A 57,671-nucleotide genomic window follows, 5' to 3' on the forward strand; every position below is an offset into this window, starting at 1 on the left:
AGCATGCCGGCGCGCGCCTGCGCGGCGCTGGCGGACCGCTTCACGCGGCTGCTGCGCACGCCGGCACTGCAGCAACGCCTCGGGCAGGATGGCGCCGAGCCGCTGGCGCTCACTGGCGCGCAGGCGGCCGACTACCTGGCGCGCGACCGCGAGGTATGGCGGCAGGCCATCGGGCGCGTGGCCAGCCGGCTCGCCTGACGCTTGGTCCAGGCTTGGTCCGGGCAAGCTGCCTATATATAGAGGATGGTAAGAAAGACGCCGGGGCACCCTTGCGAGTGCCCCGGCGGTGGACCCCGTTCATCTGCCGCGCCTTGATTTCAGCGCGCTGCGGCAACCGTGGAAATGCCGCGCGGGGTCCGGAAAAACGAAGAAAAAACGAAGAGGGCGCCGACTTACGGCTGGCGGCTCTTGTCCTGGTCCTTCTGGCCACCTTGCTGGCCTTGTTGTCCTTGCTGGCCGCCCTGTTGTCCGCCCTGCTGGCCTTGACGGCCGGACTCCTGTTGCTGCTGACCACCGCGTTGGTCCTGGTTGCCCATCTGGCCCCCGCCTTCGCGTTGTTGGTCCTGGCTGCCACCTTGCTGGTTACCGCGCTGGCCGGGTTGCTGCTGCTCTTGCTGCTTCTGGCCCGGTTGGGATTGGTTCCCCTGTTGCTGCTGTCCCATTGCTAGTCTCCATGTCGCGCGGCGAGGCTGCCGCAGGCCCAGAGTTGCAATGGCCGTGCCATCCCCGCCGGGGCCGCGAATGTCGGGGGTATGGCATCTGTCAGACATACAGGTAACGCATGCGTGGCTCCCCATGTGCGCCGATTTACAACGCGTGCCGTGTTTTTACCGGTCGGGCGATGCGCCCACGCCGTCCCGGGGCTCGAAATCGCCGCCAGGCCCCGTCCACGCGTCATTTGGCCGATCTGGCACGCGATGTGCGGAACAGTGGCTGTCACTTCCACGAAAAGGAGATCGAGCATGAAGACAGCACAGACCCTGCGTATTGCATTGATGACCGCCGCGCTCGCCGCTGCGGGTGGCGCGCATGCCCTGGAGATGGGGGGCGGCGGCTTTATCAAGGTGGCCGACACCGGCGTCCGCAGCGACAACAGCGCGGCCCCGCCGGCCAACAATGCGCCGGGCATGCCTGGCCATACCGAGGGTGACAAGGAAAAGCGTCCCGCCGCTACCACTGACGCCAAGCTGGATGCCAGTGTGGACAAGGGCGTGGACAACACCAAGCAGGCCGTCACGGACAGCGCGCTGACCACCAAGGTCAAGACCAAGCTGCTGGCCACCAAGGATCTCAAGTCCACCGGCATCCACGTGAAGACCAAGGACCGCGTGGTGGCCCTGACCGGCACGGTGCCGACGAAGGACCAGCACGAGATGGCGCTGGAGACCGTGCGGTCGGTGGAGGGTGTGAGTTCGGTGCGCGACAACCTGAAGGTGTCGTCGCGTTAATGCACACGCCGTTTATGTACACGCGCTAGTTTTTGCGTGGCGACCTCGTCGTCGCCCTCTGCGCGGAGCCGCGGTCATCCCACGTACCGCGGCTCTTTTTGGGGCTCTTGCGGCGTTGACCCAGGTCAAGCCGCTTTGCGCTTTTTGGCGGGAGCGGCCTTTCTGGCTGCGGCTTTCTTCGGCGCCGCTTTCTTTGTCGCCGTTTTCTTGGCCGATGCCTTCTTCGCCGCCGTCTTCTTCCGCGCCGGCTTGTTGTCGCCTTCCTCTTCCTCGTCGTCCTGAAGATCCGCGTTGCGGGTAGCCGGCCGTACGCCCGCGTGCCCACGGTGGCCGATGCTCTGCTTGAGCAGCGCCATCATGTCGATAACCTTGGCGCCCTTGCCGCTCGGCGCCGCCTCCTCGGATGCCGGCGTCAGCAGGTGCGTCTTGCCGGCCTTGATCTTGGCGTGGATGCGGGCCATCAAATCGTCGCGATAGGTGTCGCGGTATTGCTCGGGCTTCCAGTCCTCGCTCATGTCCTCCACCAGCTTGGTGGCCATGGTCACCTCGCGCGGGCTCGCCGCCTTGCCTTTGCCCCCCTTGGGGAGACTCAGATCCTCGATTGGCACCACCTCGTCCGCAAAGCGCATCGTGTTCAGCACCAGCGCCTTGCCCACCACCAGCAGCGCCGCCAGGTGCTGGCGGTTGCGCAGCACCACCAGCGCCAGCGCGGCGCGGCCGGTCTTGCGCAGGGTCTCGTGCAAGAGCGCGTAGCCGCGCTCGCCGCGCTTGTCCGGCTCCAGGTAGTAGGGGGTGTCGAAGTAGTAGGGCGGAATGCTGTCCGCCTCCACGAAGCTGACGATATCCACCGTCTGCGTGGCCTCGACATTGGCCTGCCGGAAATCCTCGTCGCTCAGCAGCACGTACTCGTCCTTCTCGTACTGGTAGCCCTTGACGATGTGCTCGTTGTCGATGACCTTGCCGGTGTGCTTGTTGATGCGCTGGTAGCCCACCGGCGCCATGTCGCGCTGGTCCAGCAGGTCGAGGTCAAGCGTGTGGCTGCGCGAGGCAGCCTTCAGCGCGACCGGGATATTGACGAGGCCAAAGCTGATGGCCCCCTTCCAGATGATGCGGGACATGCCCCGGTGGCCCTAGGCGCGCTGCGGCGGTGGGGGCGGGAGATCGCCCGGGGGCGGATCGCTGACCGGCTCGGGCGGACCCGGCGGCGGCTCCGGCGGCGGGGCCTCGGGTTTCGGGGGCACGATATCGGGCTCGGGCGTGATGTGCAGGTGCAGGGGCAGGGGCAGGGGCAGATCCAGCATGAGGCTCCTTGGTCAGGCGTCTAGTTCATCGAGCATGCGGGTCAGGGCACCGAGGTCGGCGGGTTTGACCAGATGCAGGTCGAACCCCGCCGCGCGGGTGCGCCGGCGGTCGTCGGGCTGGCCGAAGCCGGTCAGCGCCACGATGCGCGCGTGGCGCAGTTCGGGAATCTCGCGCAGCCGGCGCGCGGTCTCGAAGCCGTCCATGGTCGGCATGCCCAGGTCCAGCAGCACCACGTCCGGCCGCACGCTGGCCGCGCACGCCACGGCGCTCTGGCCGTCGGGCGCCGTCACCACGGTGTGGCCGAGCGTCTCCAGCGTCATGGTCATGGCCTCCAGCGCATCGGCGTTGTCATCAACCAGCATGATGGTGTGCGCGGCGCCCGGCTGCGGGCGCGCTTTCCCGGTCGGCGGGTGCCAGTTCTGCCACGGTTCCACGGGCAGTTCCACGACGAAGGTGCTGCCCAGGTTGCGGCCCGGGCTCTCGGCGCTGACCCGGCCGCCATGCAGCGTGACCAGCTTCTGCACCAGCGTCAGGCCGATGCCGGCGCCCTCGCGCGTGGCAAAGGCTTCGTTGTCCGAGGCAGGCTCGCACGGCCGGGGCGCGTCGCCGTGCCGGTCATCGTGCTCGGCGTGCAGCGCGTTCAGGCCCGGGGCCGGGCTGGCCGCGAGATTGGCTGCGCCGATCGAGGTGGCGTCCGGGGTCGGCATCTCCTCCAGCGGGTTGCCGGACTCCGGCGCCAGTGGATCGAACAGTTGCCGTTGCAGCGACGGGGAGAGCCCGGCGCCGTTGTCGCTCACGCGCACGATCACCTTGCCATCGGCCGCGGCGGCCTCCACGGCCAGCGTGCCGCCCTCGGGCGTGTACTTGGCGGCGTTATGCAGCAGGTTGGCGAAGATCTGGGTCAGGCGCACCATGTCGCCGCGAATCGGCAGCGGCTGCTCGGGCAGCGACAGCCGCAGCGCGTGCTGGCGTTCCTCCAGCAGCGGGCGCACAGTCTCCACGGCCGTGTTCAGCGCGCCGCGCAACTCCACCAGATCCCGCCGCAGCGTGATCTTGCCCTGGTTGAAGCGGGACACGTCGAGCAGTTCGTCCACCAGCCGGGTGAGGTGATGCAGCTGCCGGCCGATGATGTCGCGCGCGCGGAACATGTCCTCGCGGCTCGGGGAGAACTGCTGGAGCATGTCTACCGCGCTGCGCATCGGCGCCAGCGGGTTGCGCAGTTCGTGGGCCAGCATGGCGAGGAATTCGTCCTTGCGGCGTTCCTCGTTATGCAGCGTGCGCTCGGCGCGCTTGTGGCGCGTTACATCCTGGCAGATGCCCGCCACGCGCAGGCAGCGGCCATCCGCGCCGCGCACCGGGAAGGCGCGCATATGGACTTCGCGGATCTCGCCGTTAGGGCGTTCGAGCTGGAATTCGGTGTCCAGCCGGCCGTCGCGCAGCATGCTCTGCCATTCGGCTTCCATGCGCGAGCGTTCCTCGGGCAGTACCCATTCGAGCCAGCGGTGCGGGTCTTGCAGCACCGATTGCGCCGGACGGCCCCAGAGCGATTCGAACGAGGGGCTGACGAACAGGAAGCGCCCGGTGGTGGGGTCGAGAATCCAGACCACATCGGCCAGCGCCTCCGCCAACTGGCGGAACAGGTCCTCGTTCTCGTGCAGCGCCTGTGAGGTGCGACGGAAGGCATCCTCGGCCCCGCGCATGCGCAACAGGGCGTTGATGCTGGAAACCAGTTCCTCGGACTCCACTGGCTCGATCAGGAAGCTGTCGGCACCGCCGTTAAGGGCTTGCACGCGCCGGTGGGAATCCGAGACGCCGGGTGACGTCAGCAGCACCAGCGTACGCGCGCTTTGCGGGTCGTTCTTGATCAGGCGGCAGACTTCCAGCCCGTCCACGTCGGGCAACTGGGTGCCCAGCAGCACGAGGTCCGGGGTGTGCTGGCGGACCAGCGACAGCGCGGCCTGGCCGGTCGACGCTTCCAGCACGGAGAAGTCGGCCCGGTGCAGGATCCGGCTCTTGACGTAGCGCGGTCCCTCACGATCCTCCACGTTGAGAATCAGCGGGCGCCGGCTGGTGTGGGCGGTCGAGGCGTTCATGGCTGGCAGGCGGCAGGATCGGCCGCGATAGTGAAGACGGATGCCCGGAGTGCGCCACGCGTGGCAAGGCCGGCCGGACGTGCCGGAGACGCGGCGTCAGGTGTCGGGAATAAGGATCGTATTGTAATAATTACCTGCATACAGCCCGGTTCCGTTGTAGTTTCGACATGCGCCGTTCAGGCTTGAAAAGTGGCGATAAATTCACGTGTGATTGGCAGTTCGAGTGGCCGTCATTTGCGCTGCGCCTCGCCGCTATGCGCTTCCGCGCTGGGCGAGGTGCCGCCTTGCGGGCCTGCCGAGCCGGGTGCCTCGACCGCCTTTTGCGGCAACTTGCTCTCCGGGGTCTGCCCGCCCGCGCTGGGGCCCTTGCCGAAGCGGGCGGCCAGTTTGTCCTGCACCTGGGCCAGTTGAGCCGCCTGCACCTTGGCTTCCTCGGCTTCCTTGGCCTTCTTGGCCTCGGCTGCCTGCTGTTGTTCAGCGGTGGGGGGAGGGAGCTTGGCCTCGGCGGTGGAGACCAGCAGGAAGGCCAGTGCCAACGTCAGCCCGCCCAGCACGGCGCGTTGCCAGAAGTCGTTGGAGAACCATGGATCAGGAAGATGTCTCATCGGATTTGCCTCGTCTTGTGTGCCGGCGTCGGCGGGGGTTTTCCGATGGGACTGGCAAGAAGCGTGCCGCACATGCCGAGACGCTGACAGACGGAGCCGGACATACGGAGCCGGACATACGGAGCCGGACATACGGAGCCGGACAGCTGACCGGAGCGGGCGAGTGGGGTTCGGGGTGGTCCGGCCGGCGCTCAGGACCCGGCCAGCCGCCTGCTGGCCTGGGTCAGCGTCTGGCGCACGGCGTCGTGCCCGGCCCACGGGTCATGCCGGGCCATTTCCTCAAGGCGCGGGCCCACGTTGGCGATGGTCCAGTGCGCCGCCGAGGTCAGGTCGCCCAGCTCCTCCCAGGCCACCGGCACGGACACGCCCAGCCCGGGCCGCGCACGTGCCGAGAACGCGGCAGCCGTGGTAGCCCCGACACCGTTGCGCAGGTAATCGATGAAAATCTTGCCAACCCGGTTGCGCGGCCCGCTCTTGGCCACGAAACGGTCCGGAATAGTGGCCGCCATGTGCTGCACCACGGCCTGGGCGAAGTCCCGCACCGGCTCCCAGCCCCAGTTCGCCCGCGGCGCCAGCGGCACCACCACGTGCAGGCCCTTGCCGCCGCTGGTTTTCAGGAAGCTTTGCAGCCCCAGTTCGTCCAGCAGCCCCTTGGTCAGCGCGGCGGCCTCCTGGATGGCCGGCCATTTCACGCCCTCGCCGGGGTCGATGTCGAAAATGATCCGGTTCGGCTTGTCGAGGCTGCGCGCCACCGCGTTCCAGGTGTGAAACTCCACCACATTGAGCTGCGCCACCGCCACGATGGCGGCCTCCGTGGCGATCTCCAGCAGCGGCGGATGGCCGGGCCAGAGCTTGGGGTCGAGCGGGCGCACGCCATCGATCTTGAGGGTGTCGCCATGGCGCTGGAAGAACTGCTCGCCCTCCACGCCGGACGGCGCGCGCACCAGTGCAATCGGCCGGCCCTTGAGGTAGGGCAGCATCAGCCCGGCCGCGCTGGCGTAGTAGCGCACGAGGTCGCCCTTGGTCAGCCCGGTGGAGGTGTCGATGACCCGGTCCGCATGGCTGACGACGATCTTGCCGATGGTCTCCTTGGCCGGGGCTTTCCTGGCCGGGGCTTTCTTTGCTGCCGACTTGGCCGATTTCGCCGCCGCCGCCGGCTTCTCTACCGAGACCGCGCCGGCCGGCTTGTCCGTGCGCAGGCCGTGGAACACCGCATGCCGCACGCGGCCCTCCCTGGTCCAGGCGCCGAAGGACACCTCCGCTACCAGCTTTGGCTTGACCCAGTGGCCGCGAATGCCGCGCGGCAGGTCGTCGAACGGCGGGGCGTCCGTCACCAGCGGGTCGAGCTGCTTGCGCAGCGTGCCGAGCATCGCGGTGTCGAAGCCGGTGCCGACGTTGCCGGCGTAGCGCAGCTTGCCCTGCGCGTCGTGCACGCCCAGCAGCAGGGCGCCGAGCCCGCTGCGGCTGCCCTTCGGGTCGGTAAAGCCGCCGATCACGAACTCCTGCCGCAGCGTGCATTTGAGCTTGATCCACGTGTTGGCGCGCGTGCTGACGTAGGGCGCGTCGTTGCGCTTGCCGATCACGCCTTCCAGCTTCATGCGGCAGGCGGCAGCGAGCATCTCGTCCGGGCTGGCCTCGAAGCTCTCGCTGAAATGGAGCCGGGGCGCGGTGTTGGCCTCGAACAGCCGGCGCAGCAGCAGCCGGCGCTGGTCCAGCGGCACGGCGCGCAGGTCGTGGCCGGCGTAGTAGGGGAGGTCGAAGGCGTAGAACTGGATGGCGTCCGCGCGCGAGGTCTCGAACGCGTTCTGCAGCGCCTGGAAGTCGGTGATGCCCTGCGCGTCCACCACCACGATCTCGCCGTCCAGCCAGCCGTCGGGCAGGCCCAGCGTGCGGATCTCCGCCGCCAGGGCGCGCAGCTTCGACGTCCAGTCGTTGCCCTGCCGCGTGAACAGGCGCACGTCGTCGCCATCGATCCGGGCCAGCACGCGGTAGCCGTCGAACTTGATCTCGTACTGCCACTGGCTGCTGTCGGCCGGTGCCTTCTCCACCAGCGTGGCGAGCTGGGGTGCCAGCGCCAGTGGCAGCTTGGCTTTCTTGGCGCCCTCGGGCAGGGCGGGGAGGTCGCGGGCCTTGGCCTTCTTGGCGGCTGCTGACTTGGCCGATTTGGCCGGTGCCTTCTTTGCAGCCTTCTTCGCCGCCCTGGCCGTGCCGGCCAGCACGCTGTCCGGCATGGCGTCCACCACATTGAAGGCCGACGCGGCCTGCGCGTACTCGTCGCGCTCCTTGATCAGCAGCCAGCCGTTGTTGTCGCGCTGGTCGTCGCGTTGGTCGTCACGTTGGCGCTTGCCGCGCATGCGTACGAGGGTCCAGTGGCCCTTGAGCTTCTCCCCGCGCAGTTCGAACTTGAGCTTGCCGTCCCGATAGGCGCGATGGGCGGCGGCCGGGTCGCCGTCGGGCACCCAGGTGCCCCGGTCCCACACGATCACCGTGCCGGCGCCGTAGTGTCCGGCCGGAATCACGCCCTCGAAGTTGGCGTAATCGAGCGGGTGGTCCTCCACGTGCACGGCCATGCGCTTGTCGGCCGGGTCGTAGCTCGGCCCCTTGGGCACCGCCCAGCTCTTCAGCGTGCCGTCCAGTTCGAGCCGGAAGTCGTAGTGGAGCCGCCGCGCGGCGTGTTTCTGGACCACGAAGGACAGCGCCGGCGCCGCGCGCTTGCGGGCGGTCTTGGTTCCCTTGGCTGCCTTGCCCCCGCTGGGCTCCGGCGTGGCCGCGAAGTCGCGCTTGCGCCGGTATTTGCCGAGCGGTTCGGCGGCGTCCGGAGCGGGGTCGGCGGCACGGGTGGCACGGGTAGGTTGAGCCATGGTGTGTCCTTCGGAGGCGGCGGGGCTGCGGCTTTCAGCTTATGCAGCACACGCCGCTTGCGAAAGCGGGAGCCGTCCTACACGGCGCCGCTTACCCGTTGTTGTAATTCCTGACCCCCGATGCTGCGCCGCACATCGGCGTGTCGCCGCCGCCAGCCGGGAACGGGACTTGCGGACTCGACAGGGGAGACACGCCACAGTGTCGTCAGCGTCAACAGTGCGCCCGCAGCAGCCCGGATGCCCGCGCGCCGCATCCCATCCGAACCGGGCGCAGAGGACGACACGGAAATGAGACCCCTGAAACCAATTGGCTCGCAGGTCATCGTGCTGACGGGTGCCACCAGCGGCGTGGGCCTGATCACCGCGCGCAAGGCGGCTGCCGCCGGCGCCCGGCTCGTGCTGGCGGCGCGCAGCGAGGACGTGCTGCACAAACTGGCCGAGGAGTTGCGCGAACACGGGACCGAGGTCATTACCGTCAAGACCGACGTGGGCAACCAGGACGACGTGGCCCAGCTGGCGGAGGCGGCCATCGCGCGGTTCGGCGGCTTCGACACCTGGGTCAACAATGCCGGCGTGACCATCTTCGGCCGCCATGACGACGTGCCGCTGGAAGACCAGCGCCGCCTGTTCGACACCAACTACTGGGGCGTGGTGCACGGCTCGCTGGCCGCGGCCGCGCACCTGCGCCAGCATGGCGGGGCGATCATCAACATGGGCAGCGAGGCGTCCGACTGCGCCATGCCGCTGCAGGGTGCCTATGCGGCCTCCCAGCACGCCATCAAGGGTTTCACGGACACGCTGCGGCTGGAACTGGAGCAGGAAAAGGCGCCCATCTCGGTGACGCTGATCAAGCCCGCCGGGCTGGAGACGCCGATGGTCAGCCACGCCAAGAACTTCCTGCACGTGGAGCCGAAACTGGCGGCGCCGCTCTATGACCCCGCGATGGCCGCCGACGCGATCCTGTTCGCCGCCGCGCACCCGCGCCGGGACATGTTCGTGGGCGCCTCCGCCAAGGCATTCTCCGCCGCCGCCTACCATGCGCCGCACGCGTTCGACCGCTTCATGAGCCGCTTCATGAGCCGCGCCCAGCAGACGCGCGACCCGGCCGGCCCGCGCGAGGACAACACGCTCTACGAGGCTGGCAACTGCCTGCGGGAGCGCACTGGCAACCGCAAGGCGATCCAGTCCTGCCCGTACACGACGTCGGCCCGGCATCCGCTGCTGACGACGGCGCTGATGGTGGGCGCGGCGGCGACGATGGCGGGGCTGGTGCAACTGAGGCGGCGCTAGGGTGAGAGGGTGCGGGCCGGTTGTCGATTCAAGCCCGCACCAGCAGCGCCACCGGCAGGCTGGCCAGCGCGTCCTTCACGCGCACATAGCCCGCGTGGGACGGCACCGCGTGGCCGGTCAGCACATCGACCCAATCCCCCTCGGCATGCAGCGCGGTGTCGCCCCAGCAATGGGGCGGAATGCGGGGTAGCGCCGGGTCCACATGGGCGGCGGCCAGCCGCGTCACGATGACCATCGCTTCCACCGGCCCGCAGCGGCGCGAGAACGCCAGCACCTGCGGCGCCAGCTTGCCGGTGGCCGCGTGCGCGGTGTACTCGCCCCGGCTGAACAGCGCCGGCTGTTCGGCCCGGTACGCCAGCACCGACCGGATCAACTGCTGCTTGATGCGGCCATCGCGCCAGCGCGCCAGCCACTGCGCCCAGCCGGCCCGGCATTCCAGGCGCGCCTGAAGCAGCGCGTAGTCCGGCGGGCGCCGGTTGTCGGGATCGACAAGGCTGAAGTCCCAGCCCTCGTTGCCCTGATAGCAGTCCGGCACGCCGGGCGCCGTCAGCGCGAGCAGCGTCTGGGCAAGGCTGTTGAGCGCGGCGGCCGGGCCGATGCGGTCCGCGAAGCGGCCGATATGCTCCAGCACGCTGTCTTCCCCACTGTCTTTCGCACCCATGCCAAGCGCCGCCAGGAAGGCTTCGCAGGCGGCCTCGTAGGCCTCGTCGGGATGGGTCCAGCTCCCGTGGCGCTTGGCTTCGCGGATGGCCTTGCGCTGCCACGCCAGAATGCGGGCGATGAACTCGCGCTGGGCGTCCTCGCTCGCCAGCGCGCCGGGCTCCGCCGGCCAGGCGCCCAGCAGCGTCTGGTAGAGCATCGCGCGGTCGGTGCCGTCCGGCCCCTTGGGGGAGGCCACCAGCAGCGGGCCGATCTGCGCTTCCCAGCCGGCCACGGCCTCGGCCCACGTCCCGGCCATCTCGCTCAGTACCGCCAGCCGCATGCGCGCGTCCTCGCCGCGCTTGTGGTCGTGCGTGGCCACGGTCAGCATCGCGTGCGGCCAGTGCGCCTGGCGGTGCGCCATGCGCGCGTGGAACCGTTCCGGCGCCAGCGCCAGCGTGCCGGGAAAACTGCCCACTTCGTTACGGGACAGCAGCCGGCCGTAGCGATAGAAGGCGGTGTCTTCCGTGGACTTGGCCGCCAGCGCTGGCATGACCTGTTGCAGCCGGGTGCGGATGGCGCTGGCCGGGGTGTCCGCTGGGGTGTCGGCTGGGGTGTCCGCCCCGGCATCGCCTTGCAGGCAGCCGAGCAGGAAGTCGAGCGCCGCCGCCTCGTCCGGGGCGAGGTGGGTGCGCGCCTGCGCGGCGGCAGAGGCGACCATGGCGTCGTCGAAGGCCCGCGCATCTGGGTCCGCGCCATGTGGCGAGGCGGTGTAGTAGCTGCGATAAACCGGCACTGCGGCGAGGAAGGCGGTCAGCGCGTGGCGCAGTGCGTGAGCGCTGAGGTCGCGCGTGGCCGGTGCCGAGCGCGCCAGCGCGTGCAGGCGCGTGCAGATCGCGTCGATCTCGGCCACGAGGTGCCGGGCGATCACGCGGTGGCGGGCCGACTTCACATAGTCCGGGTAGGGCCGGCTGTCGCCGCTGATGCGCATCCACAGCATGTTCAGCGCGCCTTCGCCGCTGGCGTCGTGGAGCACGGCAGCCACCTCGTCCATGAAGTCGTAGCCGGTGGTGCCGTCCACGCCCCAGTCGGCGGGCAGCGGTTCGTCCTCGCCCAGGATCTTTTCCACCACGATCCACGGGTGCGCGCGGGCGCCCTCGGCGGGGCGGCCGGGGCGCAGCAGGTCCAGCCGGGCGCGCAGGCGCCGGCAGTAGCCCGCCGGGTCGGCCAGCCCATCGACATGATCCACGCGCAGCCCGTCCACCCAGCCTTCGGCATAGAGGCGGAAGGCCAGCGCGTGGACGGCCTCGAACACGTCCGCGTTTTCCTCCCTCACGCCAACCAGCTCGGTGATCTCGAAAAAGCGCCGCCAGTTCAGCTCGGCGGCGCCGGTGCGCCACCACGCCAGCCGGTAGTGCTGGCGCTCCAGCAGCGCGTGCAGGCCCTCGGGAGTGCTCGGGTCGCCCGGCGCAGCCATGTCGGGCATCGGCTCGGGCATCGGCTCGGCCAGCGGCAGGCTGTGGTCGCCATAACGCAGCGTGGCCGGCCCGCCCGGGGGCCGCTCCAGCCGGAGCGCGCCCGAGGCCAGCGTGTCCCAGTAGGGGTCGCCGAGGATCGGCAGCAGCACCTTGCCGTGCAGCGCGGGGTCGGCCGGCTGCCAGTCGATGTCGAAATATTGCGCATGGGCGCTGCGCTGGCCGTGCGCGAGCACGTCGCGCCACCAGCCGTTGTGCGTGGCATCGGCAGCCATATGGTTCGGCACGATGTCCACCACCAGACCCAGCCCCGCCGCGCGGGCGCGCGTGGCCAGCGCCAGCAGGCCAGCTTCGCCGCCCAGTTCCGGGTTGACCTGCGTGAAATCGGTGACGTCGTAGCCGTGGGTGGAGCCGGGGCGCGCCGTGGTGACCGGCGATAGATACAGGTGGCTGACGCCCAGCCCGGCGTAATAGGGCACCAGCGCCTCGGCATCGGCGAAGGTGAACCCCGCGTGCAGCTGGAGGCGCGCGGTGGCGCGCGGCACGCCGGCGTGGTCGAGGTCGGTCATGGGCGTTGCAGGCAGGTCACGCAGCAGTGTTCCGGCAGCGTGCCGGCAGCCAGCGTGGCGATGGCGCCGGGCTGGCTGGCGTGGATCATCGCGCCGCCGCCACCGCCTTCGCAGTCCACCACCACGGGCTCCTCGCCCAGATTCAGCCAGATCGACAGCCGGCTGCCGTCGCCCAGCCGCCAGCGCGCCACAAGGGCTTTGTCGCCCAGCACGGTCACGCCATCGGCGCGGGCGTTGCGCAGGCGCGGCATCAGCTCGTTGCGGCGGATGGACAGCAGCTCGCCGTAGTAGTGGTTCCACGCGCGGCAATAGCCGTCGGTGTCGTCGCAGATCGGGCGGGAGGCTTCGAAGGTCTCCGGCGCGTTGGGATCGGCGATCTGTGCCGAGCGGGTGTCGTCGCGGAAGGCTTCGGACGCCGCAAATTCGCGCCGGCGGCCGTCGCGCACGGCCCGGGCCAGTTCGGGCGGGTGATCGGTGAAGTACAGGAATGGCGTGCGTGCGCCGTGCTCCTCGCCCATGAAAACGAGCGGGATCTGCGGGCAGAGCAGTTGCAGCGCCACGGCGGCGCGCAGCGCGTCCGGCTCGGCCAGGCTGGCCAGCCGCTCGCCGAAGGCGCGGTTGCCGGTCTGGTCGTGGTTCTGGAGGAAGGTGACGAAGGCCGTGGGCGGCAGATGCGCGCTGGGCTGGCCGCGCCGCACCTCGCGGCCCTGCAGCGGGCCGTTTTCGTCGCCGGAGCGGTGGGGCGACACCTCGCCCTGCCACGCGAAGCCTTCGGCCAGTACCCGGGCGAGGTGGCGGATCGGCGGCGTGCTGGCCGCCTTGTCGTCGCCCACCTTTACCGCCACGCTCTCGGGCAGGCTGGCGTGGTACTCCTTGTAGTAGCCGTCGTGCTCGCCGGTCAGCAGCACGTGCAGCGCGTGGTGGGCGTCGTCGTTCCACTGGGCGTCGTAGCCGGCAGCCAGCAGCGCCGCGTCGTTGTGGTCGTTCTCCAGCACCAGGTGCAGATGGCGGCCCGGCAGGCACTGGCGCAGGTCGTGCGCCAGCTGCGGCAGCCAGCCTTCGTCCTCGATGGCATGCACGGCGTCCAGCCGCAGGCCGTCGAAGCGGAACGATTCGAGCCAGTAGCGCGCGCTCTCGCCAAAGAAGCGCCGCACCTCCGGGCGCCGGAAGTCGATGGCCGGCCCCCAGGGGGTCTGGCGGTCGGTGCGGAAGAACGGGCTGGCGTAGCGGTGCAGGTAGTTGCCCTCGGGGCCGAAGTGGTTGTAGACCACATCGAGCAGCACCATCATGCCCAGGCCGTGCGCGGTGTCGACCAGCGTGCGGAGTTCGTCCGGCGTGCCATAGCTGCGCTCGGGCGCAAACGGCAGCACGCCGTCATAGCCCCAGTTGCGCGCGCCGGGAAACTCGGCCAGCGGCATCAGTTCGATGGTGGTGAAGCCCAGCGCGGCCAGCCGGTGCAACTGCGCGGTGGCCCCGGCGTAGCCGCCGGCCAGCCCCACGTGCATTTCATAGATGACGGCCTCGTGCCAGGGGCGCCCGCGCCACTCGGTGTGCTGCCACGGGAACGGCTCGGCCGGCTGGCACAGCACGCTGGCGCCGTGCACGTCGTCGGCCTGGAGCCGGGAGGCAGGGTCCGGCACGATGGTGCCGTCGTCGAGCCGGAACCAGTAGCGCGCGCCGTCGCAGCAGGCGGTCACGGCTTCGAACCAGCCGTGTTCGGTGGGCGCCATCATCACTGGCGTCATGCCGGCCACTTCGAGCCGCACGGGCTGGTCCTGCGCGGCGGCGTCCGGCGCCCAGAGGCGGAAGCGCACGCGGCCATCGGCCAGCCGCACGGGGCCGAAGCGGTATGCCTCGGCGCCTTCATCGTCACACGGCAGCAGGCGCGTGTCCGCGCCAAGCGTCTGCCATTGCGGAACCGGGGAGACGGGCCGGGCGCCGGAGCCGGGCGCGGGCATGGCATACATCATGGTGCGCTACCTTCAGGCCGGCAGGCCCGATGTGACCGGTTCCACGGCAGGCGTGGTCGGGGAGGGACGGCGGACGCGCGACGGGCGCGCGGCGGGAGCCGCCATGGCTTCCGGCTGCAGGGCGGGCACGGCGGCAGGCACGGGGGCAGGCATGTTGGCGAGGGCCGGCGCCAGCGCGCGGTACATCGCCAGATACTGCTGTGCCGGGCTCCCCCAGCCGAACTCCGTCTGCATGCCGGCGCGCTGCATCGCGCGCCAGTGGCGGGGGCGGTGGAACCAGTCTAGTGCGCGCGCGATGGCGGCGCCCATCGTTTCGACCGATTCGCCATCGAACACGATACCGGTGGCGCGTGGGGCGGGCGCGGTGTCCTCGCCGACTTCGCCAACGTCGCGCACGGTGTCGGCCATGCCGCCCACGCGCGAGACGATGGGCACCGTGCCGTAGCGCATGGCGTAGACCGGCGTGAGACCGAACGGCTCGAAGCGGCTGCCGTGCAGCAGGGCGTCCGCGCCGGCGTGGAGCAGGTGGGCGTCTTCTTCGCGATAGCCGATGGAGATGCCCACGCGGTCCGGGTGGCGGGCGCCGAGCGCGCGGTACGCCGCCTCCAGCGCCGGGTCGCCGCAGCCCAGCACCACGAACTGCACATCGTCATGGCGGCGCAGCGCGGCCTCCATCGCCAGCACCGCCACATCGGCCATTTTCTGGTGCGTGAGCCGGCTGCCCATGGCGATCAGGGGCCGGTCCGGCGCCTGCGGCAGGCCATGGCGGGCCTGGAGCGCGGCCTTGCAGGCGCGCTTGCCGGCGAGGTCGCGGGCGTCGTAGCGCTGCGGCAGCAGGCGGTCGGCGTGGGGCGACCACGCGTCCGTGTCCACGCCGTTGGGAATGGCGCCGAGCACGTCGGCGCGGTGGCGCAGCAAGCCGTCCAGCCCATGGCCGAAGGGTTCGGTGAGGATCTCGCGCGCGTAGGTGTGGCTCACCGTGGTCACGCGGTCCGCGTAGCGGATGCCGGCCTTCAGGAAATTGAGCTTGCCCCAGAACTCGATGCCGTCCGGCGTCAGGCAGGCCGGCGGCAGGCCCAGCGCGGGGGCGCATTCCATCGGGAACACACCCTGGAAGGCGAGGTTGTGGATGGTGGCCACCGTGGGCACCGGCAGGCCGCGCGCGCGCATCAGCAGTGGCGTGAGCGCCGCATGCCAGTCGTGCGCGTGGACCAGTTGGGGCGCGGGCAGCGGCGTCTCGCCGGCGGCGACCAGTGTGGCGGCGTGGGCCAGCGCGGCGAAGCGCTGGGCGTTGTCGCAGAAGTCTCGCCCGGTGGCGTCCACATAGAGCGAGCCGGGGCGGTCGTAGAGCGATGGGCAGTCCAGCAGCACCACGCGCACGCCGCTGTCCGGCGCCTGGCCCTCCAGCAGCCGCGCCGGGCTGTGGCCGGGCGGCAGCGCCATCGGCAGCCGGATCGCGCCGAGGCTGCGCAGGTGCTTTGCCGCCGCCATGGCCCGGGGATAACCGGGCATCAGGATCGTGACATCGGCGCCGCGCTGATGCAGCGCCTGCGCCAGTCCGCCCACCACATCTGCCAGCCCGCCGGTCTTTGCCAGGGGATGCGCCTCTGCCGCCACAAACAGGATGTTCGCGTTCAAGATGAGACTCCGCTTCCAGGTCGGTTGGAAACGAACGCGCGGGCGGGCTTGCCTGCCGCCATGCGCCGGGTTCGTTCTTCTTGTCTTGCCTGCGCAGGGCGCCGTCGCAAATGAGACCACCGGGACCACCGGGACCACCGGGACCACCGACCCGCGCAGTCAGAAGCCGGCGGATGGCGAGCGAACAACCCGGGATGCGAAGGGCGCCAGAAAATCGCGCGGCTTCAGCAATGCGAACTCCGTGCCAGCATGCTGCACTGCGTGACGGGCGCGCCGCGTCGTGGCCGGCGGGGGCTGGCGGCGGGGCGGGCGGCCCGGCGGGGCCGGGTTGTGTATAAGGTGCCCGCCCGCTTGTAGAAACTACCGCGCCCGCCGCCGTTGAGAGCATTTACGATCCGCTGCCCCCGCAGCGCTCGCTGAAGGTGCCGATGCCGTCGGCCTCCGCGCGGCGGGCGCCCTGCACCTGCCCGCTCGACCGGTGCAGCAGGCACACCGGCACCGCCTGCGCGTGCCAGACGCGCTTGCAGTACTGCTCGATCGCCCGGTCGGACGAGAACTGCCCGGAGCGCGCGCTGGAGAGCACGGACATGCGCTGCCAGCGCTCGGGGTCGCCGTAGGCGGCCGAGACCTGCTGCTGGCAGTGCAGGTAGGAGGCGAAGTCGGCCATCAGCAGGTAGGGGTCGTGCTGGAGCAGGCCGTCGAACAGGGGGCGGAACACGGCGGCGTCGCCCTTCGAGAAGAAGCCGTGCTGGATCAGGTCCACCACGGCGCGCAGTTCGGGGCTGCTGTCGTAATAGGTGGAGGGGTGGTAGCCCGCGGCCTTGAGCGCGTAGACCTCGGACGCGTTGAGGCCGAACGGGAAGAAGTTGTCGGCGCCGATGGCGTCGCGCAGCTCGATATTGGCGCCATCCATGGTGCCGATGGTGATGGCGCCGTTCATCGCGAACTTCATGTTGCCGGTGCCGGAAGCCTCCTTGCCGGCCAGCGAGATCTGCTCGGAGAGGTCGGCGGCGGGGTAGATCTTCTGGCCGTGGGTGACGTTGAAGTTGGGCAGGAACACCACCTTCAGGCGGTCACGCACCTGGGGGTCGCGGTTGACCACGCCCGCTACCGAGGTGACGAAGCGGATCATCAGCTTGGCGTAGTGGTAGCCGGGCGCGGCCTTGCCGGCGAACAGGAAGGTGCGCGGCTGCACGTCCGCGTGCGGATCGGACTTGATGCGGTGGTAGAGCGCGATGATATGGAGCACGGCCAGGTGCTGGCGCTTGTACTCGTGGATGCGCTTGACCATCACGTCGAACATCGAGTTGGGGTCCACCACCACGCCGGTGGCGTCGCGCACCAGCCGGGCCAGGTCCTGCTTGTTCTCGCGCCGCACGGCCTGCCAGCGCTCCCTGAAAGAGGGGTCGTCGGCATAGGGCTCCAGCGCCCGGATCTGCCCGAGATCCTTGATCCAGCCGTCGCCGATGGCCTCGCTGACCAGCCGCGTCAGCCGGGGGTTGGCCAGCGCCAGCCAGCGGCGCGGGGTGACGCCGTTGGTGATGCTGGTGAACTTCTCGGGCCACATCTCGTAGAGATCCTTGAGCACGTCCTCGCGCATCAGCCGGGAATGCAGCTCCGCCACGCCGTTGATGGTGTGACTGCCAACGCACGCCAGATGGGCCATGCGCACGTGGCGCTCACCATGCTCGCTGATCAGCGAGAGCCGCGCCAGCCGCGATTCGTCGCCATAGAAACGGATGCGCACCTCGTCCAGGAAGCGCGCGTTGATCTCGTAGATGATTTCCAGATGGCGCGGCAGGATGCGCTGGAACAGCGGCAGCGGCCATTGCTCCAGCGCCTCCGGCAGCAGGGTGTGGTTGGTGTAGGCGAAGGCGCGGCGGGTGATGTGCCAGGCTTCGTCCCAGGCCAGGCCATGGTCGTCGATCAGCAGCCGCATCAGCTCGGCAATGCCCACCGCCGGGTGGGTGTCGTTCAGCTGTACCGTGAACTTCTCGTGGAAGCGCGTGACCGGCAGGCCCTGGGTGGCGAGCAGGCGCAGCATGTCCTGCAGCGAGCAGGCCACGAAGAAGTATTGCTGCTCCAGCCGCAGCTCCTTGCCCTGCTGGGTTTCGTCATTGGGGTAGAGCACCTTGGTAAGGTTCTCCGACGTCACTTTCTTGTTCACCGCGCCCAGGTAATCGCCCCGGTTGAAGGTGTGGAAGTCGAACGCCTCGGTGGCCTCCGCGCGCCACAGCCGCAGCGTGTTGACCGTGTTGACCCGGTAGCCGAGGATCGGCGAGTCGAACGGCACCCCCACCACCGTCTTGGCCGGCACCCAGCGCACGCGGTAGCGGCCCCGGTCGTCGGTGTAGTGCTCGGTATGCCCGCCGAGGCGCACCTCCACCGCCCATTCGGAGCGCTGAATCTCCCACGGATTGCCGTTGCGCAGCCAGGTGTCGGTGCTCTCCACCTGCATGCCGTCGATGATGCTCTGGTGAAAGATGCCGTACTCGTAGCGGATGCCGTAGCCCAGCGCCGGAATCTCCAGCGTGGCCAGCGAATCCATGAAGCAGGCCGCCAGCCGGCCCAGGCCGCCGTTGCCGAGGCCGGGTTCCTCCTCCTGCGCGAGGATGTGGTCGAGGTCCAGGTTGAGCGTGGCCATGGCGCCGCGCACCGCCTCCACGATGCCGAGGTTGACGAGGTTGTTGCCCAGGTGCGGCCCCATCAGGAATTCGGCGGACAGGTAGGCCACCGTGCGCGATGGCTGGCTCTGGTAGGCCTCGGCCGTGCTGATCCAGCGCTGCACCAGGCGGTCGCGCACGGTGTGGGCCAGCGCCTGGTAGAGGTCGTTGCCGCTGGCGTGGCCGGGCAGCTTGCCCTGGGTGTAGAACACGTGATCGAGAAAGGCGCGCCGGATGGTGGCGCTGGACATCGACGTCCGGGTGTCGTCCGCCGGCTCGGCGGCCGCGGAGGGACCAGAGGGTGCTGGCCGCAGCCGGGATGCTTCGTTCATCACTTGGCTCCTGAAAGGCTGAAAAAGCAGGCTGGTATGGAAACTGCTGCCTTGTCATGGGTGTCTACCCGTGGGTGTCCTACCCTTGGGTGTTCTACCCATTTCCTGCGACGACGAGGCCCCCAGCATGTCGAACCATATTCCGCATGATCCCGCGCGCCGGCCAGACCGCCGGCCCGACCAGTGTCCCGACCACAACAAGGAAAAAGGGGATCAACCCGCGCGCAACCTGCCTGACAAGCATCCCGTGCCGCCGTCTGTGAAGCGGCACAACAGCGAATCGGACGAGCCGCCGGTCGAGAACTACTGATTGCCATTGCCGAGAGACCGCGGTCACCGCCGCCCGGTTCACCGCCGCCTGGTTCACCGCCGACGGCGGTTTTGCATGGATTGCCGGCAAAGATAAAGATAAAGGTAAAGGTGCCCGTGGGCGCCCGTCCATGGCGCGGGCGGGCGCACCGTCTATGATGGAAGCGCCAGTTGCCGGCTCCGGCGCACCCCTGGCCTTCAGCCTGTTCAGCCTGGCTTCCAAGAATAATCACGACAACGCCATCAGAGAGGGAATTCCTATGCCGGATCGGCAGACGCCGGATCTCGCATCCATCGGGGAGGGGGGCCTTGCCGCTGCGGGGGCCATGCGTGGCACGGCACCCCAGACCGCGCGCGCGGGTGCCTGGCTCGCCGCGCTGGATGACGTCGCCATCTTCGATCTCACTCCCGAGGGGCGCGTCCGTACATGGAGCGATGCCGCCGAACGTGCCTTGCTCTACACCGCAGAAGAGGTGACCGGCTGCCAGCTCGCCCGCTTTCATACCCCCGAATCGGTGCAGTCCGGCGAGCCCGCGCGCCTGCTGGACACCGCCCGCACGCTGGGCCGGGCCGAGGAACGCGGCTGGCGCGTGCGCCGCGACGGCACCGCGTTCTATGCCAGCGTGGTCATCCAGGCGATGACCGATGCCGATGGGGGCCAGGACGGCTTCACGGTGGTCTACCGCGATATCACCATCCGCTATGCCGCCGAGGAGCGCACCCGGGAGGTGGAGGCGCGCCACCAGCAACTGCTCGATACGCTGCACGAGCAGGCGGTGTGCGAACTCGGCCTCGATGGCGAGATCCGCGTCTGGAACAGCGGCGCGGCCGCGCTGTTCGGCTACAGCGCGGAGGAGGCCGTGGGCCGGCCGGTCTCGCTGCTGTATTCGCGCCAGGACGTGGCCAGCGGCCATGATCTCGCCACGCTGGGCGAGGTGCGCGCCAACGGCCAGTGGACCGGCGAGGCGCGCCTGCAGCGGCAGGACGGCGCGCTGGTGCGCTGCCACATCCGCCAGGCGCTGCTGCGCGATGCCGGCGGTTGCCCGGTGGGCATCCTGTGGACCGCGCGCGATATGTCGGACATGGCCCGGCTTGAGGAACTGGAGGGCGCCGGCCGGCGCGTGCAGGCCTTCCTGGCCATCCTGGCCCACGAGCTGCGCAATCCGCTGGCGCCCATCCGCAACGCCGTGGACGTGATCCGCCTGATGCCCGCGACGGATGCGCGCACCCGCCACTGCGCCGAGATCATCGGCCGCCAGTTGCAACTGCTGACGCGGCTGGTCACCGACCTGATGGACGTGGGCCGCGTCACCACGGGCAAGCTCAAGGTGCAGCCGGTGCCGACCATGGTCAACGACATCGTCACGTCGGCGGTGGAAGCCATCCGGCCCGCGCTGGAGGCGGCAGGGCAGAGCTTCTCGCTCACGCTGCCCGCCGGCCCGGTCTTCGTCAATGCCGATGCGGGCCGGCTGGGGCAGGTGCTGTTGAACCTGCTGAGCAACGCCACCAAGTACACGCCACGCGGCGGCGCGGTCTCGCTCCACGTGGCCACCGAGGGCGGCAACGTGATCACGGCCATCAGCGACTCGGGGCAGGGCATCGCGCCGGAGGCGCTGGACCGCATCTTCAACCTGTTCGCGCAGGAGGGCGACGATGGCGAGCGCGGCGGGCTCGGCATCGGCCTGGCGCTGGCGCGTGCCGTGGTGGAGGCGCATGGCGGCGCCATCCAGGCCAGCAGCGGCGGGCTGGGGCGCGGCAGCACCTTCACCGTGATCCTGCCGGAGGTGGAAATGGACGGCGCCACCGTGCCGCGCGCGGCGCCCACCGATTGCACCGGGCTGCGCATCCTGATCGTGGATGACAGCGCGGACTCCGCCGACAGCATGGCCGAACTGCTGACCGTGCTCGGCCACGAGGCCCGCCCGGCCTATAGCGGCACGCAGGCGCTGGAGCTGGTGCGCGGCTTTGCCCCGGACGTGGTGCTGCTCGACCTGGAGATGCCGGACATGAACGGCTTCGAGGTGCTGGCGGTGCTGCGGCCCGATCCGGCCAACACAGCCCGCGTCGATGGCACCGATGGCACCGGCACGCGCATATTCGCCCTGACCGGACACGGTACCTCGGACGACCGCAAGCGCACGCTGGCGGCGGGCTTCGACGCGCACCTCGTCAAGCCGCTGTCTATCGACGCGCTGTGCCGCGCGCTGGCGGGGGATGGGGCGGAGTGATGTCACGAGGCCGTCCCTGCCAACCACGCCCATCTCAGCCATCCCCCCGCACCGCCGCCACGCGCACGCGCACCTCCGCATGATCGAAGAGCTCGCGCACATCGGCGTCCAGCCGGCGCTGCCAGTTGGGATGCCCGTTCACCGTGCCGGGCAGGTTGGGCTGCTCGGCGGCGCCTAGCAGGTCTTCCACGGGCACCAGCCGTAGCGGGGTCCGGGCGCGGGCCAGCCAGCGCAGCACCGCTTCCACGGGGGCGGATGCCGCGTCGGGCTCGGCACCATAGGCACCATAGGCACCATAGGCACCATAGGCACCATAGGCACCATAGGCACCATCGACCACATCGACATCATCGACCACGCCGCCCGCGCACATGGCCTGCCACAGCGCCGTGCGCTCGGCGGCGCGCATCGCCATCAGGCCGGCTTCGGTCTCCCCCTCGCCCAGTTGATGCAGCCGCGCGCGCCAGGCGATGTCGTTTCCGGCCCACCAGCCGACGATGGTCGGCAGGTCGTGCGTGGTGGTGGTGGCCACCGCCTGGGCGGGCCATTGCCCGGGCGGCAGGAAGGGGGCGGGGATTTCCGTGTCTTCGCCATCCTCGTCCGCCGGCTGGCGTTCGAACCACAGCACGTCGATGCCCATCACGCCGCGCGCGGCCAGTGCCGTGTTGAGCGTCTCCGGCACCGTGCCGAGGTTCTCGCCGATGATGATGGCGCGCTGCCGCCACGATTCGATCGCCACCAGCCGCAGCAGGTCATCCAGCGGATAGGTCAGGTAGGCGCCCGCCGTGGCCGGCGCGCCGGCTGGCACCAGCCACATCCGCGCCAGCCCCAGCACGTGGTCGATGCGCAGCCCGCCGGCATGGGCGAGGTTGGCGCGCAGCATCTCGACAAAGGCGGCGTAGCCGTTGCGGCGCAGCCCGCGCGGCGAGAACACCGCCACGCCCCAGTCCTGCCCGAGCGGGTTGTAGACGTCTGGCGGCGCGCCGGCGTGGAAGCCGTTGAGGATCTCGGTCTGGCGCATCCACGCGTGGCTGCCGCCGGGGTCGGTGCCCACGGCGAGATCGGCGATCAGCCCCACGGCCATGCCGGCGGCGCGCGCGCGCTGCTGGGCGGTCTCCAGCCCGTGGGCGGCCAGCCATTGCAGGAAGGCGTGATAGCCGATCTCCTGCGGATATTGGGTCTCGAAGGCGGCCACGGCCGGGCTGTCTGGCGAGCGCAGGGTGACCGGCCATTGGCGCCAGTCGGATGCCGCTTGTCGTTGATCGTCATTGCTCGCCTGCGCCAGCAGGCTGGCCTGGATGGCCTCGAAGCAGGCATGGGCCAGCAGCCCGCTGCCGCCCCGCGCGCGGAAGGCGGCGAAGGCCTGCTGGGCGTCTGCGCCAAGCAGCGTGTCGTGGCGGTCCCACAGCCAGCGCAGCAGCGCATGGCGCGCCACGGACAGCGTGGGCCAGTCGATTTCATCGCGCGCCTCGGCGGCGGCGAGCCGGTGGCCGATGTTCAGCGCCGCGATGCCCTGATCCACCGCGTCCTGCCCGAACACGGCGGCGGGGTCGGCGTAGAGCGCATTGTGGAAGATCCGGCTCGACGGCGCATAGGGGCTGTAGCGCGCCGGCAGTCCGGCAAAGCCCGCGTGGAGCGGGTTGATGGCGACCGCGTCGGCGCCTTCACGCGCGGCCGCCTCGCAGGTCAGCGCCAGCGTGGTGAGGTCGCCCAGCCCGGTGGGCGCGCCCCGGCGCAGGCTGTATAGCTGCACGGAGAGCCCCCACGGCTTGATCGCCTGCACGGCGCCTGGATTGGCGGCCAGCGCATCAGCCACGCCGTAGCAGCGCGGCGGCGCCACGGCCAGCGTGGTGGCCACATCGCCCAGCAGCAGGCGGTGGTAGCCCCAGTCCGCGACCGGGGGGATTTCCATCAACCCGTCCGCATTGCGCCGGGCGATGCCCTCGATCACGCGGCCATCCTCCAGTTCCAGCCGATAAGGGCGCTGCGCCAGCGTGTGCGGCCACGGCACGGCCACGGGCTGGCCCTGGTCGGCGGTGAGCAGCGGCGGCAGCGGATGGGCGGCGTCGTCGGCGGCCAGCCGCGCGAGCGAGGATTCACAGGCGCCGGGCGTGTCGCAGGGCAGGTCGAGCGCGGCCAGCACCGCGTGCAGGGCATCTTCGGTGAGGGCCTGGGGCCGGCCCCAGGCATCGCGCCACTGGGCCTGCAGGCCGGCACGCTCGGCCAGCCGCAGCAGGGCGTCGGCGTCGTGGCTCATCGCGGGGGTTCCTCCTTGCGGGCCTTCGGCACGCTGGCCAGCAGCAGGGCCACGCCGTGGGCCACCACGGTGTAGCTGGGCTGGCCGGCGCCACCCTCGCCACCCTCTCCACCCTCTCCACCCTCTCCGTTCGGCAGCGGGCTTTCGCCGGCGTCCGGCGCGGCGCTGTCGAACAGCACGCGCCAGTCCTCGCCGGGGGCCGGCGCGCGGAAGGTCACGTCGTCATTGCTGGCGTTCAGGCACAGCAGCATCACGGCCACCTCGTCCTCGCCGTTGCCGTGCGTGGCGCGGCGCAGCGCCAGCGTGCGGTCCTCGCCATTGGCCCACTGCTCGGGCGACAGCTCGTTGCCATCGGGGCCGAACCACGCGATGTCCGGCACGCCGGGCGCCGGGCGCGAGCGGCCGTGCACGAAGCGGTTCTCGGTCAGCATCGGCACCTGCCGGCGCAGCGCCAGCAACTGGCTCACGCAGGCCATCATCGGCGCGTTGGCGGGGTTGGCGGCGTCCTCCCAGTTCAGCCACGAGAGCGGGCTGTCCTGGCAGTAGGCGTTGTTGTTGCCCTGCTGGCTGCGGCCCCATTCGTCGCCGGCGGTGAGCATGGGCGTGCCCTGGGAGAGCAGCAGCGTGGCCATCATCGCCCGGGCCACGCGGCCACGGGTCTCCAGGATCTGCTCGTCGTCGGTGGGGCCTTCCACGCTGCCGTCCGGGCTCCAGTTGGCGCTGGCGTTGTCGTCGTTGCCGTCGCGGTTGTCCTCGCCGTTGGCCTCGTTGTGCTTGCTGTGGTAGCTGACCAGGTCGGCCAGCGTGAAGCCGTCGTGCGCGGTGATGAAGTTGACGCTGGCCCACGGCTTGCGATGGCGGCGGTCGAACAGGTCCGCCGAGCCGGTGAGCCGCGCGGCCAGTTCGCCCCGCTGGCCGGCGTCGCCGCGCCAGAAGCGGCGCACGTTGTCGCGGAACTTGTCGTTCCATTCGGCAAAGCCGGGCGGATGGTTGCCCACCTGATAGCCGCCGGGGCCGAGGTCCCACGGCTCCGAGATCAGCTTCACGCGCGACAGCACCGGGTCCTGGAGCAGGGCGTCGAAGAAGCCCGCGCCGGGGTCGAAGCCGGTGGCCTCGCGGCCCAGCGTACTACCCAGGTCGAAGCGGAAGCCATCCACGTGAAAGGCCTCCACCCAGTAGCGCAGCGAGTCCATCACCATCTGGAGCACGCGCGGGTGCGACAGGTTGAGCGTGTTGCCGCAGCCGGTGTCGTTGATGTAGTAGCGCTCGTCGCCCGGAATCAGGCGGTAGTAGCTGGCGTTGTCCAGCCCGCGCCAGGACATGGTCGGCCCCAGTTCGTTGCCTTCGCAGGTGTGGTTGTAGACCACGTCGAGGATGACCTCGATGCCCGCCGCGTGGAGCCGGCGGATGGCCACCTTGGCCTCGTGCAGCTCGTTGGCGGACAGGTAGAGCGGCTCCGGCGCGAAGAAGGCCAGCGTGTTGTAGCCCCAGTAGTTGCGCAGGCCGCGCTCCACCAGGAAGCGGTCCTGCAGGAAGGCGTGGATCGGCAGCAACTCCACCGCCGTCACGCCGAGCCGGTGCAGGTGATCGACGAAACGCGGATCGGCCAGCGCGGCGAAGGTGCCGCGATGGTGCGGCAGCAGGTCTTCGCGCAGCATGGACGCGCCGCGCACATGCACCTCGTAGATCGAGGTTTCCGGCCATGGCCGGTCCAGCGGGCGGTCATCGCCCCAGTAGAAGCTCTCGTCGACAACCACGGCCTTCGGCATCATCGGCGCGCTGTCGCGGCGGTCGGGCGTCAGGTCCGCGCGCGGGCTGTTGAGCCGGTAGCCGAACAGCGCGTCCGACCAGCGCACCGGCCCGCTCAGCAGCCGGGCGTACGGGTCCAGCAGCAGCTTGTGGGGATTGAAGCGCTGGCCCCGGGTCGGCTCGTAGGGGCCGTAGGCGCGGTAACCGTACAGCACGCCGGGCTGGGCCAGCGGCAGGTAGCCGTGCCAGACCTCGTCGGTGCATTCGGGCAGCGACAGGCGCTGGATCTCCTTGCGGCCATTGGGCGAAAACAGGCACAGCTCGATGCGTGTGGCGTTGGCGGAGAAGACCGCGAAGTTGACGCCCAGGCCGTCCCAATGCGCGCCAAGGGGGTAGGGCTTGCCGGGCAGCAGACGGTCGATGGTGGCAATCGCCATGTGCATGGCTCCTTTGTTCTGGTTTTTCTGGGTGGCTCGTGATGATGGGGTCTCGTGCGCGCAGGGGTCAGCCGGGTGGCCCATCCGGCTTGTAGCGGAGAACCAGCGTCGCCAGCGGCGGCAGGGTCAGCGTGACCGAGGCCGGCTGGCCGTGCGACGCCGCGTTGGCCGCCTCCACGCGGCCGCCGTTGCCGAGGTTGCTGCCGCCGTAGTAGCCGGCATCGGTATTCAGGCATTCCTCCCAGTCGCCGGCGAACGGCACGCCGAGGCGATACCCCTCGCGCGGCACGGGGGTCATGTTGACCACCACCAGCACCACCTCCTGGCTGTCTGGCGCGGCGCGGCGCAGGTAGGCGAAGACGCTGTTCTGGTGGTCATCGCCGACAATCCACTGGAAGCCCTCGGGCCGGTGATCCAGAGCGTGGAGGGCCGGCAGCTCGCGGTACAGCCGGTTCAGGTCGCGCACCAGCGAGTGCACGCCACGGTGCAGCGGCTGGTCCAGCAGCGGCCAGTCGAGTTCCTCGTCGTGGTTCCACTCGCGCCATTGGGCAAACTCGCCGCCCATGAACAGCAGCTTCTTGCCGGGGTGCGTCCACATGAAGCCGTAGTAGGCGCGCAGGTTGGCAAAGCGCTGCCAGTCGTCGCCGGGTGCCTTGCCGATCATCGACCCCTTGCCGTGCACCACTTCATCGTGCGAAAGCGGCAGCACGAAGGCTTCGGACCACGCGTAGACCAGGCCGAAGGTCAGCTCGTTGTGATGCCAGGGACGGTGGATGGGGTTCTGGCTCAGGTAGCGCAGCGAGTCGTGCATCCAGCCCATGTTCCACTTGAAGTCGAAGCCGAGCCCGCCGGACGCCACGCTGGCCGTTACGCCGGGCCATGCGGTGGATTCCTCGGCGATGGTCAGCGCGCCGGGGCAACGTTCGTGGACGATGGTGTTGAGGTCGCGCAGGAAGGCCACGGCCTCCAGGTTCTCGCGCCCGCCGAAGCGGTTGGGTACCCACTGGCCCGGCTCGCGGCTGTAGTCGCGGTAGAGCATGGACGCCACGGCGTCCACGCGCAGCGCATCGGCATGGAACTGCTCGAGCCAGTGCACCGCCCCCGCCAGCAGGAAGCCGCGCACCTCGTTGCGGCCGAGGTTGTAGATCAGCGTGTTCCAGTCCTGATGGAAGCCTTCGCGCGGGTCCTGGTGCTCGTAGAGCGCCGTGCCGTCGAATTCGGCCAGCCCGTGCGGGTCGGTGGGGAAGTGCGCGGGCACCCAGTCGAGGATCACGCCGATATCGGCCTGATGGCAGCGGTCGACAAAGGCAGCAAACTGTTCCGGCGGGCCGAGCCGCGAGGTGGGCGCGAACAGCGACAGCGGCTGGTAGCCCCAGGAGCCGCCGAACGGGTGCTCGGTGATCGGCAGCAGCTCGATATGCGTGAAGCCGAGATCGCGGATATAGGGCACCAGCCGGTCGGCCAGGATCTCCCAGCCTTGCGCGGTGTCATTGGCGGCGCGCTGCCAGGACATCGCGTGGAGTTCGTAGACGGACATCGGCGCGGCGTAGGGATCGGTGCGGGCGCGCTTGTCCATCCACGCCTGATCGTTCCACTGGAACGGCGGGGCGCCGTGGCCGCGGCAGGCCACCACGGACGCCGTGGCGGGCGGCGGCTCGGTGGCCAGCGCCACCGGGTCGGCCTTGTCCGGCAGGGCATGGCCGTGCGCGCCGATGATGTCGTACTTGTAGCGGCTGCCGCCGTGGGCGCCGAGCGCCTCCGGGATGAACAGCTCCCAGATGCCGGCGCCGTGGCGCAGGCGCATGGGGTGGCGCACCGGGTTCCAGCCATTGAAATCGGCGATGACCGACACGCGCTGGGCGTTGGGCGCCCACACCGCGAAGCGCACGCCGGCTTCGCCATCGACGGTCAGGCATTGCGCGCCGAGGCAGTTGCCGAGTTCGAGGTGGCGGCCTTCGTTGAGCAGGTGCAGGTCCAGATCGCCCAGCAAGAGGCCGAAGGCGTAGGGGTCGGCGCTGCATTGCTCGTTGCCGTCCGGCCAGCGGATCAGCAGGCGGTAGTCGCCCGGCTTTGGCGGCTCCGCGTCGGGCAGGCGGCCGGCGAACACGCCGCCGGGGTGCAGGGCAGTCATCGCGGTCATCGGTGAAGCCGCGGTGATCGGCTTGCCCGCCCGGTCGGCCAGCGAGACCGATTCGGCGCCGGGGGCGATGGCGCGCACCACCACGCCGTGCTCGTCCCGGTGGGGGCCGAGCACGCCGAACGGATCGGCCAGCCGGCCTTGCAGCAGGGCGTCGATCACGGCGTCGGGCAGCGTCGGGGCCGGTTCCATCGTGGCGCTATCAGTTCGTGCCATCGTTGGCTCCCAGCAGCTTGCGGACCAGCCGGGCCAGCCCGCTGGTGGGCAGGTCGATCCATGCCACGCGGTTGGCGGCTTCGTAGCCCACTTCATAGGCGGCGCGCTCAAGCAGGAACAGGTCGAGCAACTGTCCCATCTGCCCAGCTTCTCCAGCTTGGGCCCAGTGCCGCGGCGCGGCCTGCATCGACAGCTGGTAGCAGTGCAGGAACGCCTGGCTGGCAGCGCTGCGGAAGCGCTCCAGCAGCGCCGCGCGGCGCTCCGCCAGCGCGGGCGGCAGCGTGGCGTGGGTGCGCTCGTGGCGGTCCGTGCCCACCGTGGCCGCCGCGTAGTCCAGCGAGCGCAGCAGGCCGGCCACGTCGCGCAGCGGCGAGGTCTTGCGCCGGCGGAAGGCCAGCGGCTGGCGCGGCTCGCCTTCGAAATCGACGATATAGGTGTCGCTCTGGGCGATCAGCACCTGCCCGAAGTGGAAATCGCCGTGGATGCGGGTCTGGAGGCTGCCCGGGGCGGCCTGCGCCAGCCGCGCCACCAGCTTGGGCAGCTTGCCGCGCGCGGCGAGCAGCGTTTCGATATCCGTGGCGAAGGCGCCGGTGGCGTTCTCGCGGCGCGCCTCGAGCAAATCGAGCGCCTCGTTGAGGGACTGCAGCGCGCCCTCGGCCCATTCCTCGGCCTGGGCCTCGGTGGCGGGTTCAGGCGAGAAGGCGGCCTCGTCGGTGGGCTGGGCCAGCACGGCGTGCAGCTCGGCCAGGCGGCGGCCCAGCGTGCCGACCATGGTCGAATAGCCGGCCATGGCCTCGACGAACTCGCCATCGGCGTCTTCGGAGGGCATCGCGTCGTCGATCAGGCGGCTCAGGTAGTCGAGCGTCCAGTCCCAGCCATCGCCCTGATTGAGGATGTAGCCCTGCAGCAGCATCAGCGTATGCGGCGTGCCGTCGGCGCCGGTGCGCACCACCTCGCCCAGCAGCGGCGCGGAGTGCGTGTAGCCGTGGCTGGTCAGGTAGCGCGTCATCTCGGCTTCGGGGTGGATGCCACCCGCCACGCGGCGCACCAGCTTGAGCACGCTGTTGTTGCCGTAGGCCAGCGAGCTGTTCGACTGCTCGGCGGACATCCATTGCACGGGCTGGTCCTCCAGCGTGACGTCGGCCAGCCCGGGCTCGGGCAGGAAGCGGATCACGCCGTGCGGGGTCGGCGCCTCGGTGCCGTCGCGCATGGCCTTGACCACGGCGCGCGCGTAGGCTTCCACCACAAAGCCGTCGGTGGCCACGCCCACGCGGCTGCCCCGGCGCACGCGCGCCATGGACAGGCCGTGCATCAGTTGCGGCATGCCTTCGGTGTTCTCGCGGTCCCACAGCAGCGCCACCGGCAGCTGGTAGCACTCGACGCGGCCCGGCAGGGTCACCTCGACCTCGCAGTGGAACACCTCCTCGTTGTTGCCGACCCGGGCGATCGGCCACGCATAGGCCACGCTCACGCGCTCGATGCGGTCGCCTTTCGAGGCGAACCAGCGCCGGCGCGCGAGGTAGATCGGCAGGACTTCGGTGGTCAGCGCGCGGCGGGCGGACTCGGTGAGTTCCGAGCGGCCAGCGTTGTTCTGGAGCACCAGGGTGATTTGATCGGCCATTTGCTCGGGAGCATCCACGTGCCAGGAAGGCGGCTGGGCGTCCTCGCTCAACACAAACCAGTAGAAACCATACGGCGGCAGCGTGAGCAGGTAGGTCAGCTGGCCGATGGCGGGGAAGGGCGTGGCGCCGAGCATCTCCACCGGCACGCGGCCCTGGAACTGCGAGAGGTCCAGCTCCACCGCCTGCGGCGCGCGCGACAGGTTGGCCACGCACAGCACGTGCTCGCCGTCGAACTCGCGCAGGTAGGCCAGCACCTTGCGGTTGCCGGGGAAGAGGAAGCGCAGCGTGCCGCGCCCGAAGGCGTGATGCTGCCGGCGCAGGGCCAGCATGCGGCGCATCCAGTTCAGCAGCGAGTGCGGGTCGCGGTTCTGGGCCTCCACGTTGACCGCTTCATAGCCGTACAGCGGCCCCTGCAGCGGCGGCAGCACCAGCCGCTCGGGGTCGGCGTGGGAGAAGCCGCCGTTGCGGTCCGGCGACCACTGCATCGGCGTGCGCACGCCGTCGCGGTCGCCGAGGTGGATGTTGTCGCCCATGCCGATCTCGTCGCCGTAGTAGATCACCGGCGTGCCGGGCATCGAGAACAGCAGGCTGTTCATCAGCTCGATGCGGCGGCGGTCGCGCTCCATCAGCGGTGCCAGCCGGCGGCGGATGCCGAGGTTGATGCGCGCGCGGCGGTCGGAGGCGTAGACCTCCCAGAGGTAGTCGCGCTCGCTGCTGGTGACCATCTCCAGCGTCAGTTCGTCGTGGTTGCGCAGGAAAATCGCCCACTGGCAGTTCGGCGGCACCTCGGGGGTCTGGCGCATGATGTCGGTGATCGGGAAGCGGTCTTCCCGGGCGATGGCCATGTACATGCGCGGCATCAGCGGGAAGTGGAAGGCCATGTGGCATTCGTCGCCCACCACGCCGCCGTCCGGGCTGGCCGCGCCGGTGGTGTCGGCCGTGCCGCCCCCGCTCGCGCCGCCGAAGTACTGCTGGGCGTCTTCCGGCCACATATTGGCCTCGGCCAGCAGCAGGCGGCCGGCGTAGCGCTCGTCCAGGTGGCTGCGGATCTTGCGGATGACCTCGTGCGTCTCGGGCAGGTTCTCGTTGGTCGTGCCTTCGCGCTCCACCAGATAGGGCACGGCGTCCAGCCGCAGGCCGTCGATGCCGATATCGAGCCAGAACCGCATCACGCTCAGCACCTCGTTGAGCACCTGCGGGTTGTCGAAGTTCAGGTCCGGCTGGTGCGAATAGAAGCGGTGCCAGAAGTAGGCGCCGGCCTCGGCGTCCCAGCTCCAGTTCGATTTTTCCGTGTCGCAGAAGATGATGCGCGTGCCGGCGTAGGACTGGTCGTTGTCGGACCACACATAGTAGTTGCGGGCCGCCGAGCCGGGCCTGGCCTTGCGCGCGCGCTGGAACCACGGGTGCTGGTCGGAGGTGTGGTTGATCACCAGCTCGGTGATCACGCGCAGCCCGCGCGCGTGGGCCGCCGCAACGAAGCGGCGCGCCTCGGTCAGCGTGCCGTAGTCCGGGTGCACGTTGCGGTAGTCGGCAATGTCGTAGCCGTCGTCGCGGCGCGGCGAGGGATAGAACGGCAGCAGCCAGATCGTGTCCACGCCGAGGTTGACCAGATAGTCCAGCTTGGCCAGCAGCCCCGCGAAGTCGCCGACGCCATCGCCATTGGCGTCATAGAACGACTTGATGTGCAGTTGATAGATGACCGCGTCCTTGTACCAGAGCGGGTCGGCGTTGAGCAGGGCGGCGCTGACGCGGTCGGATGCGCGCTTCATGCCGTATCTCCGGTTTGTTGTTGGGGCCGGACGTGCCACAGCGCGAACGGCAGTTCATGCGGATTCAGGCGGATGCGCTGGGCCTTGCCGGTCCAGGTGAAGCGGCGGCCGGACATCAACTCCTCGGCCTGCAGGGTGCCGTGGTCGGGCAGGCCCCACTCCCACAGCGGCAGTTCGATCGCGGATTCGCGCGGCGCGCGCGGGTCCAGGCTGATGGCCACCAGCAGCACGTCGCTGCCGAAGGTGGGGCCGCTGCCCGGTTTGCCGCCGCCGGGTCCTCCTCCTCCCCCTCCTCCTGCAGGGCCACCGGGCTCGGCCGGCACGTAGCGCGCGAAGTACAGCACCGCGTCGTCGCTGGCGTGGTAGAAGCGCACGCCAAGGTGGTCCTGCAGGGCCGGATGGCTGGCGCGGATCTGGTTCAGCCGCGAGATCTCGGCCACGATGTTGCCCGGCTGGTTCCAGTCGCGCACGCGGATCTGGTACTTCTCGGAGTCGAGGTATTCCTCGCGCTCCACGCCGTTCAGCACCAGCGGCGCGCCCTCGCAGACCTCGAAGCCGTTGTACATGCCCCAGAGCCCGGAGAGCAGCGCCGCCAGCGCCGCGCGGATCAGGAACGCCGGGCGGCCACCGTCGTGCAGGAAGTACGGGTTGATATCCGGCGTGTTGACGAAGAAGTGCGGGCGGTAGAACTCGCGCAGCGGGGTCTGCGTCAGTTCGGTCATGTACTCGGTCAGCTCGGCCTTGGTGTTGCGCCAGGTGAAGTAGGTGTACGACTGGGAGAAGCCGAGCTTGGCCAGCCGCGCCATCATCTTGGGCCGCGTGAAGGCCTCGGCCAGGAACAGCGTGTCCGGGTGCTTGGCGCGCACGTCGGCAATCATCCACTCCCAGAACGGCAGCGGCTTGGTGTGCGGGTTGTCCACCCGGAAGATGCGCACGCCCTGGTCGGCCCAGAACATCACCACGTCGCGCAGCGCCTGCCAGAGATGCTCGCCGGCGGGCGGAGGCGCGTAGAAATCGACGTTGACGATGTCCTCGTACTTCTTGGGCGGGTTCTCGGCGTAGCGCAGCGTGCCGTCCGGCCGGTGGGAGAACCACTCGGGATGCTCGCGCAGCCACGGGTGGTCTGGAGAACACTGGATGGCGAAGTCGAGGGCCAGCTCCAGGCCGTGGTCGGCGGCGGCGCGGCGCAGCCGCTGGAAGTCTTCGAACGTGCCGAGCTGCGGGTGCAGGGCATCGTGGCCGCCTTCGGCGCTGCCGATGGCGTAAGGGCTGCCCACGTCGCCCGGCTCGGCCTTGAGGCTGTTGTTGCGGCCCTTGCGGTGCGCCTGGCCGATGGGGTGGATCGGCGGGAAGTAGAGCACGTCGAAGCCCATCGCACGGATGGCCGGCAGCCGGCGGATCACGTCGTCGAAGGTGCCATGGCGGTTCTCGTCGCCGCTTTCCGAGCGCGGGAACAGCTCGTACCAGCTGGCGAAGCGGGCGGCGAGGCGGTCTGCCTCCACCGGCATCACCGTGGGGTGGCGGCTGATGAACGGGCGCCCGGCGGGCGTGTCCATGGCGGCGTGCATGGCGGTTCCGGTGCGCGGGGAGAGCAGGATTTCGAGCCGCAGGGCGTCGTCGCCGGCGGCGGCTTTCAGTTCTGCCAGCAGCGCGCCGGCATCGGGGATGGCGCTGCCCTCGGGGGTGTCCAGCGTGGCGGCCACCAGCCGGGCGCCTTCCTCGATCTCCAGCGTCACGTCCACGCCGGCCTTGCGTTTCTTGCCGATCTCGTCGAGCCAGCTCGCGAAGGTATCGCGCCATGCTTCGACAGTGAACTCATGGCGGCCCAGCGCCACGATCGGGAAGCTGCCGCGCCAGCGGTCGTTGATGACGGGTTCCATTGGCGAGGCATGCCAGACCTGCTCGCCCGGCGCGCGCCACAGCACGGCGGCGGCAAGCTTGTCGTGGCCGTCCATCCAGATATCGGCGGTGACCTCCACGCGCTCGCCCACCGTGCGGCGCACGGCAAAGCGGCCGTGGTCGGCTGTGGGGGCCAGGTTCTCGATGGCGACGCGCGGCGCCTGCATGGCGGTGGCCAGGTCGCGGTCGATGGCCTTGCGGTGATTGCCATTGCCATTGCCGCTGCCATTGCGGCGCGCGCGGGGCTGCGCGCTGACCGGCAGCGCTTCATACAGGCGGATATCGGCAGGCGCCAGGGTGATGGTCGCGCTGGGGTCGAGCTGGTTGGCGGCGTGTAGCGTGCCGCCGGGGCCGCCATCGGCGGATCGCAGCGTGGCGGCGGCCTGCGGCAGCGCACTCAGCACGCGGTCCGCGCCGAACGAGGCCGGCTCGATCGGGCTGGGGTTCAGCACCACGGTCAGCGCGCTGGGGCCGGTGGCGCCATTGGAGCCATTGGAGCCATTAGCGAGGTGGCGCGGCAGGCGGGCCAGCACGGTCAGGGGGGCGTCCGGGCCGCTGACCTGCCGGACCGCGACGGCCGGCGCGGGATCGCGCGCGGCCAGCCACGCGTTGCACTGGATCAGCTCGTGGGTGAGGTCGTAGGGGGCATCGACGATGTCATCGGGATGGCCATCGGACTGTGCTTCGGGGGCGCTCCCTTGGGCGCCGGTCTCGAAGCCGGCGGGCACCATCAGCCCGTCGCCAATGGCGGCGGCGGTCCACAGCGCGCGGCGGGCGGCCAGCACGTCAGTGCCATCGGGCGCCAGCGCGGGTGCGGCCAGCACGCGGCCGAAGGGGCGCAGGCGCGCCATCTCCTCGGTCAGCCACGCGCTGCGGTAGTCCCACCACGGGAGCGAGCAGAACGCGCCGTCGAACGGGGCGAGGGCCAGGTCGGCCAGCTGTTGCGGATGGGTGCCGGGGGTGAAGGCGAGGAACACGGGATCGCCGCCGTTCTTGCTGCTGCCCCGCCCGGCGGTCTCGATGATCTCTGCCCAATGCCGGCCCGGCACGCGCGATGGCGCGCGGCAGCAGAAGCCGGCAGCGCCGGCATCGATCGCTTCGCGGATCTGGGCGCTCCACCATGCCACCAGGGCGGGGGCGAGCCCCTCGTCGTACCAGCGCAGCCGCACGCCGGGCAGGTGGCTGTCCGTGGCGTCCGGGCTGCCGGCGGGGCGGGCATGGTCCACCCAGCCATCGTGCATGGCCGCCGCCTCAGCGGGAAAGCGGTCCAGGGAGAGATCGAGCAGGGGAAGCAGCCCATGTGACCGGCACGCCGCAAAGGTCGATGCCAGGAGGTCGGGGCGGATATGTGGGATGGCCCAGCCGGCCAGCAATACATGGTCGAAACCGAGTGTGGCGGTGCGCGCGAGCGCTTCCGGGTCCACCGTTCGGGAATCGGTCAGGTTCAGTTGGCAGATTCGCACGTGACAGGTCCTTGGCCGTGGCGCCACCTGCGCGCCGATTCAGACCCGGCACGCGAAGGCTGTGCCAACGCGGCGGGGTCGGGGGGCGCGCGGGCCGGGAACTGCGGTGCAGCAAGGGCAGGGGGCCGATGCGTCCGGCCGCGCGTCCGGACCGTATATGTAAGAAATACACGGTGGCCGGCGGATGTAAAGTAAGGAATACGGCTTTCGCGAAATCCGATGGGGCGGAAGGCTATCGATAAATGATGGCGATAATCGGCATTCCGGCGGGAAGTAAATCGGCAAAAAAATCCCCGCCAAGCGGCGGGGACGATTTTCAGCGGGTGCCGGGCCATTATCCCGCCCGATAGACATCCAGCCGGTTATAGAGCGTCTTCAGGCTGATGCCAAGCGCCTTGGCGGCCTGTCGCTTGTCGCCGTCGAAGCGCGCCAGCGTGGCCAGGATAATCTCCCGCTGGGTATCGGCCAGGGTCGTTCCCACCCGCACGCTGACCACGCCATCGACGGTAGTGGGGCGCATCGGCTGGCTGGAGAGATTGGGATTGCCGATTTCCACGAGTTTATCGGCCAGAATATAGGCGCGATAAACGGAATTCTTGAGTTCGCGCACATTGCCGGGCCAGTCATAGCGCACCAGCCGCTCCAGCGTGCTGGCCGAAAATGCCTTCTCGGTCTGTTCCATGGCGTTGAATTCGGCCAGGAAATGCCGCGCCAGCGGGACGATGTCTTCGGTGCGTTCACGCAGCGGTGGAATATGGAGCGGGAAGACCGCCAGCCGGTACAGCAGGTCCTCGCGCAACTGGCCGTCGCGCACGGCTTCCATGGGGTCGCGGTTGGTGGCAGCCAGGATGCGGACGTCGCTCACCAGCAGGGTATCGCCGCCCACGCGGTGGAAGTTGCGGCTCTCCAGCACGCGCAGCAACTTGATCTGCATCTCCACCGGCATTTCGGTAACTTCGTCGAGGAACAGCGTACCGCCCTGAGCCTGCTCGAAGTAGCCGGCCTTCTGCTCCAGCGCGCCCGTGAAGCCGCCTTTCTCGTGCCCGAACAGCTCCGATTCGATCAGCGTGGGGGCGATGGCGCCGCAGTTCACCGCCACGAACGGGCCGCCGGCGCGGCTGCTGCGTTCATGCACGGCCCGCGCCACCACTTCCTTGCCGCTGCCGCTCTCGCCCACGGCGAGCATCGTCACGTCCGTTGCCGCCACCCGGTTGAGCTGGGTGATCAGCCGCTGCATGGCTGGCGCGGTACTCTCCCAGAGCAGGGAAACCTGCCCGGGCGCGGCACGGCGGCCCGGCGCGCGCGGCGGGGGCGCCGAGGAACGTGCGGAAGGAAGCGTCGCGGTGGTTGACACGGGTGGCAGTGTGGCCGCCTGCGCCCGCCATCCCAGGAAAGTGGGGGAAGGGGGCCGACGGCATCGGATTGGTCATTGATGCTTTAATGCTAACTGGTCGCGTTACGGGTGGCTACCGCCCAAGGCCCCGTCGCGGAAAGGTCCGACACCTGTGTCAGACGGACACCGGCATATCGGCCAAGAGGCTGTGGCTAGACTTCAGCCTATCTTGCGGCCTGTGCCGCCCGTTGCACGGCGAGACCTTTGCCAACCTTAGCCAGACCTTTGCGAGACCTTTGCCAGGCGGTTTGTCATCGCGGCAGCGCCGCACAACCACTCCGCATCCACCGAATCGAAAGGCCAACGGGCCCATGAGAATCAGACTCCGGACCGATTTCCGACAGGAATCCCGCGCCAACGGACCCCAGCGCAGCCTATGCCACACATCCTGATCGTAGACGACGACGAAAACGCTTGCGCGGCGCTGGCAGAAATTGTCGCGATCGAGGGGTTTTCCTCCGCCACCGCCGGCAACCTGCGCGAGGCGCGCCTCCAGATTGGCTGGCGCATGCCCGATGCGGTGCTGGCCGACCTGCGCCTGCCCGATGGCAGCGGCATGGAGCTGTTCGAGGAAGTGGGCTCGTCCGGCGTGGAAGTCATCCTGACCACCGGCTACGCCAGCGTGGAGAGCGCCGTGGAGGCGCTGCGCCTGGGCGCCACCGACTACCTCGTCAAGCCGATCAACGTCACGCGGCTCCAGACCGTCCTCAAGCGCATTGCCACTACCGGCGAGCTGAAGGCGGAAATCCATTCGCTGCGCGGCGAGTTGCGCCGCTACGGGCGCTTTGGCCGGCTGCTGGGCAGTTCCGAAGCCATGCAGGCGGTCTACGACCAACTGAGCAAGGTTGGCCCGACCGAGGCCACCGTGCTGCTGATTGGCGAGAGCGGCACGGGCAAGGAACTGGCGGCGCAGACCGTGCACGAGCTGTCCGCGCGCCGGCGCCAGCCGTTCCTGGCCGTGAACTGCGGCGCGATCTCGCCCACGCTGATCGAAACCGAGATGTTCGGCCATGAGCGCGGCAGCTTCACCGGCGCCGATCGCCAGCACAAGGGCTATTTCGAACGCGCCGACGGCGGCACGCTGTTCCTGGACGAAATTACCGAGATGCCGCTGGAGCTGCAGGTAAAGCTGCTGCGCGTGCTCGAGACCGGCACCTTCATGCGCGTGGGCACCAACCGCGAGCAGCACGCCGATGTGCGCGTGCTGGCCGCCACCAACCGCAACCCCGAGGAAGCCGTGGCCGAGGGCAAGCTGCGCGCCGACCTGTACCACCGGCTCAACGTGTTTCCGATCGAGCTGCCGCCGCTGCGCGCGCGCGGCGACGACGTGGTGCAGATCGCCAACACCATGCTGGAACAGCTGAACGGCGAGCAGGGCACCCAGCGGCGCTTTTCGGCGAGTGTGCTGGAGAGCCTGCGCATGCACGCCTGGCCCGGCAATGTGCGCGAGCTGCGCAACTTCGTGCAGCGCGCCTACATCATGGCCGACCAGGATGTGATTACCGAGGTACAGATTCCGCTGCAAGTGGCGGCGGCGCCCTCGGCCGGCACGGCGGTTGTGTCGGTGCCGGTGGGCATGTCCCTGGCCGAGGCGGACCGCCAGCTGATCTTCGCCACGCTGGAGCAGTGCTCGGGCGTGAAGAAGCACGCGGCGGAGATTCTGGGTATCAGTTTGAAGACTTTGTACAACCGGCTGGAAGACTATGCCGCCAAGGGCGAACTGCCCGAATGGCTGCGCGCGTCCCGTAATGGCGACTCCGGCCCGCCCGCTGCCTCGTAAGGGCGGGCGCTGGCAGGGTGGTGACAGGAAATCCGCAGCGCCGGGCTTGCCGGTGCATGGTTCTTGCATGAAGACCGCTTTGGCGGATTCCTTTCGATTGACACGCTCTGACTGAGCTGACCTGAAGATGGCCATGGCCGACGCACCCAGCCCCACTCCACAACCCTCGCACGACCGCGCCGCCGGGGACCTCGCGTTCCCGGCCGTGCGCAGTATCGCCGAGGTGGCCGCGCTGATCGAGCAGGCGTCCCATGATTTGCGCTCGTCACTGAACGCGATCCAGAGCTGGGGCTACGTGCTGGACCGCTCCATCGACACCCCGGCAGCCCCGGCGCAGCGCGCGCTCGACGGCATCCGTTCCGGCATGCAGCAGCAGCTGGCGCTGATCGAGGAAATGGAGGAGGCCGTGCGCCTGCTGGCCGACGAGCGCAAGCCGGAATGGGAAACCACGGACCTGCGCGCGGCCGCGGAGGAAGCCATGGCGGACAAGCGCGCGGCGGCCGAAGCACGCGGCGTGATCCTGGCCTCGCTGGAATGCCAGAGCCCGGGCGGGGCGGACTTCTGCGTGCAGGGCGACGGGCTGCGCCTGGCGCCGCTGCTGCGGCATCTGCTGATCCATTGCATCTGGCGCGCGCCGGCCGGCGGATCGGTGCGTGTGCACCTGGTGGCCGAGGCCGACTACGTGAAATTCCGCATCTCCGAGAGCCCGCCGCTGGACCGCTCGCGCGGGGCCTCCCGGCTGGCGGTGCTGACCGACTTCTTCGGGCGCAGCGTGGCCGAAGCCGGTGCCCACTCGCCCCGGCAGAGCACGGCGCTGCTGCTCACGCGGCGCATGGTGGAACTGCAGGGCGCCCAGCTGACTGCCGAGAACGATAACTGCGACGCCGACAACGTCAGCGTCTGCATCGCCGTGCGCATTCCGCGCCGGCCGGCCGTCTGACCCTTAGTCGTTCTGCCGCTCTGCCGCATTCCGGCATTTTTTACCGCATCCAGCACAATCTGCACCCATCCGCCCCCTTTCCGCCGCCTGAAAAAGCGGCGGCAATGACGCCTGGCGCGCGCTGGCCGCAGCCCTTTCAGGTGACCCACCCGCTGGCCCAGCGTTTGCATGGTTATCCGTGGAGCCCCGCCATGAGGGGACCCGAACTCGATACCCAACAGGAGAGATGCCATGCAGAAAGCCCACGCTTCCAAGGGATCGCAGAACCCCTTCCCCACGGCTGCCAATCATCCTGCAGCGCCTGCCATCACCGGCGCCGAGAAGGCGGATGGCAAGCACGAGAAGGACAAGCCCAAAAAGAAGACCTATCAGGCCGCCGTGGACGATTCGCTCGACATGACGTTCCCGGCCAGCGACCCGATTTCACCGAGCGCGGCGTTGCATGCCGAGAAAAAGACCACCACCAGGCGTGATGACGTGGACTGGACCCTGAAGAAGGGTAGCGAGCACCAGGTGGCCAGCGGCAAGGCTGCCGCTGAACGGAAGGGCGCCAGCGACAAGGCGGGCAAGTCCGGCAAGGCTGGCAAGTCCGTCAAATCCGCCCAATCCGCCCCCAAGGACAAGAGCACGGCCAAGTCCGGCAAGAAGTAGCCTGAATCACAAGCGGCCCCCTGCCTTTGGGGTGGCCGCTTGTGATTCTTCGTGCGCCCTGGCACATCTGTACCGCATCAACGCTTTGAACGGAGCATCCGTATGTCTACGATCATCGCAGGACGATTCGATACGTTTGACCACGCAGAGACCGCCGCCGCCCGCTTGCGGGCCAAGGGGGTGAGCGAGCAGGACCTCAGTCTGTTCTATGTGAACCCGGCCGGCCAGCATGCCACGTACCCGATCGGGGGCGACCAGGCGGTGGACCCGGCGGCCCGACAGTCCGGCAAGGGTGCCGGACGGGGCCTGATGATTGGCGCGGCGCTGGGCGCGGCCGTGGGGATCTGCCTGGCCGCCGCCGTGCGCGCGTGGTTCGCCACGCCGCCGCAGCCCTGGGTGATCGTGCTGACGCTGGCGATTGCCACGGGCGTGGGCGCCTATGGCGGGTCGCTGATGGGTGCGCTGTCGATGACGAGCGCCGGCAAGCGCGATCCGCGCACCGGCGAGGTTCGCATGCGGCACGCCGGCGTGCTGCTGGCCGCGCACGTCTCGCCGGATAACACGGCGCTGGTGGCCAACGAATTGCGGCAGGGCGGCGCGGCAGACGTCGAGCGTGCCGAAGGCCAGTGGCGCGATGGCCGCTGGGAAGATTTCGATCCGTTGGCGCCGCCGGTGCCGGCGGGTCCGTTGGTCGGGGAAGATTCAGCTCGCGCGCGGCAGCAGTAGTAGGCGTAGGCGTAGGCACCGCGCGGTTTTTTTATCACCATGCCTTTCACCCCTTCACAAGAGGAGCAGCCATGCATCGCATAGACAACACGCCAGAACCGCCCGGCATGCCGCCCAGCGGGCCCGGAGCGAAGGGCGCAGCCATCATCGGCGGGGCGGAGCAGCACAGTGCCGGCCCGGGACCGTTCGTGATGGCGTCCGATACGCTCGAGGGCAACAAGGTGGTGGACCCTTCGGGCGAGGAGATCGGCACCATCGACCACATCATGCTCGACGTGCTGGGCGGCCGCATCGCCTATGCGGTGCTGGCGATGGGCGGCTTCCTCGGCATTGGCGAGAAACTGCACGCCCTGCCGTGGTCGGCGCTGACGCTGGACACGCGGCGCAAGTGCTTCGTGCTGGGCGTGGAGCGCGAACGCATCAAGGCGGCGCCGGGTTTCGACAAGGAGCACTGGCCGACCATGGCGAACTCGCAGTGGGCCACCACGATCCACGAGTACTACGGCATTTCGCCGTACTGGGAGAAGGATCGGTACGATCCGTGGGCTTGAGGCCCAATCGAACAAAGCCGGCGCCCGAGGGCGCCGGTTTTTCGTTGCGCGGAGGAGGGGCTCAGACCGGCTCAGACCGGCTTCAGACCTTGTGGTTGACCTGCCCCGAGGGTTTGCTCGACGGATCGGCGCGCATGCCGCTGGCCGCAGGCTGTCCGGCCGGCTCCGGGGGCGGCGGTACCCGCGTGCTGAGCTGGTTCGACACACCGAGAATGCCCGGTGGCGTGGCGGCGGCTTTCTCAAGCCGTTGCGACAGGTCGATGTCCTCCACGCGGCCCGTGAGCGTGACGCGCCGGTCTACCACGTGCACGGCCACGCCATCGGGCATGTCGCCGCCGCACGCTTCGGCGATGCATGTGCCCACGCGTTCGCGCAGCAATTCGTCGTCTTCGTCTGGACTGGTCCGGGCGGTGTCCTGGGTTTCGGTCTGCATAGCGCTTCCTTTCACTGGGTAACAAGAGTCCTGCATGGGCGTGCGACGCAATCGGCATGCCTGCGGCGCCGCATCGGAGGCGCCGCCCAAGCCGGCGCTGTCTTGTAAAAACGACGCGTCACAACGCGCTGACAGCCTTGTAGGACACCGCCGCCTGATCGGGCCACGGTCCGCTCTCTACAATGTAGGCAGTCATGTGTTTCCGCAGGAGCCTTTCATGAAGCAGCACCGGATCATGCATCTGTTCGATCACTTCGCCGGCGCCGCTACGCGCCATGCGGGCTCGCCGGCGGCCTTCGTGCTGGCTCTGCTGGTGGTAGTGATCTGGGCCGTGACCGGCCCGATCTTCGGCTATTCGGAGACCTGGCAGCTGGTCATCAACACCGGCACCACGATCATCACCTTCCTGATGGTGTTCCTGATCCAGCAGAGTCAGAACAAGGACTCGATGGCGGTACACCTGAAGCTGAACGAGTTGCTGGCGTCGAGCAAGCCGGCGAGCAACCATCTGATCTCGATCGAGGAACTCGACGAGGACGAGTTGCGGCAACTGGTGCTGTTCTATCGCCATCTGGCCGAGTTGGCGGACCGGGAGGGTGGGGTGAAGTGCAGCCACTCCCTGGACGACGCCAACGAAAACCACGCCGCGAAACGGCGCGCGCGGCACGCGGCACGTGAATCGGGTGCCGCCCACGCCGATGCCGAGCCCGCCACCTAGCTGGCATGGATCTGGCTCCACATTCCTGGCACGTCTGTTCCCTGAGGAGACCATTTTGGCCACCCCGGCAACTCCGAATCCAGCAGTTTCGACGACATCCTCCGAGCCGGCGCCGCTGGCCCAGCCACGCGAGGTGCGCGTAGTGGTCTATGGGCGCGCCGATTGCGACGACCCGGCTAGCCATCCGGGCACCACGCTGCGGAACATCGCGGAGCGCGTGGCGGCACTGGCTGGCTTCCGCTACGCGGGCAGCTACGACGCCGTGACCCACGGCGCCGCGACGGACCGCCTCTACTTCGTGCCCGCCGACACGCTGACCGGCATCGACAGCGCGCACCAGCTCGGCATCGCCAGCCTGCACGACCTGCTCGGTGGCGTGGTGCCGCACGATTTCGTTGGCACGAAGGCGATTTCCCACGGGTTGGTTGCGCCCGATGCCAGGGCCCCGGAGGGCTGGAGCCAAGACTTCGGCGCGCGCATCGAGCCGTACGTCTTGCCGGGCTACACCGCGTTCTCGGTGGAGGATGCGCGGCGGGCCGGGCAGGCCATGCTGGGCGGGGGCAAGGTTCGCGTGAAGGAGCCGCGCGGCATCGGCGGACTCGGCCAGCAGGTGGTGGCGAACGCCGCCGAACTCGACGCCGCACTGGCGGCGCTGGACGCCCGGCAGATCGAGCGCGAAGGGCTGGTGCTCGAACGCAACCTCGAGGACGTGACCACCTTCAGCGTCGGGCAAGTGGAAGTGGGGGACCTGCGCGCGAGCTATTGCGGCACCCAGGGCCTCACCCGCAACCACGCCGGCGAACTGGTCTATGGCGGCTCCACGTTGCGCGTGGTGCGGGGCTCGCTGGAAGACCTGTGCGCGCATCCGATCGAGGCGCATCTGCGCGAGGCCGTGCAGGCCGCGCTGGCCTATCACGCCGCCGCGGTGGCGTGCTATCCGGGCACGATGGTCTCCCGCTGCAACTACGACGTGGCGATGGGCACCGACAACGGCCGGCAGCGGCTGGGCGTGCTCGAACAGTCCTGGCGCGTGGGCGGCGCCACCGGGGCCGAACTGGCCGCGCTGGCGGCGTTCCAGGCCGACCCCCAATGCGTGAGGGCCACCGCCAGCACGCGCGAGATCTATGGCACCGACGTACCCGTGCCGCCCGGCGCGGACGTCTATTACCAGGGAGAAGACCGCAACGTCGGCCCGTTGACGAAGTATGCAATTCTGGAGTCCAGTTCTGATGGCCACACATGAGGAATCGTTACAGATCCATACCGATGGCGGCACCATCGCCGGCACGCTGATCACGCCGGCCACCAAGCTCCCCGGCGTGTTGTTCGTGCACGGGTGGGGCGGCAGCCAGCAGCAATACCTGGCGCGCGCGCGCGAGGTGGCCGGTCTGGGCTGCGTCTGCATGACTTTCGACCTGACCGGTCACGCCGGTACCGCCGCGCAATACGAAACCGTCAGCCGCATGCGCAACCTGGCCGATGTGCTGGCTGCCTATGACGTGCTGGTGCGGCACCCCGAGGTAGACCGCAATGCCATCGCCGTGGTGGGCAGCAGTTACGGCGGCTACCTTGCCGCCGTACTCTGCGAACTGCGCCCGGTGCGCTGGCTGGCCCTGCGCGCCCCGGCGCTCTACATGGATAGCGGATGGGAGTCGCCCAAGCGGCAGCTGCACCACGACCAGGATCTGGTGGCCTACCGGCGCAAGGTGGTGGCCCCCGATACCAACCGGGCGCTGCGCGCCTGCACCAACTTCAAAGGCGATGTGCTGGTGGTGGAATCCCAGCATGACAACATCGTGCCCCACGCGGCGGTACTCAGCTACGTGGACGCCTGCTGCGAGGCCTGGTCGATCACTTACCGGATACTGAAAGGCGCCGACCACGGTCTTTCGACGGAAGACCACCAGCGCGCCTACGGCAAGCTGCTGGTGGGATGGCTGCGCGAGATGGTGACCGAAGCGCGTACCGGCCCGGCGGTGGCGCCGCCCCGGCCGAGTGCATCCTCCACCGTCAAGGCGACGTCGACCCCATCCCCCGAATTCACGGTAGCGCGGCAAAAGCCACCCCCGCCGCGGGCCGATGCCGGCCTGGCACCCGATGAGGACGACAACGAGACCGCCGTGGCGGCTGGCGATGCCGATGACGAGAACGATCCGCAGGTGATTGCGGCGTCGGCGCCATCGACCCGCAAGTAGCCCCGGGGCGTCCCGCGAAGATCGCTTTGTAGCGATTGCAGGCCGTGTGGTTTCTGCCAGACGCGCCGGAATTTTTTGCAATAGCCGTGTAAGTGGCCGCGTCTGAAGCGGCTATCGGCTGGCATGCCTTGTGCGTTGGCGGAGCCACATGAGCCCCGCGTCCGTCACCCCTTCGCCCGCAGAGACTGCCGAGCAACCGGTCGACGCGGCGCTGCGCGCCGTGGGGTTGCGCCATGCCGATGACGGCGAGGCGGGGATCACGCGGCGCCGCGCGGGCGCGGGCTTTTACTACGTCGATGCCAAGGGCAAGCGGATCGATGACAAGGCCACGCTCGCGCGCATCCAGGCGCTGGCGATTCCGCCGGCCTACGAGTCGGTATGGATCTGCGCCGATCCCGCCGGGCATCTCCAGGCCACGGGCCGCGATGCGCGCGGCCGCAAGCAATACCTCTATCACCCGGACTGGGCCGCGCTGCGCGACACCGACAAGTACACCCGCCTGATGGCCTTCGGGCATGCGTTGCCGCGCCTGCGTGGGCGGCTGGCCCGTGATCTGGCGCGCAACGGCATGCCGCGCGAGAAGATCCTCGCTGCTGTGGTCACATTGCTGGACGCCAGCCTCGTGCGCGTCGGCACGCTGCGCTACGCGCGGCAGAATCGCACCTATGGGCTGACCACGCTGCACCGGCACCACGTGGCGGTGCGCGGCAGCCGCCTGCGCTTCCAGTTCACGGGCAAGAGCGGTGTGACCCACGATGTGTCCGTCAACGATGCGCGGCTGGCCCGCATCGTCCGCACCTGCACGGAGCTGCCAGGCCAGCGGCTGTTCAAGTACAAGGACCCGGACGGCGAGATCCGCGAGATCGGCTCGGTCGATGTCAACGCTTACCTGCAGGAGGTGACCGGCGGCGATTTCACGGCCAAGGACTTCCGCACCTGGGCCGGCAGCGTCCACGCGCTGGCGCTGCTGCGCAAGACCACGGCCGACAGCGAGACCGCGCGCAAGAAGGCCGTGACCGAGGTCATCCGCGAAGTGGCACAGCGGCTGCGCAACACCATGGCCGTCTGTCGAAAATGCTACGTGCACCCGGATGTGCTCACGGCTTTCATGGATGACACCTTGCAGGGCTTGCCGGCACCGCGTGCCGGCGTGCGCCTGCGTGCCGACGAAGCGCGCCTGCTGGCGCTGCTGGAGCGCACCTGTGCGCCGGCGGCGACGCCTCGCAAAGCAGCATGAGCGAGGCGGTGTTGTCCGGCATGGCAATTGCATTGCTACGCCTACCAATGCATAACAACAGCGTAGCGAGTCTAGCAAGAGGCCAAGGTGGAAAACGCAGTCTTCAGTTGCCTGAGTATTGACGGCAACCATCAGGAAACGGTGCATCAGGACTACCCGCAAGCGGAGTCCATCGTTGCAGCCCTCAACAACCACAACCATCAAGAAGTGCCGATGCCACGGCTGGCCACGGTTCCCTGCAAGGGGCGCGGTGGCACGGTCCGGCCGCTACGCGGGCGGGATCTCCGGCAGGCGCGCGTGCTGATGCAGGCGTTGTGCGAGATGCGCCTGGACCTCGGCAATGGCGAGGGGCGCTGGGAGCCCTCCACGCTGGCTAGTCGGCAGATGTCGACGATGGCGCTCTGGCGCAACCGTGCACGCCATCTGTTCACGGAAGCGGAATGGGAAAGCGGCATCGAGGCCCGGCTCGACGCGGGCTTCCGGCAGGCCGCCAATGGCTGTACGCGCGAAGCCGCCAACGAATTCAAGCGTGCCTATTACCTGCTGTGCTGCGTGCTGACGCAGGCGCGCGACCTGGCGCGCCGGGGCGACGCCCCCGACCGGCGCGATGCACCGCAGCCGGCGCAATCGCCGCGCCCCGATACGCCGCGCCCCAACGCGCCGCTGGACCGCGGCGCCTGAAGGGGTGTCTGACTAAGCCTTCTTCTTGCTGGCCGTCTTTGACCCAGCCGGCCGCTTGCGGCACGGCCCGATATAGCCGGGCAGCCCGCACGCCTTGGTGCTCAGCGCCAGTTGCACTGCACGGGCGAGTGCGGTGGCAAAGCCGTGATGGGTGTCGAACGGCCCGTCGATGTGCTTGCGGAAGAAGTCGGCCCAGCGGAAATCCGGATAGGCCGCCTTGACCTTGCGATAGCCGCCGGAAAGCTGCACGAACGCCTCCAGGCTGCGGTAGGGATCGTCGCGCATGGCATGGATGTCCGGCGGCAGCGCCTTGATGGGCTGGCGCCGGCCCTGCTCGTCGTACGGGTGGACCATGTGGTTATCCACCATGTATGCCCAGAACTTGCGCTGCGACAGATGGCTCAGGTCTTCCCGCACGTGCGCCGGAACCATCTCCATGCCCATCTCATGCCAGGCACGAACCCAGTGATGGTGATCCACCACGTACAGCGTGTGCTCCGGGCCGAGCACCACGTGGACGCGGTGCTTGTCGAGAAACGCGGGCAGGTCGGCATGCGACAGGCGCCGCGTGACATGAACTTTCTGTGCGACGTGGTAGGCGCCGATGGTGATCTGCGTGGGCCGCAGATGATCCATCGGCACCATCAGCTTTGCGCCTTCGCGCAGAGGTTTTGCCATGGGGGGTCTCAGCTCTTGTTGAGCGTGCGTTCGGGGGAGGGGGTGGCTTCGTCGCCGGCAGCCCAGCTACCAATGCTGTCACGCTGGGCGGAATCGGCGGCCTCGCCCGGCCGGCGCACGCGGATCTGGTTCTCCACGTCCTTCACGCCGTACACGGCATCGGCGATTTCCTCGACGATGTATTTCTGGCGCCGGTCTCCCACGGTGCCGCCGAGCTTGACCAGGCCCTTGTCGACATCGACGGTCACATCGGACACATCCACGTCGGGGTGGTGGGCCAGGCGGTCGCACACATCGCCCAGCACGCGCGCGTCGGGCCGTTCATAGTTCTTGGGCCCCACTGGACGGCGGCTGCCCACCCCGGTGCCGGAGAGTGTTTGCGGCCGCGTGGGGTGTTCGCGATAGCCCGGGTCGCCCGGATACACGCGTTGTGCACTGTTGAACGACTGTCCGCCGCTGCGGCTGTCGCCGTAGTAGCCAGCGCCGCCGTAGGTCGTATCGCCGCGCCAGTCTTCGCCCCATTCCTGTCCCCAGTCCTCATGCGTCGGGCTGGCCGGCTCGGGCTTGGCGCGGCCCGTGCGGCTGGCACCGCGGTCTCCTCGGAAATTGAACATGTCGCGCTCCTTGCGGTTCGGTGTTCGCCAAGCCGCAAGTTCCATGCCGCGCGGAGGCTGGTCGGGGCCGTACCCGCGCGATGTGCGCGATGCGAGTCGCGCGCGGCGCCGGGTGCAATCCTTGCCACACGTTGTAACCGTTACGCGCGGCGAGGGCGCCAGCCGCCTAATCTTCCCTTGCGGGCGGGCCACGGCGCGCGGCATGGAATTTGCGCAGACCTTGCCTATATCCAATTCCGATCCCCTTCTCACAGGTATTGCCATGGCTACACCCAAGCAGGTACCGCCCCAGCACCAGGAACATCAGCCAGGCCTGGAAAGCGAGATGGAACCGCGCCCGGATAGCGGCGCCGACGACTACGTGGGCAGCGGGCGCCTGGAAGGCAAAGTGGCGCTGGTGACCGGCGGCGACAGTGGCATCGGCCGCGCCATCGCCGTGGCCTACGCGCGCGAGGGCGCCGACGTGGCCATCGCCTATCTGGACGAGCACGGCGACGCGAAGGAAACCGCCAGCCTGATCGAGCAGGCTGGCCGCCGGGCGCTGGTCATCGCCGGGGATCTGGCCGAGGTCAGCCATGCCGACGCCGTGGTGGCCCAGACCATCAAGCAGTTCGGCCGGCTCGACATCCTGGTCAACAACGCCGCCGAGCAGCATCCGCAGGATTCGCTGGACGACATCGGCACCAGCCAGCTGGAAGCTACCTTCCGGACCAACGTCTTCGCGATGTTCCACGTTACGCGCGCCGCGCTGCCGCACCTGCAGAAGGGTGCGTCGATCCTGAACACGACGTCAGTGACCGCCTACCGCGGCAGCGGGCATCTGCTCGACTATTCGGCGACGAAGGGGGCCATCGTGTCGTTCACGCGCTCGCTGGCGCTCCAGATCGTCAAGCGTGGCATCCGCGTCAACGGCGTGGCCCCGGGGCCGATCTGGACGCCGCTGATTCCGTCCACATTCACCGAGGAGGAAGTGGCCGCGTTCGGCAAGAAGACGCCGATGGGGCGGCCCGGCCAGCCTTTCGAGGTGGCGGCCGGCTATGTGTTCCTGGCGTCGGACGCCGCGAGCTACATCACCGGCCAGATCCTGCACATCAATGGCGGCGAAGTGGTCAACGGTTGACCACGCCCGTATCGATTCGATCAATCGCGACACATCGCAAGGGAGCACATCATGTCATCCATCGTAGCCGGCCGGTTTGCCTCCATCCCCGAAGCCGAGGAGATCGCCCAGAAGCTGTACGCGCGCGGGTTCTCGGTCTGGGATGTGTCGATCATGTCCGTCAACCCGGGCGGTGCGCGCCCGCCGGGCGTGCTGCTGGCCGCCCGCGCCAAGGGCGACCGCCGCGAGGAAGTGGCGGACGTGCTGCGTGAAGGCGGCGCCTGCGACATCGAGCGGGCCAGCGGCACGTGGGAAGGCGGGCAGTGGGCCGACTTCGACCCGAAGCGGCAGCCCAAGCTGGTGGACACGCCGGAGGGTGAGTGCTGGCCCGCGCCGGCGGCATCGCGGCATTCCAGCCAGTCCAACGGCGACGCCCGGCCCGCCCATGCCGGGCCGGTGGCCGAGGAGGCGGTCGCCGTGGACAGCACGGGTAACGAAGACCCCGGCAGCGAGCTGGAGCATTACGTGGACCGGCAGGTATCGAGCCACAGCTAGCTGGGGTGCCATCCATGGCCAAGACCGAAACGGCGGATCTCGACACCCTGCGCCCCACGCAATTGACGCTGGGCTTTTACCAGGTCCATGAGAAGATGGACGTCAGCGCCCAGCCGCGTGAGCCGGCCGCGATGCGCAAGTTCTTGCGCGACCACCGCATCCGGACCATCGCCGGGCCGGGCGGGGCGCTGTATATCGCCGATCATCACCATTGGGCGCGCGCGTGGCTGGAACTCGGCTGGCGCACCGCGCCGGTCCGCATCGACCTCGATCTGAGCGACCTGTCGCCCAGCGCCTTCTGGAAGAAGATGCGTGCGCTCGGGCATGTGCATCCGGTGGATGAGCACGGCAAGCATCTGGACGTCGATGCGCTGCCCGCCACGGTGATGGGGATGCGCGACGACCCGTACCGCAGCCTGGCCGCCTTCACGCGCAACGCCGGCGCCTACCAGAAACCGGGCAATGCCTACGGCGATTTCAGCTGGGCGGGCTTCTTCCGGCGCCATGTGGAGGAAGACATGCATAGCATCGCCGGCTTCGCCCGCGCGATGACGCTCGCCATTCCGCTGGCGCGCAGCAGCAAGGCACGCAGGCTCCCGGGATGGATTGGCCCCTGCGTGCCGCGCAAGAAGTAACCCCCCTGAAATGCCTCGTGCCCCTGCGGATAGGATCCGGCAGGGGCACGAAGTTCCGCGAGATGCGGCTGCGAGATGCGGCAGCGATCAGCTCTTGGCCTTGTGCGTCGGCTTGCCCTTTTGCTTGGTGCTGGCCATCTTGTCCAGTTCCTTTTCGCTCATGGACTTGTACATCGACTTGGACGCGCCTTTCAGCGCGCCAGCCTTGGTGTCCCCACGCTTGGCGGAGAGTGCCGCACCGGCGGCCATTTGCTGTGCCTTCGATTTCGCTGGCATGCCAATCACTCCTTATATTCGGCCCAATACCACCAGCAGGACCACGATGAGAACGATAAGACCCAGCCCGCCGCTGGGCCAATAACCCCAGCCCGTGCTATACGGCCACGCCGGAAGCGCGCCGACGAGCAGCAGAATCAGAATAATGAGAAGAATGGTGCCGATACCCATGGCGTGCTCCTTGTTTCCCTATTGTTGTTCCGGAGGCGCAGCCCAAGCCTTGCCTCAGCGTTGCCTTGTAACCTCAGGGTAGAACAGCGGGCGGCACAACCAAGGCGGGCTAGGGCTGATATCGGTGTAGGAATTGGACGACTTTGGGTTAACTAGGGTAGTTTGCCATTGCTCAAAACGCCGCGCGATAGATCCCCAGCGCGTCCGCCTCGCTCACTTCGCGCGGATTATTGACCAGCAGGCGGGTCTGGAGCATGGCGTCGCTGGCCAGACGGTTCAGGTCGCCTTCCTTCACGCCGACTTCGCGCAGCGTGCGCGGGATGCCGGTGGCCAGCACCAGTCCTTCGATATGGGCGATCAGCGCGGCGGTCTTGGTTTCGCAGCTGCCGGTCGTGCCGGGCAGCACCACGTCGGTCAGTTCCGCGTAGCGCTTGCTGGCGGCGTCGGCATTGAACTTCATCACGTGCGGCAGCACGAGGGCGTTCGAGAGGCCGTGCGGCACATGGAAAATGCCGCCGATCGGGTAGGCCAGCGCGTGCACGGCGGCCACCGGCGAGTTGGCGAAGGCCTGGCCGGCGAACATCGCGCCGAGCAGCATCGCCTCCCGGGCATTGCGATCGTTGCCGTTGTCGCAGGCCAGCATCAGGTTGCGCGAGAGCAGGTCCAGCGCGCGGATGGCCAGCATGTCCGAGACTGGATTCTTGAGGTGGGCGCTGGTGTAGGCCTCGATGGCATGCACCATGGCGTCGATGCCGGTGGCGGCGGTGGCCGCGCGGGGCAGGCCGAGTGTCAGTTCGGCGTCGAGGATGGCGAGGTCGGCGAACAGCTGCGGCGCCACCACGCCCATCTTGGTGGTTTCGCCGGTCGTGACGATCGACACCGCCGTCACTTCGGAACCGGTGCCGGCCGTGGTCGGCATCTGCACCAGCGGCAGCCGGGCGCCGGTGACCTTCTTCACGCCGTACATGTCCTTGAGCGCCTGCGTGGCGGGCAGGAGGACGGCGATCAGCTTGGCCACATCCATCGACGACCCGCCGCCCAGCCCCAGCACCACCTCGGCATCGGCCTGGCGCGCGCGCTCGGTGGCGTCCAGCACGATGTGCTCGGGCGGATCGGCAATGACATCGTCGATCACGGTCACCTGCCAGTCATGCCTGGCGAGGTCTTCCAGCGCCGGCGCGAGCAGGCCGCTCTTGGCCAGGAAGCCGTCGGTCACCACGCACAGGCGCTTGGCCTGCGGGAACGACTCGCGCAGCAGGGCGCCCAGCCGGCGCGCGGCGCCGAATTCGACGATGACCGTCGGCACGGTCTGGAAGTGGAACGGGTTCATGTTGTCTCCGGAGTATCGGGGCAGGCCGGGCGATCGGGGTCGCCCTTGGTCAGCAATCGGTGCCATGCTGGCGGGCCGGCACAGTATGCACCGGCCCGCCCGCCTGCATCACATCTGCAGGCAGAGGTACTTGATCTCGAGATATTCGTCGATGCCGTGGCGCGAGCCCTCGCGGCCCACGCCAGACTGCTTGATGCCGCCGAACGGCGCCACCTCGTTCGAGATCAGGCCGGTGTTCAGGCCGACCATGCCGTACTCGAGCGCCTCGGCCGTGCGCCAGGCCCGCGCGATATCGCGCGTATACAAATAGGCGGCCAGTCCGTACTCGGTGGCGTTGGCGGCGGTCACGGCCTCGGCGTCGGTCTTGAAGCGGAACAGCGGCGCCACCGGCCCGAAAATCTCCTCGCGGGCCATGCGCATGTCGGCGGTGGCGTCGGCGATGACGGTGGGGGTGTAGAACGTGCCGCCCAGCTTGTGCGCGGCGCCGCCGGTCAGCACGCGGCCGCCCTTGGCGCGGGCGTCGTCCACAAGCGATGCAACCTTGTCCAGCGCGGCGTCCTCGATCAGCGGGCCAATCGTCACGCCGTCTTCCAGCCCGTTGCCCACGCGCAGTTGGCCGGTGCGCTCGGCCAGCTTCGTGGCGAAGGCTTCATAGATGCCGTCCTGCACGTAGAAGCGGTTGGCGCAGACACAGGTCTGCCCGCCGTTGCGGTACTTGGCGGCGAGGGCGCCTTCCACGGCGGCGTCCACGTCGGCATCGTCAAAGACGATGAACGGCGCGTTGCCGCCCAACTCCAGCGAGAGGCGCTTCACGGTTGGCGCCGATTGCGCCATCAGGATGCGACCGACCTCGGTCGACCCCGTGAACGACAGCTTGCGCACGATGGGGCTGCCCGTCAGCACGGCGCCGATGGTCTTGGCATCGCCGGTCACCACCTGGAGCACGCCGGCGGGAATGCCGGCCCGGTGCGCCAGTTCAGCCAGTGCGAAGGCGGACAGCGGGGTCAGCTCGGCCGGTTTGATGACGATGGCGCACCCGGCTGCCAAGGCAGGGCCTGCCTTGCGGGTGATCATCGCTGCCGGGAAATTCCACGGCGTGATGGCGGCGCAGACGCCCACGGGCTGGCGCAGCGTGACCAGGCGCTTGTCGGCGGCCGGCGTGGCCAGCACTTCGCCGTCCACGCGCTTGGCTTCCTCGGCAAACCATTCGATAAAGCTGGCCGCGTACGCGATCTCGCCGCGCGCCTCGGCCAGCGGCTTGCCCTGCTCGCGCGTCATCAGGTAGGCCAGGTCGTCCGTGTTGGCGATCATCAGGTCGAACCAGCGGCGCAGCAGGTTGGCGCGTTCCTTGCCGGTCTTGGCGGCCCAGGCGCGTTGCGCAACCTCGGCAGCGGCGATGGCGCGCCCGGTCTCGGCCGCGCCCAGGTCGGCCACCTTGGCGATCACTTCCCCGGTGGCCGGGTCCGTGACGTCGAAGGTGGCGCCGGAGTCGGCGCCAATCCATTGGCCATCCACATAGGCCAGCTGTTTCAGTAGCGAGGGATCCTTGAGTTGCATGGCGGCTTTCCTGAGCGGGTTGATTCATATCGTTCAATAGAGGGAACGATATTCGGTATGTCGAACGTGAGCGTATGATACGCCCATGCACGGCAGACTGCCAACCGCCCGGAAGCGTTCCGCGCAGCCGGTACAATCCGCCCAACTCTTCCGTATTGCCCGATGCCCAAGTCCGCCTACAACGTTCCCGCCGATGATGCCGCGCCGTCGCTGAAGTCCACGTCGCCGGCGGTGGTGCGCGCGGTACATGTCATGGATGCCGTGGCCGCCGCCCCGGAACCGCTGACGCTGGCCGACCTGACCCGGCTGACCGGCGCGCCCAAGAGCTCCCTCCACGGCATGTGCGACACCCTCGTGCAGCTGCAACTGCTCAAGCGCCTGCCGAATGGGGCGATGGCGGTCGGCCCGCACGTGATGGCCTGGGCCAACGCCTTCCTGTCGCAGACGCAGATGACGAGCGAGTTCCGCGCGCTCTGGGAGCAGACCGATGCGTTTCACGACGCCACGGTCACCTTGTCGATGCTCGATGGTGCGGAGGTGGTCTACCTGGCCTGCCAGAACGGCGACCGCCCGCTCGGCGTCACGTTCCGTATCGGCATGCGCCTGCCGGCGCCCTACACGGCCACGGGCAAGGCGATGCTGAGCACGCTGCTGCCGGCCGAGGTGCGCGACCTGTTCGCGCCGGGCATGCCGCCGCCGCTCACGCGGGCCAGCGTGGCGGACGTGGATGATTTGCAGGCCGAACTGGCCCAGGTGCGGGAGGTGGGATATTCGACCGATAACGGCCAGATGCGCGACGGCATGACGTGCTTCGGCGCCCCGGTGTTCGATGCGGCCGCCCCCTGCGCGGCGGGGGCCATCGCGGTCAGCTATCTGACCAACGAGATCGATGCGGCCACCGGCGAGCGGATCGGCCAGCAGGTGCGGGCGCTGGCGGACCAACTGTCGGCCCGGCTCGGCGCCCGGCGGTAACGTCCCCGATCGGGGAAGCCGTCACGCGGTCAGGCCATGTTCGACCGCGAACACGGCCACCTGCACGCGGCTGGCCAGATTCAGCTTCTTGAGGATGTTCTGCACATGGATCTTGACCGTGCTCTCGGCCACGCCGAGATCGCGCGCAATCTGCTTGTTGCTCTCGCCCCGGGTCAGCCCGCGCACGATCTCGCGCTCCCGCACGGTCAGCCGCGCGCCGTCCTCGGCGCTCGGCGCCGTTGGGGCGGACGGCTGCGCCGGCGCGCGGAACTGCGCCACGAGCTTGGCCGTCATGCCATCCGAAATCACCGGCTCGCCGGACGCAGCGCGGCGGATGGCCGAAGCCAGGAAGTCCGCCTCGATATTCTTCAGCAGATAGCCCCGGGCACCGCCGCGCAGCGCGCTGGCCAGCTCTTCGGCCTCCTCGGACACGGTGAGGATCAGCACCGCCGTGTCCGGCAGGTCCTGCGCCAGCAGGGCCAGTGTCTCGAGCCCGGACAGCCCGGGCATGTTCAGGTCCAGCAGGATCACGTCGGGGCGATGCTGCTTGGCTCGCTTGAGCCCCTCCACGCCATCGGCTGCCTCGTCCACGACGGCAAAATCGGGCTGGCGCTGCAACAGCGCGCGAATGCCCGAACGGAACAGCGTGTGATCGTCGATCAGCAGGATGCGGATGGTCATGACTGGAGACTCATTTCGTTGATTTCATTGGCCTCGCTGGCCTCGCTGGCCTCGCCGGACACATGGGCGCCGGGCACGCGCAGGGCCACGCGGGTGCCGCGCCCGGGTGCGGACTCAATCGACAACTGTGCGTTGAGCCGCGCGGCGCGCTCGCGCATGATGTGCAGGCCCACCTGCATCTCGCAGCGTGTGGCGAGCCCGGCGGCGTCGAAGCCCTCGCCATCGTCCTGCACCACCAGTTCAAGATCGCGCCCGCCTCGCAGCCGCACCAGCACGTGGCCGGCCTGCGCGTGCTTGCGCACGTTGGAGAGCGCCTCCTGCAGGACGAACAGCACCTGCAGCTGGGCATCGGGCGGCAGCGGCCGGGCGTTGTCGTAGCCTTCCACCTCCAGCCGCGCCTCGGTGGCGCACTGGCGCCGGAAGCGCGCCACGGTGTCTTCCGCTGCCTGCCGCAACTCGCCCTGTGTGAGCCGGGTGCGGAAGTTCAGCAGCAACTCGCGCACATCCTGGTAGCTCTCGTCCACCCCGCAACGGAGCATCGGCACGATCGCCGCCACATCGGCCAGCGCCCCGCGTGAGACGGCTTCCTCGAGCAGCTGGGCTTGCAGGTTCAGGTAGTTCAGGCCCTGGGCGATGCTGTCGTGCAGGCCCTGCGCCACGAGATTGCGCTCCTCCACCACGGCCAGCTGGCGCGCGGTGGCGGACAGGCGCTGGTGTTCTAGCGCCACGCCCAGATGCTGGGCCAGCGTTTCGAGCAGTTGCCGGTCTGACGCGTTAAGCACCCGTGGCGAGCGGAAGTGGAGGGAGAACATGCCGATCACCCCGCGCGGCGTGTCGATGCGGAACGCCGCGAAGCCGCCGAAGCCGCACGCCATCGGCGGCGACGGTTGCGCATGGGGCGGGGCCGGCCAGGTGACCACGCGCTGCCGCGTGGCGGCGCCGCAGTGGCAGGCATCGGCCGCCATGCGCTGCTCCTGCTCGATCAGCGCGGCGGGCAGCCCTTCGGAAACCACCATGTGGAGGTTCTCCGGCACCGCGTCGAGCATGCGCACGCTGCCGCCATCGGCGTCCAGGCGCCGCATGATCCGGGTCAGGAAGCCTCGGCACAGCGCCTCGGCCTCGTTCGGCTGGTTCAGGTAGGCGGCGATGTCGTAGAGCGTCTCGAGGTCGCGGTTGCGCCGGGCCAGTTCGGCGGTCTTCTGGGCCACGCGGGCTTCAAGTCCCCGGTAGAGTTCCTGGAGCTCGGCTGCCATCCGATTGAAACCGGTGCTCAGCGTGCCGAATTCGTCACGGCTGGTGACCGGCAGGCGCAGCGAGAATTCGCGGGCCGCCATGCGGCGCAGCCCGTCCTGCAGCGTCAGCACGGGCAGGATGATCCAGAGATAGAGCAGGTAGATGACTGCGACGGTGCCCATGCAGGCGATGGCGGCCAGCGCGGCCTGGGACATGCGCAGCAGGTCCGTCTTGCGTGCGTTGTCGGCCTCGATCATGCGCACCAGCTGGTTCGCCTGCGCGACAAAATCGGACAGTGCGGCCACATAAGCGAGCGGCGTGCCATCGGGCGCGTTTATGTCCTGCTCGGCCAGCGGCTTCATCCGCTCGTCCCACGCCCGGGCCACGCGGTCCAGCTGGTCGTGGATGACTGGCACGGCGGGCAGGAACAGCGGCCGCTTGGCGTCGCCCCGGCGCAGTTGCGCCAGCGTCTCGTCCAACTGGGCGATCCGTGGCGCGAGGGCGTGGGGTTGATGAGCGCGGGCCCGGGTCAGTTCGATGGCCACCGCGTTGGCATGCATCCGTACGCTGCCGGCATCGTTGATCGCCGCGCCGGCGCCTTCGAGGTTCCAGGAGAGCCACAGGGTGCCGCCGATCATCGTCAGGACAACCAGCAGCGAGATCAGGGACAGCGAGATGATGCGCGTGGAGAGGCGGTGGCGCAGCCCCGGCAGCCCGACCGCCGAGGTGGCTTGGGGGTCCGCGTGCGTATCGAACGCGGCGTCAGGAAAGGGGGCTGGCATGTTGTGGGGGCGAGGGCAGGGCGTCAGGACACCTGCCATTCTGGTGCCGGCGATTGTGCCGTTTCCTGCGCTGGATCAAATTGCCGAGGGATGGATTGGGAACTCGCGCGGGATTCGCTTTCCGGCAACACCCCGATCAGGCTGGCACGACCCCCGCCGGCTTTTCGCCCGACATCAGGTAGTGAATCAGGTCCGCCACGGGCCGGATGGCGTCGCCAAACGGCAGCGTGCCCTTGCCGCGGAAGAACAGGCCGCGCTCCACGTCGCCCTTGAGCGCCTGCGAGAGCTTGCGGTCGATGCAGAACTGGCCGATGCGCGCCACGCCGTCACGCAGGCCGCACGATTGCAGGCAGTCGAAGCCCTCCAGGCATTCGCGCACCTTGGCGCGCGCCTGGAGCGCCGACTCCCGGGAGAGATAGCGCTTGAGCCACGGCGTCAGCACCGCGCGCGCCGGCAGTCCCGCCACGCTCGTGAATTCGCCGATCTGTTCCTGCGGCGCGGAAGCCAGCACCTGTTTGAAAGCCAGATGCGCATCGCATTCCTCGGTCACGGCGAAGGCGGTGCCCACCTGCACGCCGGCCGCGCCCTGCGCCAGCCAGTGATGCAGCTTGCCGTGGTGGCCCAACCCGCCAGCCAGGATCAGCGGTACGGATTCCCAGGCCAGCCCCAGGCTGGCGAACAGCGCGCGGCATTCGTCCAGCACGCGCGCGAACGAGAACCGCGCGTCGCCGATGTCCTCCATGCGCGAGGCGCCGAGGTGCCCGCCGGCATGCGCGGGATGTTCGATCACGATGGCATCGGGCAGCCGCCCC

General features: G+C 69.1%; 43 protein-coding genes and 1 pseudogene (1 of these 44 running past the window's edge). 20 read left to right on the forward strand and 24 right to left on the reverse strand.

Features of this window, described 5'->3' with window-relative positions; all coding sequences use genetic code 11:
* The 3 genes and pseudogenes from KHO18_RS12230 to KHO18_RS12240 all read left to right on the forward strand — a co-directional run.
* Window positions 1–198, forward strand: a pseudogene (locus tag KHO18_RS12230) (hypothetical protein); the annotation flags it as partial.
* 113 nt (window positions 199–311) lie between these two features.
* Entirely contained in the window at window positions 312–668 is a 357-nt protein-coding gene (locus KHO18_RS12235; protein WP_177220018.1) for a hypothetical protein, read from the forward strand.
* Between the two features lie 294 nt (window positions 669–962).
* Window positions 963–1,448 (forward strand): BON domain-containing protein, encoded by a 486-nt coding sequence (locus KHO18_RS12240; protein WP_144196848.1) that lies wholly within the window; start codon window positions 963–965, stop codon window positions 1,446–1,448.
* Window positions 1,449–1,573: 125 nt separating this feature from the next.
* Here KHO18_RS12240 and ku read toward each other — a convergent pair whose 3' ends face one another.
* The 4 genes from ku to ligD all read right to left on the reverse strand — a co-directional run bounded on the left by ku (window position 1,574) and on the right by ligD (window position 8,309).
* Window positions 1,574–2,566: a non-homologous end joining protein Ku gene (ku, locus tag KHO18_RS12245; protein ID WP_211943273.1), complete on the reverse strand. Its 993-nt coding sequence runs from the start codon at window positions 2,564–2,566 to the stop codon at window positions 1,574–1,576.
* A gap of 195 nt (window positions 2,567–2,761) precedes the next feature.
* Window positions 2,762–4,843 (reverse strand): hybrid sensor histidine kinase/response regulator, encoded by a 2,082-nt coding sequence (locus KHO18_RS12250; RefSeq protein WP_144196850.1) that lies wholly within the window; start codon window positions 4,841–4,843, stop codon window positions 2,762–2,764.
* Between the two features lie 230 nt (window positions 4,844–5,073).
* On the reverse strand, window positions 5,074–5,448 hold the full coding sequence (locus KHO18_RS12255) for a hypothetical protein (protein ID WP_144196851.1): 375 nt from the start codon (window positions 5,446–5,448) through the stop codon (window positions 5,074–5,076).
* 191 nt (window positions 5,449–5,639) lie between these two features.
* Window positions 5,640–8,309, reverse strand: a complete 2,670-nt coding sequence (ligD, locus tag KHO18_RS12260) for a DNA ligase D (protein WP_211943274.1) — start codon at window positions 8,307–8,309, stop codon at window positions 5,640–5,642.
* A gap of 288 nt (window positions 8,310–8,597) precedes the next feature.
* Between ligD and KHO18_RS12265 the strand changes: the two genes are divergently transcribed.
* Window positions 8,598–9,599: an SDR family oxidoreductase gene (locus KHO18_RS12265; RefSeq protein ID WP_211943275.1), complete on the forward strand. Its 1,002-nt coding sequence runs from the start codon at window positions 8,598–8,600 to the stop codon at window positions 9,597–9,599.
* 28 nt (window positions 9,600–9,627) lie between these two features.
* On the opposite strand, the gene treY is transcribed toward KHO18_RS12265, so the two are convergent.
* The 4 genes from treY to KHO18_RS12285 all read right to left on the reverse strand — a co-directional run bounded on the left by treY (window position 9,628) and on the right by KHO18_RS12285 (window position 18,885).
* A complete protein-coding gene (gene treY / locus KHO18_RS12270; protein WP_211943276.1) occupies window positions 9,628–12,282 on the reverse strand; it encodes a malto-oligosyltrehalose synthase in 2,655 nt (884 codons plus the stop codon).
* Window positions 12,279–14,249, reverse strand: coding sequence for a malto-oligosyltrehalose trehalohydrolase (gene treZ, locus KHO18_RS12275; RefSeq protein ID WP_144197151.1), 1,971 nt, complete (start codon window positions 14,247–14,249; stop codon window positions 12,279–12,281). Before treZ ends, treY begins: the two co-directional genes overlap by 4 nt.
* Before the next feature lie 15 nt (window positions 14,250–14,264).
* Entirely contained in the window at window positions 14,265–15,890 is a 1,626-nt protein-coding gene (gene glgA / locus KHO18_RS12280) for a glycogen synthase GlgA (protein WP_144196855.1), read from the reverse strand.
* Between the two features lie 388 nt (window positions 15,891–16,278).
* Window positions 16,279–18,885 (reverse strand): glycogen/starch/alpha-glucan phosphorylase, encoded by a 2,607-nt coding sequence (locus KHO18_RS12285; protein ID WP_377731592.1) that lies wholly within the window; start codon window positions 18,883–18,885, stop codon window positions 16,279–16,281.
* A gap of 127 nt (window positions 18,886–19,012) precedes the next feature.
* Between KHO18_RS12285 and KHO18_RS12290 the strand changes: the two genes are divergently transcribed.
* Both KHO18_RS12290 and KHO18_RS12295 read left to right on the forward strand, forming a co-directional pair.
* Entirely contained in the window at window positions 19,013–19,195 is a 183-nt protein-coding gene (locus KHO18_RS12290; protein WP_092301406.1) for a hypothetical protein, read from the forward strand.
* Between the two features lie 325 nt (window positions 19,196–19,520).
* A complete protein-coding gene (locus tag KHO18_RS12295) occupies window positions 19,521–21,422 on the forward strand; it encodes a hybrid sensor histidine kinase/response regulator (protein ID WP_211943277.1) in 1,902 nt (633 codons plus the stop codon).
* Window positions 21,423–21,456: 34 nt separating this feature from the next.
* On the opposite strand, the gene malQ is transcribed toward KHO18_RS12295, so the two are convergent.
* The 6 genes from malQ to KHO18_RS12325 form a co-directional block, all read right to left on the reverse strand.
* Window positions 21,457–23,679, reverse strand: a complete 2,223-nt coding sequence (gene malQ / locus KHO18_RS12300) for a 4-alpha-glucanotransferase (RefSeq protein WP_211943278.1) — start codon at window positions 23,677–23,679, stop codon at window positions 21,457–21,459.
* A complete protein-coding gene (glgX, locus tag KHO18_RS12305) occupies window positions 23,676–25,865 on the reverse strand; it encodes a glycogen debranching protein GlgX (protein ID WP_211943279.1) in 2,190 nt (729 codons plus the stop codon). Before glgX ends, malQ begins: the two co-directional genes overlap by 4 nt.
* A gap of 67 nt (window positions 25,866–25,932) precedes the next feature.
* Window positions 25,933–28,218 (reverse strand): 1,4-alpha-glucan branching protein GlgB, encoded by a 2,286-nt coding sequence (gene glgB / locus KHO18_RS12310; protein ID WP_244844738.1) that lies wholly within the window; start codon window positions 28,216–28,218, stop codon window positions 25,933–25,935.
* On the reverse strand, window positions 28,205–31,609 hold the full coding sequence (gene treS / locus KHO18_RS12315) for a maltose alpha-D-glucosyltransferase (RefSeq protein ID WP_211943280.1): 3,405 nt from the start codon (window positions 31,607–31,609) through the stop codon (window positions 28,205–28,207). Before treS ends, glgB begins: the two co-directional genes overlap by 14 nt.
* Window positions 31,606–34,971, reverse strand: a complete 3,366-nt coding sequence (locus KHO18_RS12320; RefSeq protein ID WP_211943281.1) for an alpha-1,4-glucan--maltose-1-phosphate maltosyltransferase — start codon at window positions 34,969–34,971, stop codon at window positions 31,606–31,608. The genes treS and KHO18_RS12320 overlap by 4 nt, the downstream gene beginning before the upstream one ends.
* A 334-nt stretch (window positions 34,972–35,305) precedes the next feature.
* On the reverse strand, window positions 35,306–36,325 hold the full coding sequence (locus KHO18_RS12325) for a sigma-54 interaction domain-containing protein (protein ID WP_144196861.1): 1,020 nt from the start codon (window positions 36,323–36,325) through the stop codon (window positions 35,306–35,308).
* Between the two features lie 415 nt (window positions 36,326–36,740).
* Here KHO18_RS12325 and KHO18_RS12330 point away from each other — a divergent pair, with 415 nt between their 5' ends.
* The 5 genes from KHO18_RS12330 to KHO18_RS12350 all read left to right on the forward strand — a co-directional run bounded on the left by KHO18_RS12330 (window position 36,741) and on the right by KHO18_RS12350 (window position 41,012).
* Window positions 36,741–38,144: a sigma-54-dependent transcriptional regulator gene (locus KHO18_RS12330; RefSeq protein ID WP_144196862.1), complete on the forward strand. Its 1,404-nt coding sequence runs from the start codon at window positions 36,741–36,743 to the stop codon at window positions 38,142–38,144.
* A 133-nt stretch (window positions 38,145–38,277) separates the two neighbouring features.
* The gene (locus KHO18_RS12335; RefSeq protein ID WP_244844740.1) at window positions 38,278–39,084 is read left to right on the forward strand and encodes a sensor histidine kinase; all 807 of its coding nucleotides are present in this window, start codon (window positions 38,278–38,280) and stop codon (window positions 39,082–39,084) included.
* A gap of 231 nt (window positions 39,085–39,315) precedes the next feature.
* The gene (locus KHO18_RS12340; RefSeq protein ID WP_244844742.1) at window positions 39,316–39,735 is read left to right on the forward strand and encodes a hypothetical protein; all 420 of its coding nucleotides are present in this window, start codon (window positions 39,316–39,318) and stop codon (window positions 39,733–39,735) included.
* Between the two features lie 102 nt (window positions 39,736–39,837).
* Window positions 39,838–40,461: a hypothetical protein gene (locus KHO18_RS12345; protein WP_211943282.1), complete on the forward strand. Its 624-nt coding sequence runs from the start codon at window positions 39,838–39,840 to the stop codon at window positions 40,459–40,461.
* Between the two features lie 107 nt (window positions 40,462–40,568).
* Window positions 40,569–41,012 carry a PRC-barrel domain-containing protein gene (locus tag KHO18_RS12350; RefSeq protein ID WP_377731621.1) on the forward strand — a complete coding sequence of 148 codons (444 nt, stop codon included), beginning with the start codon at window positions 40,569–40,571 and terminating at the stop codon, window positions 41,010–41,012.
* 82 nt (window positions 41,013–41,094) lie between these two features.
* On the opposite strand, the gene KHO18_RS12355 is transcribed toward KHO18_RS12350, so the two are convergent.
* Window positions 41,095–41,445: a BON domain-containing protein gene (locus tag KHO18_RS12355; RefSeq protein WP_144196865.1), complete on the reverse strand. Its 351-nt coding sequence runs from the start codon at window positions 41,443–41,445 to the stop codon at window positions 41,095–41,097.
* A 217-nt stretch (window positions 41,446–41,662) separates the two neighbouring features.
* Here KHO18_RS12355 and KHO18_RS12360 point away from each other — a divergent pair, with 217 nt between their 5' ends.
* The 5 genes from KHO18_RS12360 to KHO18_RS12380 all read left to right on the forward strand — a co-directional run bounded on the left by KHO18_RS12360 (window position 41,663) and on the right by KHO18_RS12380 (window position 46,276).
* Window positions 41,663–42,163, forward strand: a complete 501-nt coding sequence (locus KHO18_RS12360) for a low affinity iron permease family protein (protein WP_144196866.1) — start codon at window positions 41,663–41,665, stop codon at window positions 42,161–42,163.
* 55 nt (window positions 42,164–42,218) lie between these two features.
* Entirely contained in the window at window positions 42,219–43,406 is a 1,188-nt protein-coding gene (locus KHO18_RS12365) for a DUF3182 family protein (protein WP_244844744.1), read from the forward strand.
* Entirely contained in the window at window positions 43,393–44,358 is a 966-nt protein-coding gene (locus tag KHO18_RS12370) for an alpha/beta hydrolase family protein (RefSeq protein ID WP_144196867.1), read from the forward strand. Before KHO18_RS12365 ends, KHO18_RS12370 begins: the two co-directional genes overlap by 14 nt.
* 148 nt (window positions 44,359–44,506) lie before the next feature.
* Window positions 44,507–45,595, forward strand: a complete 1,089-nt coding sequence (locus tag KHO18_RS12375) for a DNA topoisomerase IB (RefSeq protein ID WP_211943283.1) — start codon at window positions 44,507–44,509, stop codon at window positions 45,593–45,595.
* Window positions 45,596–45,682: 87 nt separating this feature from the next.
* Entirely contained in the window at window positions 45,683–46,276 is a 594-nt protein-coding gene (locus KHO18_RS12380; protein WP_144196869.1) for a hypothetical protein, read from the forward strand.
* 12 nt (window positions 46,277–46,288) lie between these two features.
* On the opposite strand, the gene KHO18_RS12385 is transcribed toward KHO18_RS12380, so the two are convergent.
* Entirely contained in the window at window positions 46,289–46,954 is a 666-nt protein-coding gene (locus KHO18_RS12385) for a ParB-like protein (protein WP_144196870.1), read from the reverse strand.
* Window positions 46,955–46,962: 8 nt separating this feature from the next.
* Entirely contained in the window at window positions 46,963–47,568 is a 606-nt protein-coding gene (locus KHO18_RS12390; RefSeq protein ID WP_244844746.1) for a BON domain-containing protein, read from the reverse strand.
* Window positions 47,569–47,830: 262 nt separating this feature from the next.
* Between KHO18_RS12390 and KHO18_RS12395 the strand changes: the two genes are divergently transcribed.
* From KHO18_RS12395 to KHO18_RS12405, 3 genes are read left to right on the forward strand one after another with little or no spacing between them, the layout of a single operon-like run.
* On the forward strand, window positions 47,831–48,688 hold the full coding sequence (locus KHO18_RS12395; RefSeq protein ID WP_211943285.1) for an SDR family oxidoreductase: 858 nt from the start codon (window positions 47,831–47,833) through the stop codon (window positions 48,686–48,688).
* Window positions 48,689–48,739: 51 nt separating this feature from the next.
* Entirely contained in the window at window positions 48,740–49,222 is a 483-nt protein-coding gene (locus KHO18_RS12400; protein WP_144196873.1) for a hypothetical protein, read from the forward strand.
* Between the two features lie 14 nt (window positions 49,223–49,236).
* The gene (locus tag KHO18_RS12405) at window positions 49,237–49,857 is read left to right on the forward strand and encodes a ParB-like protein (protein ID WP_144196874.1); all 621 of its coding nucleotides are present in this window, start codon (window positions 49,237–49,239) and stop codon (window positions 49,855–49,857) included.
* A gap of 87 nt (window positions 49,858–49,944) precedes the next feature.
* Here KHO18_RS12405 and KHO18_RS12410 read toward each other — a convergent pair whose 3' ends face one another.
* The 4 genes from KHO18_RS12410 to KHO18_RS12425 all read right to left on the reverse strand — a co-directional run bounded on the left by KHO18_RS12410 (window position 49,945) and on the right by KHO18_RS12425 (window position 53,191).
* On the reverse strand, window positions 49,945–50,133 hold the full coding sequence (locus tag KHO18_RS12410; RefSeq protein WP_092301347.1) for a DUF3008 family protein: 189 nt from the start codon (window positions 50,131–50,133) through the stop codon (window positions 49,945–49,947).
* A gap of 12 nt (window positions 50,134–50,145) precedes the next feature.
* Window positions 50,146–50,304 carry a DUF3309 family protein gene (locus KHO18_RS12415; RefSeq protein ID WP_082016542.1) on the reverse strand — a complete coding sequence of 53 codons (159 nt, stop codon included), beginning with the start codon at window positions 50,302–50,304 and terminating at the stop codon, window positions 50,146–50,148.
* A gap of 172 nt (window positions 50,305–50,476) precedes the next feature.
* Window positions 50,477–51,634, reverse strand: a complete 1,158-nt coding sequence (locus KHO18_RS12420; RefSeq protein ID WP_211943286.1) for an iron-containing alcohol dehydrogenase — start codon at window positions 51,632–51,634, stop codon at window positions 50,477–50,479.
* Between the two features lie 108 nt (window positions 51,635–51,742).
* A complete protein-coding gene (locus KHO18_RS12425; RefSeq protein WP_211943287.1) occupies window positions 51,743–53,191 on the reverse strand; it encodes an NAD-dependent succinate-semialdehyde dehydrogenase in 1,449 nt (482 codons plus the stop codon).
* A 162-nt stretch (window positions 53,192–53,353) separates the two neighbouring features.
* On the opposite strand from KHO18_RS12425, the gene KHO18_RS12430 reads away from it, so the two are divergent.
* The gene (locus KHO18_RS12430) at window positions 53,354–54,163 is read left to right on the forward strand and encodes an IclR family transcriptional regulator (protein WP_144196877.1); all 810 of its coding nucleotides are present in this window, start codon (window positions 53,354–53,356) and stop codon (window positions 54,161–54,163) included.
* Window positions 54,164–54,184: 21 nt separating this feature from the next.
* On the opposite strand, the gene KHO18_RS12435 is transcribed toward KHO18_RS12430, so the two are convergent.
* From KHO18_RS12435 to KHO18_RS12445, 3 genes are all read right to left on the reverse strand, one after another.
* Window positions 54,185–54,844, reverse strand: coding sequence for a response regulator (locus KHO18_RS12435; protein ID WP_211943288.1), 660 nt, complete (start codon window positions 54,842–54,844; stop codon window positions 54,185–54,187).
* Window positions 54,841–56,859 carry a type IV pili methyl-accepting chemotaxis transducer N-terminal domain-containing protein gene (locus KHO18_RS12440; RefSeq protein ID WP_211943289.1) on the reverse strand — a complete coding sequence of 673 codons (2,019 nt, stop codon included), beginning with the start codon at window positions 56,857–56,859 and terminating at the stop codon, window positions 54,841–54,843. Before KHO18_RS12440 ends, KHO18_RS12435 begins: the two co-directional genes overlap by 4 nt.
* A gap of 136 nt (window positions 56,860–56,995) precedes the next feature.
* On the reverse strand, window positions 56,996–57,671 hold the 3' portion of the coding sequence (locus KHO18_RS12445) for an NAD(P)H-dependent flavin oxidoreductase (protein ID WP_144196880.1). Its footprint extends 479 nt past the window's final position; the window shows 676 of its 1,155 coding nt (coding positions 480–1,155); the start codon falls outside the window, past its right edge; its stop codon occupies window positions 56,996–56,998.

It is taken from the genome of Cupriavidus campinensis, assembly GCF_905397395.1.
GTDB classification, from domain to species: domain Bacteria; phylum Pseudomonadota; class Gammaproteobacteria; order Burkholderiales; family Burkholderiaceae; genus Cupriavidus; species Cupriavidus campinensis.

Bases quoted from the DNA above. Each gene is read 5' to 3' on its own strand.
- KHO18_RS12355 (WP_144196865.1), bottom strand. From the start codon at position 41,445: ATGCAGACCGAAACCCAGGACACCGCCCGGACCAGTCCAGACGAAGAC.
- KHO18_RS12410 (WP_092301347.1), bottom strand. From the start codon at position 50,133: ATGCCAGCGAAATCGAAGGCACAGCAAATGGCCGCCGGTGCGGCACTC.
- KHO18_RS12435 (WP_211943288.1), bottom strand. From the start codon at position 54,844: ATGACCATCCGCATCCTGCTGATCGACGATCACACGCTGTTCCGTTCG.
- KHO18_RS12395 (WP_211943285.1), top strand. From the start codon at position 47,831: ATGGCTACACCCAAGCAGGTACCGCCCCAGCACCAGGAACATCAGCCA.
- treY (WP_211943276.1), bottom strand. From the start codon at position 12,282: ATGACCGACCTCGACCACGCCGGCGTGCCGCGCGCCACCGCGCGCCTC.
- treS (WP_211943280.1), bottom strand. From the start codon at position 31,609: ATGAAGCGCGCATCCGACCGCGTCAGCGCCGCCCTGCTCAACGCCGAC.
- KHO18_RS12430 (WP_144196877.1), top strand. From the start codon at position 53,354: ATGCCCAAGTCCGCCTACAACGTTCCCGCCGATGATGCCGCGCCGTCG.
- KHO18_RS12350 (WP_377731621.1), top strand. From the start codon at position 40,569: ATGCCGCCCAGCGGGCCCGGAGCGAAGGGCGCAGCCATCATCGGCGGG.
- KHO18_RS12415 (WP_082016542.1), bottom strand. From the start codon at position 50,304: ATGGGTATCGGCACCATTCTTCTCATTATTCTGATTCTGCTGCTCGTC.
- ku (WP_211943273.1), bottom strand. From the start codon at position 2,566: ATGTCCCGCATCATCTGGAAGGGGGCCATCAGCTTTGGCCTCGTCAAT.
- KHO18_RS12240 (WP_144196848.1), top strand. From the start codon at position 963: ATGAAGACAGCACAGACCCTGCGTATTGCATTGATGACCGCCGCGCTC.
- KHO18_RS12330 (WP_144196862.1), top strand. From the start codon at position 36,741: ATGCCACACATCCTGATCGTAGACGACGACGAAAACGCTTGCGCGGCG.
- glgB (WP_244844738.1), bottom strand. From the start codon at position 28,218: ATGGCACGAACTGATAGCGCCACGATGGAACCGGCCCCGACGCTGCCC.
- glgX (WP_211943279.1), bottom strand. From the start codon at position 25,865: ATGGCGATTGCCACCATCGACCGTCTGCTGCCCGGCAAGCCCTACCCC.
- KHO18_RS12385 (WP_144196870.1), bottom strand. From the start codon at position 46,954: ATGGCAAAACCTCTGCGCGAAGGCGCAAAGCTGATGGTGCCGATGGAT.
- KHO18_RS12405 (WP_144196874.1), top strand. From the start codon at position 49,237: ATGGCCAAGACCGAAACGGCGGATCTCGACACCCTGCGCCCCACGCAA.
- KHO18_RS12390 (WP_244844746.1), bottom strand. From the start codon at position 47,568: ATGTTCAATTTCCGAGGAGACCGCGGTGCCAGCCGCACGGGCCGCGCC.
- KHO18_RS12290 (WP_092301406.1), top strand. From the start codon at position 19,013: ATGTCGAACCATATTCCGCATGATCCCGCGCGCCGGCCAGACCGCCGG.
- KHO18_RS12360 (WP_144196866.1), top strand. From the start codon at position 41,663: ATGAAGCAGCACCGGATCATGCATCTGTTCGATCACTTCGCCGGCGCC.
- KHO18_RS12340 (WP_244844742.1), top strand. From the start codon at position 39,316: ATGCAGAAAGCCCACGCTTCCAAGGGATCGCAGAACCCCTTCCCCACG.
- KHO18_RS12420 (WP_211943286.1), bottom strand. From the start codon at position 51,634: ATGAACCCGTTCCACTTCCAGACCGTGCCGACGGTCATCGTCGAATTC.
- KHO18_RS12345 (WP_211943282.1), top strand. From the start codon at position 39,838: ATGTCTACGATCATCGCAGGACGATTCGATACGTTTGACCACGCAGAG.
- KHO18_RS12400 (WP_144196873.1), top strand. From the start codon at position 48,740: ATGTCATCCATCGTAGCCGGCCGGTTTGCCTCCATCCCCGAAGCCGAG.
- KHO18_RS12335 (WP_244844740.1), top strand. From the start codon at position 38,278: ATGGCCGACGCACCCAGCCCCACTCCACAACCCTCGCACGACCGCGCC.
- KHO18_RS12425 (WP_211943287.1), bottom strand. From the start codon at position 53,191: ATGCAACTCAAGGATCCCTCGCTACTGAAACAGCTGGCCTATGTGGAT.
- treZ (WP_144197151.1), bottom strand. From the start codon at position 14,249: ATGTATGCCATGCCCGCGCCCGGCTCCGGCGCCCGGCCCGTCTCCCCG.
- KHO18_RS12265 (WP_211943275.1), top strand. From the start codon at position 8,598: ATGAGACCCCTGAAACCAATTGGCTCGCAGGTCATCGTGCTGACGGGT.
- KHO18_RS12375 (WP_211943283.1), top strand. From the start codon at position 44,507: ATGAGCCCCGCGTCCGTCACCCCTTCGCCCGCAGAGACTGCCGAGCAA.
- KHO18_RS12285 (WP_377731592.1), bottom strand. From the start codon at position 18,885: ATGAACGAAGCATCCCGGCTGCGGCCAGCACCCTCTGGTCCCTCCGCG.
- malQ (WP_211943278.1), bottom strand. From the start codon at position 23,679: ATGAGCCACGACGCCGACGCCCTGCTGCGGCTGGCCGAGCGTGCCGGC.
- KHO18_RS12295 (WP_211943277.1), top strand. From the start codon at position 19,521: ATGCGTGGCACGGCACCCCAGACCGCGCGCGCGGGTGCCTGGCTCGCC.
- KHO18_RS12255 (WP_144196851.1), bottom strand. From the start codon at position 5,448: ATGAGACATCTTCCTGATCCATGGTTCTCCAACGACTTCTGGCAACGC.
- KHO18_RS12250 (WP_144196850.1), bottom strand. From the start codon at position 4,843: ATGAACGCCTCGACCGCCCACACCAGCCGGCGCCCGCTGATTCTCAAC.
- ligD (WP_211943274.1), bottom strand. From the start codon at position 8,309: ATGGCTCAACCTACCCGTGCCACCCGTGCCGCCGACCCCGCTCCGGAC.
- KHO18_RS12440 (WP_211943289.1), bottom strand. From the start codon at position 56,859: ATGCCAGCCCCCTTTCCTGACGCCGCGTTCGATACGCACGCGGACCCC.
- KHO18_RS12370 (WP_144196867.1), top strand. From the start codon at position 43,393: ATGGCCACACATGAGGAATCGTTACAGATCCATACCGATGGCGGCACC.